At 65.2% G+C, this 57,671-nt stretch carries 42 protein-coding genes, 2 other RNA genes, 1 pseudogene and 1 riboswitch (1 of these 46 cut by a window edge); of the genes and pseudogenes, 35 read left to right on the top strand and 10 right to left on the bottom strand.

Translation table 11 applies throughout. From position 1 onward, the window contains the following. Positions 1-607: 607 nt before the first annotated feature. Positions 608-841 carry a hypothetical protein gene (locus tag NDY25_RS06645; protein WP_180336491.1) on the bottom strand — a complete coding sequence of 78 codons (234 nt, stop codon included), beginning with the start codon at positions 839-841 and terminating at the stop codon, positions 608-610. Here NDY25_RS06645 and NDY25_RS06640 point away from each other — a divergent pair. The 17 genes and pseudogenes from NDY25_RS06640 to NDY25_RS06560 all read left to right on the top strand — a co-directional run bounded on the left by NDY25_RS06640 (position 743) and on the right by NDY25_RS06560 (position 27,848). Further along, positions 743-4,606 carry a YadA-like family protein gene (locus NDY25_RS06640; RefSeq protein WP_180336497.1) on the top strand — a complete coding sequence of 1,288 codons (3,864 nt, stop codon included), beginning with the start codon at positions 743-745 and terminating at the stop codon, positions 4,604-4,606. The genes NDY25_RS06645 and NDY25_RS06640 overlap by 99 nt on opposite strands. Positions 4,607-4,698: 92 nt before the next feature. Further along, positions 4,699-6,582 (top strand): S8 family peptidase, encoded by a 1,884-nt coding sequence (locus NDY25_RS06635; RefSeq protein WP_168957127.1) that lies wholly within the window; start codon positions 4,699-4,701, stop codon positions 6,580-6,582. A 544-nt stretch (positions 6,583-7,126) separates the two neighbouring features. Next, positions 7,127-13,687 (top strand): ESPR-type extended signal peptide-containing protein, encoded by a 6,561-nt coding sequence (locus tag NDY25_RS06630; RefSeq protein ID WP_168957126.1) that lies wholly within the window; start codon positions 7,127-7,129, stop codon positions 13,685-13,687. A 228-nt stretch (positions 13,688-13,915) separates the two neighbouring features. Further along, a pseudogene (locus NDY25_RS06625) lies at positions 13,916-15,795 on the top strand (S8 family peptidase). A gap of 129 nt (positions 15,796-15,924) precedes the next feature. Beyond that, positions 15,925-17,652: a type II secretion system ATPase GspE gene (gene gspE, locus NDY25_RS06620; protein ID WP_168957125.1), complete on the top strand. Its 1,728-nt coding sequence runs from the start codon at positions 15,925-15,927 to the stop codon at positions 17,650-17,652. A 175-nt stretch (positions 17,653-17,827) separates the two neighbouring features. Beyond that, positions 17,828-19,045: a type II secretion system protein XpsF gene (xpsF, locus tag NDY25_RS06615; protein WP_023902633.1), complete on the top strand. Its 1,218-nt coding sequence runs from the start codon at positions 17,828-17,830 to the stop codon at positions 19,043-19,045. 123 nt (positions 19,046-19,168) lie between these two features. Next, positions 19,169-19,600 (top strand): type II secretion system major pseudopilin GspG, encoded by a 432-nt coding sequence (gene gspG / locus NDY25_RS06610; RefSeq protein WP_043888939.1) that lies wholly within the window; start codon positions 19,169-19,171, stop codon positions 19,598-19,600. Between the two features lie 10 nt (positions 19,601-19,610). Further along, entirely contained in the window at positions 19,611-20,120 is a 510-nt protein-coding gene (xpsH, locus tag NDY25_RS06605) for a type II secretion system protein XpsH (protein WP_006450110.1), read from the top strand. Continuing rightward, positions 20,117-20,533, top strand: a complete 417-nt coding sequence (gene xpsI / locus NDY25_RS06600; protein WP_029218999.1) for a type II secretion system protein XpsI — start codon at positions 20,117-20,119, stop codon at positions 20,531-20,533. The genes xpsH and xpsI overlap by 4 nt, the downstream gene beginning before the upstream one ends. Continuing rightward, complete coding sequence (locus NDY25_RS06595; RefSeq protein ID WP_168957124.1) at positions 20,530-21,165, top strand: type II secretion system protein J; 636 nt, start codon at positions 20,530-20,532, stop codon at positions 21,163-21,165. The genes xpsI and NDY25_RS06595 overlap by 4 nt, the downstream gene beginning before the upstream one ends. Then, on the top strand, positions 21,162-22,013 hold the full coding sequence (locus tag NDY25_RS06590) for a type II secretion system minor pseudopilin (protein WP_168957123.1): 852 nt from the start codon (positions 21,162-21,164) through the stop codon (positions 22,011-22,013). Before NDY25_RS06595 ends, NDY25_RS06590 begins: the two co-directional genes overlap by 4 nt. Beyond that, positions 22,010-23,131 (top strand): PilN domain-containing protein, encoded by a 1,122-nt coding sequence (locus NDY25_RS06585; RefSeq protein ID WP_168957122.1) that lies wholly within the window; start codon positions 22,010-22,012, stop codon positions 23,129-23,131. Before NDY25_RS06590 ends, NDY25_RS06585 begins: the two co-directional genes overlap by 4 nt. Continuing rightward, on the top strand, positions 23,115-23,768 hold the full coding sequence (gene gspM / locus NDY25_RS06580) for a type II secretion system protein GspM (RefSeq protein WP_168957121.1): 654 nt from the start codon (positions 23,115-23,117) through the stop codon (positions 23,766-23,768). The genes NDY25_RS06585 and gspM overlap by 17 nt, the downstream gene beginning before the upstream one ends. Next, positions 23,758-24,540 (top strand): type II secretion system protein XpsN, encoded by a 783-nt coding sequence (gene xpsN / locus NDY25_RS06575; RefSeq protein ID WP_168957120.1) that lies wholly within the window; start codon positions 23,758-23,760, stop codon positions 24,538-24,540. Before gspM ends, xpsN begins: the two co-directional genes overlap by 11 nt. Beyond that, positions 24,537-26,861: a type II secretion system secretin GspD gene (gene gspD, locus NDY25_RS06570; RefSeq protein ID WP_256627842.1), complete on the top strand. Its 2,325-nt coding sequence runs from the start codon at positions 24,537-24,539 to the stop codon at positions 26,859-26,861. Before xpsN ends, gspD begins: the two co-directional genes overlap by 4 nt. Beyond that, a complete protein-coding gene (locus NDY25_RS06565; protein WP_168957118.1) occupies positions 26,858-27,697 on the top strand; it encodes a glycosyltransferase family 2 protein in 840 nt (279 codons plus the stop codon). Before gspD ends, NDY25_RS06565 begins: the two co-directional genes overlap by 4 nt. A 59-nt stretch (positions 27,698-27,756) precedes the next feature. Then, a non-coding RNA gene (locus NDY25_RS06560) (sX9 sRNA) lies at positions 27,757-27,848 on the top strand. Between the two features lie 409 nt (positions 27,849-28,257). Here NDY25_RS06560 and NDY25_RS06555 read toward each other — a convergent pair. The 4 genes from NDY25_RS06555 to NDY25_RS06540 form a co-directional block, all read right to left on the bottom strand. Further along, positions 28,258-28,986 (bottom strand): UTRA domain-containing protein, encoded by a 729-nt coding sequence (locus NDY25_RS06555; protein WP_168957117.1) that lies wholly within the window; start codon positions 28,984-28,986, stop codon positions 28,258-28,260. A gap of 105 nt (positions 28,987-29,091) precedes the next feature. After that, a complete protein-coding gene (pnuC, locus tag NDY25_RS06550; RefSeq protein ID WP_168957116.1) occupies positions 29,092-29,667 on the bottom strand; it encodes a nicotinamide riboside transporter PnuC in 576 nt (191 codons plus the stop codon). A gap of 235 nt (positions 29,668-29,902) precedes the next feature. Then, positions 29,903-32,071: a TonB-dependent receptor gene (locus NDY25_RS06545; protein WP_256627841.1), complete on the bottom strand. Its 2,169-nt coding sequence runs from the start codon at positions 32,069-32,071 to the stop codon at positions 29,903-29,905. Between the two features lie 32 nt (positions 32,072-32,103). Continuing rightward, complete coding sequence (locus tag NDY25_RS06540; RefSeq protein ID WP_168957114.1) at positions 32,104-33,261, bottom strand: phosphotransferase enzyme family protein; 1,158 nt, start codon at positions 33,259-33,261, stop codon at positions 32,104-32,106. A 395-nt stretch (positions 33,262-33,656) separates the two neighbouring features. Between NDY25_RS06540 and NDY25_RS06535 the strand changes: the two genes are divergently transcribed. From NDY25_RS06535 to pncB, 6 genes are all read left to right on the top strand, one after another. Then, positions 33,657-34,496 carry a glycosyltransferase family 2 protein gene (locus tag NDY25_RS06535; RefSeq protein ID WP_168957113.1) on the top strand — a complete coding sequence of 280 codons (840 nt, stop codon included), beginning with the start codon at positions 33,657-33,659 and terminating at the stop codon, positions 34,494-34,496. A gap of 250 nt (positions 34,497-34,746) precedes the next feature. After that, a complete protein-coding gene (locus tag NDY25_RS06530) occupies positions 34,747-35,661 on the top strand; it encodes a hypothetical protein (protein WP_256627976.1) in 915 nt (304 codons plus the stop codon). A gap of 12 nt (positions 35,662-35,673) precedes the next feature. Next, on the top strand, positions 35,674-37,581 hold the full coding sequence (locus NDY25_RS06525) for a glycosyltransferase family 2 protein (RefSeq protein ID WP_168957111.1): 1,908 nt from the start codon (positions 35,674-35,676) through the stop codon (positions 37,579-37,581). 49 nt (positions 37,582-37,630) lie between these two features. After that, positions 37,631-38,935 (top strand): hypothetical protein, encoded by a 1,305-nt coding sequence (locus NDY25_RS06520; RefSeq protein WP_256627840.1) that lies wholly within the window; start codon positions 37,631-37,633, stop codon positions 38,933-38,935. Then, entirely contained in the window at positions 38,917-39,885 is a 969-nt protein-coding gene (locus NDY25_RS06515; RefSeq protein ID WP_168957109.1) for a glycoside hydrolase family 113, read from the top strand. The genes NDY25_RS06520 and NDY25_RS06515 overlap by 19 nt, the downstream gene beginning before the upstream one ends. Before the next feature lie 172 nt (positions 39,886-40,057). Beyond that, a complete protein-coding gene (gene pncB / locus NDY25_RS06510; RefSeq protein WP_006452555.1) occupies positions 40,058-41,239 on the top strand; it encodes a nicotinate phosphoribosyltransferase in 1,182 nt (393 codons plus the stop codon). Positions 41,240-41,300: 61 nt separating this feature from the next. Here the strand turns inward: pncB and NDY25_RS06505 are convergent, their stop codons facing one another. Both NDY25_RS06505 and NDY25_RS06500 read right to left on the bottom strand, forming a co-directional pair. Further along, entirely contained in the window at positions 41,301-42,959 is a 1,659-nt protein-coding gene (locus tag NDY25_RS06505) for a PA domain-containing protein (RefSeq protein WP_168957108.1), read from the bottom strand. Beyond that, the gene (locus NDY25_RS06500; protein ID WP_168957107.1) at positions 42,952-43,365 is read right to left on the bottom strand and encodes a post-PEP-CTERM-1 domain-containing protein; all 414 of its coding nucleotides are present in this window, start codon (positions 43,363-43,365) and stop codon (positions 42,952-42,954) included. Before NDY25_RS06500 ends, NDY25_RS06505 begins: the two co-directional genes overlap by 8 nt. 654 nt (positions 43,366-44,019) lie before the next feature. On the opposite strand from NDY25_RS06500, the gene def reads away from it, so the two are divergent. Next, positions 44,020-44,535 carry a peptide deformylase gene (gene def, locus NDY25_RS06495; protein WP_168957106.1) on the top strand — a complete coding sequence of 172 codons (516 nt, stop codon included), beginning with the start codon at positions 44,020-44,022 and terminating at the stop codon, positions 44,533-44,535. Between the two features lie 176 nt (positions 44,536-44,711). On the opposite strand, the gene ettA is transcribed toward def, so the two are convergent. Next, the gene (gene ettA / locus NDY25_RS06490; RefSeq protein ID WP_006452559.1) at positions 44,712-46,373 is read right to left on the bottom strand and encodes an energy-dependent translational throttle protein EttA; all 1,662 of its coding nucleotides are present in this window, start codon (positions 46,371-46,373) and stop codon (positions 44,712-44,714) included. Positions 46,374-46,597: 224 nt separating this feature from the next. Here ettA and NDY25_RS06485 point away from each other — a divergent pair, with 224 nt between their 5' ends. The 5 genes from NDY25_RS06485 (at position 46,598) to ribD (ending at position 50,764) form a co-directional block, all read left to right on the top strand. Then, positions 46,598-47,101 (top strand): RcnB family protein, encoded by a 504-nt coding sequence (locus NDY25_RS06485; RefSeq protein ID WP_168957105.1) that lies wholly within the window; start codon positions 46,598-46,600, stop codon positions 47,099-47,101. A gap of 196 nt (positions 47,102-47,297) precedes the next feature. Continuing rightward, positions 47,298-48,566: a serine hydroxymethyltransferase gene (glyA, locus tag NDY25_RS06480; protein WP_168957104.1), complete on the top strand. Its 1,269-nt coding sequence runs from the start codon at positions 47,298-47,300 to the stop codon at positions 48,564-48,566. Between the two features lie 106 nt (positions 48,567-48,672). Continuing rightward, on the top strand, positions 48,673-49,191 hold the full coding sequence (gene nrdR / locus NDY25_RS06475) for a transcriptional regulator NrdR (RefSeq protein ID WP_256627975.1): 519 nt from the start codon (positions 48,673-48,675) through the stop codon (positions 49,189-49,191). Beyond that, positions 49,188-49,673 (top strand): GNAT family N-acetyltransferase, encoded by a 486-nt coding sequence (locus NDY25_RS06470; RefSeq protein WP_168957103.1) that lies wholly within the window; start codon positions 49,188-49,190, stop codon positions 49,671-49,673. The genes nrdR and NDY25_RS06470 overlap by 4 nt, the downstream gene beginning before the upstream one ends. Further along, the gene (gene ribD / locus NDY25_RS06465; RefSeq protein ID WP_168957102.1) at positions 49,670-50,764 is read left to right on the top strand and encodes a bifunctional diaminohydroxyphosphoribosylaminopyrimidine deaminase/5-amino-6-(5-phosphoribosylamino)uracil reductase RibD; all 1,095 of its coding nucleotides are present in this window, start codon (positions 49,670-49,672) and stop codon (positions 50,762-50,764) included. The genes NDY25_RS06470 and ribD overlap by 4 nt, the downstream gene beginning before the upstream one ends. A 919-nt stretch (positions 50,765-51,683) precedes the next feature. Here ribD and NDY25_RS06460 read toward each other — a convergent pair. Then, a complete protein-coding gene (locus NDY25_RS06460; RefSeq protein ID WP_168957101.1) occupies positions 51,684-52,307 on the bottom strand; it encodes a hypothetical protein in 624 nt (207 codons plus the stop codon). Positions 52,308-52,524: 217 nt separating this feature from the next. Further along, a riboswitch (FMN riboswitch) is annotated at positions 52,525-52,703 on the top strand. A 162-nt stretch (positions 52,704-52,865) separates the two neighbouring features. On the opposite strand from NDY25_RS06460, the gene NDY25_RS06455 reads away from it, so the two are divergent. Next, positions 52,866-53,468 (top strand): riboflavin synthase, encoded by a 603-nt coding sequence (locus NDY25_RS06455; protein ID WP_168957100.1) that lies wholly within the window; start codon positions 52,866-52,868, stop codon positions 53,466-53,468. Then, the gene (gene ribB, locus NDY25_RS06450) at positions 53,465-54,604 is read left to right on the top strand and encodes a 3,4-dihydroxy-2-butanone-4-phosphate synthase (protein WP_168957099.1); all 1,140 of its coding nucleotides are present in this window, start codon (positions 53,465-53,467) and stop codon (positions 54,602-54,604) included. Before NDY25_RS06455 ends, ribB begins: the two co-directional genes overlap by 4 nt. 4 nt (positions 54,605-54,608) lie before the next feature. Here the strand turns inward: ribB and NDY25_RS06445 are convergent. Further along, positions 54,609-54,684, bottom strand: a non-coding RNA gene (locus NDY25_RS06445) — sX9 sRNA. Between the two features lie 178 nt (positions 54,685-54,862). Here NDY25_RS06445 and ribH point away from each other — a divergent pair. From ribH to NDY25_RS06425, 4 genes are all read left to right on the top strand, one after another. Next, positions 54,863-55,327, top strand: a complete 465-nt coding sequence (ribH, locus tag NDY25_RS06440; RefSeq protein ID WP_006452210.1) for a 6,7-dimethyl-8-ribityllumazine synthase — start codon at positions 54,863-54,865, stop codon at positions 55,325-55,327. Beyond that, positions 55,324-55,803 (top strand): transcription antitermination factor NusB, encoded by a 480-nt coding sequence (nusB, locus tag NDY25_RS06435; protein ID WP_023902704.1) that lies wholly within the window; start codon positions 55,324-55,326, stop codon positions 55,801-55,803. The genes ribH and nusB overlap by 4 nt, the downstream gene beginning before the upstream one ends. Before the next feature lie 110 nt (positions 55,804-55,913). Beyond that, positions 55,914-56,888 (top strand): thiamine-phosphate kinase, encoded by a 975-nt coding sequence (gene thiL / locus NDY25_RS06430; protein ID WP_168957098.1) that lies wholly within the window; start codon positions 55,914-55,916, stop codon positions 56,886-56,888. A 473-nt stretch (positions 56,889-57,361) separates the two neighbouring features. Continuing rightward, positions 57,362-57,671, top strand: partial view of a CocE/NonD family hydrolase gene (locus tag NDY25_RS06425; RefSeq protein ID WP_168957097.1) — the start only. Its footprint extends 1,271 nt past the window's final position; the window shows 310 of its 1,581 coding nt (coding positions 1-310); its start codon is at positions 57,362-57,364; its stop codon lies off the right edge, out of view.

Raw genomic sequence — 57,671 nt, 5'->3', positions numbered from 1 at the left:
TTTTCGCGGGTTGCTTGATCCTGCCCGCGATGCGCGTCGTCCAGAAGAGCGCATCGAACGCCGATCGAGCCGCGCATGACCAGACCCGCTTTCAAGCGATGCAAGCCGGCTTGTCTGCGGCAGGCGCATGCAAGGTTTCCTCATTCCATCGAGCGCCCGTGCATCGGGACTGCGCATGTCCGGCGGGCGTTGCAGCTGAGGCATGACCTTTCGCTATTGATAACTCCCGATCAGTGCAGCTGCAGCCGCGCGTGATCGCATCGCAGTCGGGTGCGTCGCTGCTACATTTTTTTGAATGTCGATAAGTGGTTTACTTTAAGTAACTATAAAAAATACTAGGTATTTATTTGGTGCGTTCGATGATGTCGCTTGTGTGACGTTAATCTCATCTGAATTTTTGGTTTTTCAATAAATTCATCCAACGTTATGAATCTCTGATTCACACGGTTTCCGCTGCAAATTCACGTTTCTATCGCTGATTCTTTTGCGCGGGATTTTCCCGATGCAGGAGGTAAGCGAGTGCGTTTTCGATAAACCTCAGGGGGACCGTGCGACGCAGTCGTGCGGTGGTCGGTTTCTACATACCAGGCCAATGGGGAGTAAGGCGTTAATGAAGCGAATTCAATTGAATGCCGGTGGTGAGCAGTGTGCTCATCGCCGAACGGCGCGACGTGTCTGCGATTTGATAAACCCACCCTTCAGTCGAGTGCATCTGCAAGCGAGCGGTGGGCTGGCGGCGGCGATGATGCTGGTACTCGTCGGCATGGCCGGAGTTGCCGAGGCCGCATCCCCGCAAGCGACTGCGATCACGCGCTGCACGGTGGCCGACGGTCAGCAGCATTGCGACACCAGGACTGCAACAGCGGGCGGTAATGCAGATCCCGCAGCAGCGACCACGCAGACCTCGGCCATACCGAACGCCGAGACGGATGTGCCGGCGTTCGCAGATGGTCAGGACGCCCTGGCGCTGGGCAACGCAAGCAATGCCCTGGGCGATGGAACCAGCGCGCTCGGCGGCGGAAGCCTGGCACTGGAGCGCGATGCGACGGCGATCGGGCATAACGCCTCGGCTGCAGGAGAATCGGCTACCGCCATTGGCGGCTTTGCAACGGTCTACGATTACGACGCGTCCGGTTTTGTCATCGGGCAACGCGAACAAGCCGCGCAGGCATCCGGCGTTGGCTCTACCGCCATCGGTGGTGGTGCACTGGCCAGCGATCCGTTTTCCACTGCGTTGGGCAGTGGTGCTGGTGCTGACGGTGTGCAGAGCACGGCACTGGGGTACCGCGCGCAGACGTTCGACGATGGGGCCACTGCGATCGGCGGTTTGTCCACTGCCAGTGGATTCCTCTCCAGCGCAGGCGGCTATTTGTCGCGTGCCAGCGGAGATGCGTCCACCGCTTTCGGTTATAGAGCGCGCAGCGAAGGTAGCAGCAGTATCGCGGTCGGCGATACCGCGTTGGCCAGCGGCGTGCAGAGCGTGGTGGTCGGTGGCATCAGTAACTTCGGTTCGATCACCGCCGCCACCGGAACAGGCGGCATCGCGCTGGGCGCAGGGGCGCAGAGCCAGTCCGATTATGCGATTGCCATTGGCTACGATTCCAACATCTTCCCCAATCAGCCAGGCAACACCGATTCTGTGGCGATCGGCCACAGCGCCGGCTCGTTTGCGCCGGGCACGGTGTCGCTGGGTGGGTTTTCGTTGGCGAGCGGCGATGGTTCGGTGGCGGTGGGGCACGATAGCGTGGCCTATGCCGAGAACAGCATCGCGCTGGGTGCGCGTGCCAGCACCTCGTGGTTCAACGGCAACAACACCGCGATCGGTGCGGATGCACAGACCAATGGCACCGATGCCGTGGCGATTGGTTATGGCGCACGTGTGGGTGACTGGGTCGACGATGCGTGGAATCGTTCGGCCGCCAGCGCCGTGGCGTTGGGTGCGCGTTCTTACGCGTACCGCAGCAACACGGTCTCGGTTGGCGATGTGCAGGCGGGGCTGACGCGTCAGATCACCAGCGTTGCTGCAGGCACCGAGGCCAACGATGCGGTCAATCTCGCCCAGCTCGACAGCGTGCGTGCTGTCGCCGATCGTCTCGACAGCACGCTGGCGATTGGCAAAACAGATGGGGATGAAACCGCTGCCTACGTGGACGGCCTAAATGCGATCGCGCTGGGGAGCGCAAGCAACGCGATCGGCGATGGCGCCAATGCGCTGGGCTCGGGCAGTCTGGCGCTGGGCCGCGATACCGTCGCTGTCGGGCACAACGCCAGCGCAGCCGATGCATCGGCGGTGGCAGTGGGCGGTGTCGCCTCTGTCCCGGTATTCGATGCCTCTGGCTCGATCGTGGGCGCGCAGGAACAGGCCACCCTGGCACAGGCGCGCGGTGCCGTGGCCCTGGGGAGCGGGGCGGTTGCCGCGCGCACTTTCGCCACCGCAGTCGGCACGGGGGCAGTGGCCAGTGGCGAGCAGTCGATGGCGTCGGGGTTCAGCGCGCGGGCGCAGGACGATGTTGCCACCGCTGTGGGCGCGTTCTCGACAGCGCGCGGTTCGGCGTCTTCGGCCTTCGGCTTCGGTGCGCTGGCCAACGCGAGTCTGACCACCGCGGTGGGCTTCAATGCCTCCAGCATCGGCGAGAGCAGCGTGGCCGTGGGCAGCCTGGCGGTTGCCGCCGGCGAGCGCAGTGTGACTGTCGGCGGCATGTCGCTGGTCAGCTCCACCCTGCGGCCTGCAGGCGCCCTCGGCGTCGGTGGCGTTGCCATCGGCGCAGGTGCGCGCAGCGACGGCGATTACGCCATCGCGCTGGGCTACAACGCCAACGTCTTCTCCAACGACACCAATACCGACGCGGTGGCGATCGGCCATAGCGCTGCCTCGTTTGCGCCGCGCACCGTGTCGTTGGGAACGCTGTCGTCTTCCGAGGGCGCCGAGGCGATTGCAGTCGGCTACGACGCGCGTGCCGTCTCCAGCAGAAGTATCGCGATCGGCAGTGGTGCCACGACGTCGATCTTCTCTGGCGACAATATCGCGTTGGGAACCAATGCCAGGGCCGAGGCGCCCGATGCCATCGCGATCGGGCGCGATGCCAGCGTGGGCGTGTTCATCGGCGAAACAGGCAGTGCCGCAATGGCCTTGGGCGTGCAATCGACGGCACTGGGCAACAACAGTGTGGCGATGGGCTACAACGCCTTTACCCGGCAAAGCGGCAGCAACGCGGTCGCACTCGGTGCCAATGCAGGTGCCAGTGGTGCCGATTCGGTGGCCTTGGGCGCCGGCTCGCGCACTTACGAGGCCAACGTGGTGTCGGTGGGCAACGGCAATGGCCGCGGTGGTCCTGCCACGCGTCGCATCGTCAATGTGGGTGCTGGTGCAATCGCCACCGGCAGCAGCGATGCGATCAACGGTGGGCAGTTGTTCGGTGCCTTGAGCAACGCGGCCAGCTTCCTCGGCGGTGGTGCAGCGATCGGCGCGCAAGGCGTGTTCGTTGCGCCGACCTACGTGATCCAGGGCAGTAGTTACAGCAACGTCGGTGCGGCATTGACGGCGTTGGATAGCAAGGTCAGCGAGCTGGATGCGCGTAACGCGACGGCGACAACGGGCGTTGCCGCACGTTCCTCCGCTGCGCGCGTCGCACGGGCGACAGCAACGGCGACGACGGTTGCACCAGTTGCGCAAACCCCGACAGCCGCCAGCGGTCTTGAAGATGCGGCGACAGACGATGGCGTGCAGTCGACGCTGATAGCTGCCGACGGGACGACCGACAGCGCGCTGTCATCAGCGACTGCAACGGCAAGCGTGCTTGCCGCAAGCGATGGCGTACGAGGCACGCCGACCGCAGCAGAGGTCGGCAGCATCACGCCGGCCGCAACGTCCACTGCAGTGGGCACGGCGGCCGTGGCCAACCACGTGACCGGTACTGCAATCGGCGGCAGCGCGTATGCGCATGGTCCCAACGACACTGCGATCGGCAGCAATGCACGCGTCAATGCCGATGGCAGCACGGCGGTGGGCGCCAACACGCAGATTGCGGCGGTGGCGACCAATGCGGTGGCGATGGGCGAAGGCGCGCAGGTCAGTGCGGCATCGGGCACGGCGATTGGCCAGGGCGCACGTGCCAGTGCGCAGGGTGCAGTTGCACTCGGCCAGGGCTCGGTCGCCGATCGTGCCGACACGGTGTCGGTGGGTAGCGTTGGCGGTGAGCGGCAGGTGGCCAATGTGGCGGCCGGTACGCGTGCCACCGATGCGGTCAACAGGGGGCAGCTGGACAACGGCGTTGCCGCTGCCAACAGCTACACCGACAGCCGCTACAGCGCGATGGCCGACAGCTTCGAAAGCTACCAGGGCGATATCGAAGACCGCCTGCGTCGGCAGAACCGTCGCCTGGATCGTCAGGGCGCGATGAGCTCGGCGATGTTGAACATGTCCGCCAGCGTGGCCGGTATCGCCTCGCAAAACCGCGTCGGTGCCGGCGTCGGTTTCCAGAACGGCGAGTCGGCGTTGTCGGTGGGGTATCAGCGTGCCATCAGCCCGCGCGCCACGGTGACGGTGGGCGGCGCACTCAGTGGCGACGACAGCTCGATCGGCGTGGGTGCCGGTTTCGGCTGGTAACGCGCATTGCATGCATCTCGCAGCTGCTGCGTGTGCGGCAGCTGCGCGCTCACTCATTCGTTGTTGCATTTCATCTTGAAGAGGACTTCATCGTGATTCAGAACCATCGTTCCCGGACTCTTGCCATCGCCTGCAGCGCTGTATTTTCGCTCGGTAGCGGCATTGCCGCTGCCGCCACGTTGGATTCCAGTGTGAGCGCTGCGCAACGTCAGCAAGCCATGCGCGATGCGCCGGTCGACGGCATCATCGTCAAATATCGCAGCGGCAAAGTGACTGCGCGCAGCGTTGGCAGTGCATCGGCGGCCACGATCACTGCAGCGGCATCGCGCGCGGCAGTGCAGCTGGCACCGGCGGCACGCAGCGGCAAGGCGGCCGTGCCCACGTTTGTGCGCACGTTGGCAGTGGGGAGCGAGTTGATCAAGCTGCCCGCACAACTCAGCCGCAGCGACGCCGACCGCCTGGTGCGCGAGTTGCAATCGGATCCTGCGGTGGAATATGCGCAAATCGATGCACGCGCCTATCGGTTGCAAAGCAGCGGCGGCAGCTTGCCCAACGACCCGCTGCTGGCGACCAATCAATGGCATCTCACCGATCCGGTCGGTGGCATCGATGCGCCGGCGGCCTGGGCCACTGCCCAAGGCGAGGGCGTGGTGGTGGCGGTGATCGACACCGGCATCCTGCCGGCGCATCCGGATCTTGCCGGCAATCTGCTGCAGGGCTACGACTTCATCAGCAATGCCGACACCTCGCGACGCGCCACCAATGCGCGCGTGCCGGGTGCGTTGGATTATGGCGATTGGGAAGCAACGGACGGCGAATGCGGTATTTTTTCAGCCGCTCGCGACAGTTCCTGGCACGGCACGCACGTGGCCGGCACGATTGCCGAAGCCACCGGCAACGCCATTGGCGGTGCCGGTGTTGCCTACAAGGCCAAGGTGCTGCCGGTGCGCGTTCTCGGTCATTGCGGCGGCTCGTTTTCCGACATCACCGATGCCATCGTGTGGGCATCCGGCGGGCATGTGGAGGGCGTGCCGGACAATCGCGAGCCGGCCGAAATCATCAACATTAGCCTGGGTGGATTCGGGCCCTGCGATTCGGCCATGCAGGCGGCGATCAACGGTGCGGTTTCGCGCGGCACCACCGTGGTGGTGGCGGCCGGCAACGGTGGCTCGGATGTGTCCAGCGCAGTACCGGCCAACTGCGCAAACGTGGTGTCGGTGGCGGCTACCCGCCTGACTGGTGGCCTGGCGTATTACAGCAATTTCGGCAGTTTGATCGATCTGGCTGCACCCGGCGGTGGCGCACGCGATCTGGAAACCGACACCTTGTACGACGGCCCGATCGGCAGCTGGATCTGGCAGACCGGTTACACCGGAGCAACTACGCCGACTTCCGGCCAGTTCACGTACATCGGCCCCGGATTTGCCGGCACCTCCATGGCATCGCCACACGTGGCCGGCACTGCGGCGCTGGTGCAAAGCGCGTTGATCGCCGATGGCAAGGCGCCGCTGACACCGGCGGCATTGGAGCGTTTGCTCAAGCGCAGTGCACGCGCGTTCCCGGTGCAGATACCGCTGGCCACGCCGGCCGGTAGCGGCATCGTGGATGCGGGGGCTGCCGTTGATCGCGCGCTGCGCCGTTGCGATGCGGGAGACGTGGGGTGCCAGGTGGATGCGCAACCTCTGCGTAACAGCGTGCCCGAGCGTGGGCTGTCCAACCTGGCCGGCGACAGCGGGTTGTTTACCTTCGAGGCGAGCGCGGGTGCGGTGCTGAGTTTCATCAGCTTCGGTGGCAGCGGGCAGGCAGGCTTGTATGTGGCGTTCGGGCGTGAGCCCAGCGCCACCGACAACGACGGTGCCTCCACACGCAGTGGCACCAGCCAGACCGTGCGCTTCACCGCGCCGCGCACCGGCACCTACATCCTCAAGCTCGACGGTACCGAATTCGACGGGGTGAGCCTGCTGGCGCGTCAGTGATCTGACGCATCAGGGCGTACCGGCGGCATTCCGTCATTTCCCTGGCGCAATCCAGCTGAAAAGCGGCCGGTACCGCGCCTATGTGGCACCGGTTTGCCAGCGTGGGGAGCGCTGGTCTGCCCGCTGACGCATTTCGCATCTGATTTTTGCGCAACCAAGCCTGCTGGCGACCCGCCAGCGGGCTTTTTTGTCTGCTTTGGACATGCGTATTCAGCTTAGAAATGTCTTGCGAGACATGATCTAGGTCGCTGTTTTCCAAAGATTTATCAAAAAAATAATAAAAGCAAACAGAAGCGTGATGAAAAACACACTTAACTTCGCTTTTCGTCAAAAACTTGACGCCCGATTTGAGCGCTGTTAACACTTCGCTCAGTTCTATGGTTGGGTAGCGTTCACTTTTTGACTATCCAGGGTGCAAGCGCAAGCCGCCCACCGCCGTTAGGCACATGGCGCCAATCACCAGGGGAATCGCATGGCTGGAAGGCCGTTCGATGGTGGGTGTTCGCCAACAAAACCAGTCCCAAACTTCAGGAGTCGTGCGTCGATGAATCGGATTTATCGCAAGGTTTGGAACAAAGCGTTGGGCGTGTGGGCCGTGGCATCGGAACTGGCCAGCGGTGATAGCCCGGGAGCAGTGACCACTGCCGCATTCATCGACCGCCGCCAGAGCCGTTGCCTGGTCGCCGCGATCGCTCTGGCGCTGGGTAGCGCCGGGATCGCCATTCCTCTTTCCGCGATGGCGCAGTCGGTCGAAGTCGGCGACGGTGCAGCCGCATCCGCCACCAGGACCACCGCCATCGGCAGCAACAGCCATGCAAGCGCCACCGGCGCAGTGGCAGCCGGCGCCGATAGCAGCGCCAGCGGTGTGAACAGCAGCGCGATCGGGCGCCAGACCAATGCCATCGGCGAGAACGCGGTGGCCATCGGCTACAACAGTTTCGTGCGCCAGAGCGGCGAAAACGGCGTGGCGCTCGGCGCCAATGCCGGCGTGACCGGTGCCAACTCGGTGGCGCTGGGCGCAGGCTCGCGTACCCACGAAGACGACGTGGTGTCGGTCGGCAGCGGCAATGGCGGCGGCGGCCCGGCCACGCGCCGCATCACCAATGTCAGCGCCGGCGTCAACGCCACCGACGCGGTCAACCTGGCGCAGTTGCAGGACGTGGCCGATGTGGCCGACGACACCGCAACGTTCTTCAAGGCAACCCCCGGCGAAGACAGCGTCGGCGCGTATGTCGAAGGCGACAGCGCACTGGCTGCCGGCGATGCGGCCAATGCGGTGGGCACGGCGACAACCGCGCTGGGAACCGGTGCCAATGCCGTGGCCGACAACGCCACCGCCGTGGGCGCCAATGCGCTTGCCTCCGGGCAGAACAGCGCAGCATTCGGCCACAACGCACAGGCCAATGGCCCGGGCAGCGTGGCCGTTGGCGGCGCTGCGGTGGACGAAGATGGCCAGCCGTTGATCACCAACGGCGGGGTGCCGGTGGAGACCGGCGCCACCAGTGCCGGCGTCGGCGGAACCGCAGTGGGCGCCAGCGCCAATGCCGATGGATTTGCTGCATCGTCGTTCGGCGTCGGTGCGTATGCGGCTGGTGCGCAATCCTCCGCGTTCGGTGCGGTTGCCAATGCGGCCGGCGATTACGCCACCGCGGTGGGCACGCAGACCAGCGCCAGCGGCACCAGCAGCACTGCGGTCGGCGGTCCGGTCGATTACATTCCAGGCCTGGGTTTCTTCGTGCAGACCCAAGCCAGCGGCGAAGCGTCCACCGCGCTCGGCGCCGGTGCGATCGCGTCGGGCACCTACACCACGGCGGTGGGCACGCTCAGCGAAGCCTCCGGCACCGAAGCCACAGCGGTGGGTTACTTCGCCTACGCACCTGGCGAAGGCGCCACTGCGGTCGGCCCGGAATCCTGGGCCAGCGGTGAATTGAGCACGGCGCTGGGCTATTACAGCACCGCACGCGGCGCCAACTCGGTTGCGTTGGGTGCCAACTCGGTGGCCACGCGCGCCAATACCGTGTCGGTCGGCGCGGCCGGCGATGAGCGTCAGATCACCAGCGTCGCTGCCGGCACCGAAGGCACCGATGCGGTGAATCTCGATCAGCTCACTGCCGTGTCCGAGGTTGCCGACACCACTGCGCGCACGTTCGTCGCCACGGGTGACGGCACCGCGATTGCCGAAGGCATCGACAGCGTTGCGGCCGGTTCCAACGCATCGGCAACCGGCGACTACAGCGCTGCATTCGGTTCGACCAGCTCCGCAACGGCGCAGGGCACCACTGCGATCGGTAGCGGCGCGATCGCTGCTGTCGACAATGCAACCGCGCTCGGTTTCAACAGCACTGCAGTGGCCGATTACGCCACTGCGCTCGGCGCTGACAGCAGCGCATCGGGCGAGTTCGGCACGGCGATTGGCGGCGCCAGTCTGGCAACCGGCAGCGGCGCCACCGCGCTCGGTTACGAGAGCATCGCCAACGGTGCCGACTCCACCGCGCTGGGTGCGGGGAGCGTGGCGTTTGGCGACACCAGCACCGCGGTCGGCGGAGCAAGCGTGGCGTTCGGTGAGGACAGCGCTGCGTTCGGTTCCAATGCCGCTGCCGGCGGTACCGCATCCACCGCCATTGGTGCTGGCAGCAGTGCTTTCGGTGAGCGCACCGTCGCGCTGGGCGGATCCAGCAATGCGTCGGGCGATGACAGCGTTGCGCTTGGTTCGAGCAGTCAGGCGTCTGCGCTGGGCACCACTGCGATTGGTAGCGGCGCAAATGCGAACTTCAACAACGCCACTGCGATCGGCTTCAACAGCGTTGCCAGCGATCGGTACTCCACCGCGTTGGGCGCCGACAGCACGGCGACCGGCTTCTACGGCACTGCCATCGGCGGGACCAGCGTGGCCAACGGGCGTGGCGGCACTGCGATCGGGTTTGAAAGCATCGCCAATGGTCTCGAATCCACCGCGCTGGGGTTTGCCAGCGTCGCGTGGGGCGACACCAGCACCTCGGTGGGTGCAGAAAGCACCGCGTACGGCAACCGCAGCGTTGCGCTCGGTATTACCGCCTCTGCCGGTGGTGACCTCTCCATCGCCATCGGCGACAACGCTTATACGGCCGGTGCGCGTTCGATCGCTCTCGGCTCGAACGCGGTTGGCTATGGCGATAGCACTCTGGCGATTGGCGCGGAGGCCTTCGTCGAAGGCAATCGCAGCATTGCGATCGGCGACGGTGCGCGGACCGCAGTCGACAACAGCGTTGCGCTGGGTGTTGGCGCGGTCGCCGATCGCGCCAACACGGTGTCGGTAGGCAACGCCGGTGGCGAACGTCAGATCACCAATGTTGCCGCCGGTACCGAGGGCACCGATGCGGTGAACCTGGACCAGCTCAACGCGGTCGGTGAAACCGCAGAAACCACCGCGCGTCTGTACACCGGCACCGGCGCCGGCACGGCCGATGCGCAGGGCGAAGACGCCACTGCTGCCGGTTCCAACGCCACTGCCGAGGGCGATTACAGCAGCGCGTTCGGTTCCAGCAGTCAGGCGATCGGTACCGGTGCATTGGCAGTGGGCAGCGGCGCCAGCGCCACTGCGCAGTTTGCCACTGCATCGGGCTACAACGCGGCGGCCAGCGGGTTTGGCAGCGTGTCCAGCGGTGCCTACAGCCAGGCCAGCGGCGACTATGCGGTGGCGGTGGGCGGCGAGAGCGCGGCAGCGGGTGCGCAGAGCACCGCGTTGGGTGCAGCGGCAGATGCGTCTGGCGATGGATCGCTGGCGGCCGGTGCGTTGAGCGTTGCCAATGGCAGCGAAACCACGGCACTGGGTTACTTCGCCAGCGCCAGTGGCGACTCGGCCACGGCAGTCGGCGCGGAAAGCATTGCCGATGGCACCAGCGCGGCCGCCTTCGGGTTCGGCGCCGAGGCCAGCGCCAATTACTCCACCGCACTGGGCGGCTATTCCAGCGCGACCGGTTTCAACAGCACCGCGCTGGGTAATTTCAGCACCGCCAGCGGCTCCAGCAGCGTGGCGGTGGGTGGCGATGCAACCGCATCGGGCACCTACAGTCTGGCGGCCGGCCAGGGCAGTGTGGCCAGCGGCTACAACAGCGTGTCGGTCGGTGGCGCATTGCTCGGCTTGTTGCCGACCGAGGCGTCCGGCGACTTCTCCACCGCACTCGGCGGCGCCGCATGGGCGCCGGGCCTCAACAGCACTGCGCTGGGCAATTTTGCCGAATCCACCGGCGAAAGCAGCGTGGCACTGGGCGCCGATTCGGTGGCCGATCGCGATTTCGCAGTGTCGGTGGGCAGCACCGGCAACGAGCGGCAGATCACCAACGTGGCTGCCGGTACGCAAGGCACCGATGCGGTGAATCTGGACCAGCTCACCGCAGTGGCCGAAACCGCTGAATCCACCAGCAAGTACTTCAAGGCCAGCGGCAGCGATGACAGCGACGCCGGTGCCTACGTGGAAGGCGACAACGCATTGGCTGCAGGCGAGGGCGCCAATGCCACCGGCACCGGCACCACGGCGTTGGGTGCAGGCGCGCAAGCGGTTGCCGATAACGCAACGGCGCTCGGCGTAAGCGCCTTGGCCAGCGGAATCGGCGCAGCGGCGCTTGGCAACAATGCCCAGGCGACCGGCGAAAACAGCAGCGCCATCGGCAGCAATGCCTTGGCCAGCGACATTGGCGCCACCGCAAACGGTGCCGGCGCGCAGGCGATTTCGACCTACACCACCGCACTCGGCAGCGAAGCGGTGGCCTCCGACAACCAGGCAACCGCAGTCGGTTTCCGCAGTGCTTCTTCCAATGTCGGCAGCACCGCGTTGGGCGGGTACAGCGAGTCCAGCGGCAGGCTGTCGTCGGCACTGGGCTATGGCGCGGTTGCGTCCAGCGACTACAGCACGGCAGTCGGTGCCGCAGCGCTGGCCTCTGGTGCCAGCGCCGTGGCGGTGGGTGAATTCAGCGAAGCCACCGGCGAAGAAAGCGTGGCCGTCGGTGGCAGCACGTTCTTCGGGTTCATCCCGGCGCGTGCTTCCGGCACCGGCGCTGCGGCATTCGGTGCGGGTGCGTGGGCCACGGCCGACTACACCACCGCGATCGGCTGGAATTCGTACGCCGATGGCGTCAACGCCACCGCATTGGGTCAAAGCGCCGCAGCACTGGCCGACAACACGCTGGCATTGGGTGGCGGCAGCCGTGCCGACGCGATCGGTGCCAGCGTCATCGGTGTGGACGCGTCGGCGACCGGCATCAACAGCACCGGTGTCGGTCGTCAGGTCAATGTGATTGGCGAAAATGCGGTGGCTGTGGGCTACAACGCGTTCGTGCGCCAAAGCGCGGTCAACGGTGTGGCGCTCGGTGCCAATGCCGGCGCAACCGGCGCCGATTCGGTGGCGTTGGGCTCGGGCTCGCGCACGTATGAGGCCGACACGGTGTCGATCGGCAGCGGCAATGGCCGCGGCGGTCCGGCCACGCGTCGCATCGTCAATGTCAGCGACGGCCAGGCCGCCACCGATGCGGTCAACAAGGGCCAGTTGGATTCCCTGGCCGCCGATGTGCAGACCACCAACGGCATGGTGCAAACCACCGGTGAAGGCGTGGCCTCGGCAACCGGTGATCGCAGCAGTGCGGTCGGTGCAGGTGCCAGCGCCAGCGGCGCGCGCAGCGTTGCCATTGCCTCCGGCAGCCGGGCGTCGGCGACCGGTGCCAGTGCGCTGGGTGTGGACAGCAGTGCCAGCGGCGTCAACAGCACCGCAATGGGCCGTCAGACCAATTCCATCGGCGAAAACGGCGTGGCGCTGGGCTACAACTCCTTCGTGCGCCAGAGCGGCAGCAATGCGGTGGCGCTCGGTGCCAACGCCGGTGCCAGCGGCGCCGATTCGGTGGCCTTGGGCTCCGGTTCGCGCACCTATGACGCCAATGTGGTGTCGGTGGGCAGCGGCGATGGCCGCGGTGGTCCGGCCACCCGTCGCATCGTCAATGTGGGCAGCGGCGCGATTGCTACTGCCAGCACCGATGCGATCAACGGCGGGCAGTTGTTCCAGTCGCTCAGCAATGCGGCCAGCTTCCTCGGTGGTGGTGCGGCGATCGGTGCGCAAGGCGTGTTCGTTGCGCCGACCTATGTGATTCAAGGTGCCAGCTACAACAACGTCGGTGCTGCACTGACCGCGTTGGACAGCAAGGTCAACGAGCTCGATGCACGTGGTGGCACCGCAACGGGCAGCACGGCTGCACGCACGGCGTCGCTGCGCACTGCATCGGTGCCTGCGGTTGCGGCGGCTGCGCAGATCGACGCGGTCGCTGATGTCGCAGCTGCAAGCGCAAGCGTGCAGGGCACGCCGACCGCAGCAGTGGTCGGCAGCATCACGCCGGCCGCAACGTCCACTGCAGTGGGCACGGCGGCCGTGGCCAACCACGTGACCGGTACTGCAATCGGCGGCAGCGCGTATGCGCATGGTCCCAACGACACTGCGATCGGCAGCAATGCACGCGTCAATGCCGATGGCAGCACGGCGGTGGGAGCCAACACGCAGATTGCGGCGGTGGCGACCAATGCGGTGGCGATGGGCGAAGGCGCGCAGGTCAGTGCGGCATCGGGCACGGCGATTGGCCAGGGCGCACGTGCCAGTGCGCAGGGTGCAGTTGCACTCGGCCAGGGCTCGGTTGCCGATCGTGCCGACACGGTGTCGGTGGGCAGCGTTGGCGGCGAGCGTCAGGTGGCCAATGTGGCGGCCGGTACGCGTGCCACCGATGCGGTCAACAGGGGGCAGCTGGACAACGGCGTTGCCGCGGCCAACAGCTACACCGACAGCCGCTACAGCGCGATGGCCGACAGCTTCGAAAGCTACCAGGGCGATATCGAAGACCGCCTGCGTCGGCAGAACCGTCGCCTGGATCGTCAGGGCGCGATGAGCTCGGCGATGTTGAACATGTCCGCCAGCGTGGCCGGTATCGCCTCGCAAAACCGCGTCGGTGCCGGCGTCGGTTTCCAGAACGGCGAGTCGGCGTTGTCGGTGGGGTATCAGCGTGCCATCAGCCCGCGCGCCACGGTGACGGTGGGCGGCGCACTCAGTGGCGACGACAGCTCGATCGGCGTGGGTGCCGGTTTCGGCTGGTAACGCGCTGCTGCATGAAACGCAGCGGCGCCGAGTTGCGCCGCTGCGGTAGAGCAAGGCCTGAGGGGGCGGGTAAGGACCGTGGCTGGGCCGGCCAACGGATTCGCATGGAGTGATGGCCGTACCAGGAGTGGCTGACGAAACGCAGCGTGCCGTGCGCGGTTGCGCAGCAGTTTCGAGTGTCGTTCCAAGCCTGACTTGACTGACGAAACACACGAAGAGGACTTCACCGTGATCGACAAGAATTTCCGTTTCAACCCGCTTGCTGGGGCCATCCTGATGATGGCTCTCGGTGCTTCGGGCACCCTCGCTGCCGCCCCCAACTGCTGGTCAAGGAACCGACTCAGGCAGCAGCGGATGGCGCTGCGTTCAGTAGCCGGTTGATCGTGCGCTACAAGGACAACACGGCCGCCGCAACCGATCGCGCCAGCAAGCTCGGCGCGGTGCAGGCTGCGGTCGGCCGCGTCGGTGCCAGCAGTGGTGCGCGCGCCACTGCCGCCGCCAAGGCGACATATGTGCGCAAGCTCGGCATCGGTTCGGACCTGATCAAGCTGTCCAGCACGTTGACCCCCGCGCAAGTGGACAAGGTGGTGGCCGAGCTCAAGAGCGACCCGTCGGTAGTCGACGTGCAGATCGATCGCATGCTGCGCCCGGTCGAGATCAAGAAGACCCGCGCAGCGACCGACGTGACTCCGCAGCTGGTTCCCAACGACCCGCTGTACGCGCAGTACCAGTGGCACCTGAGCAACCCCAACGGCGGCATCAACGCGCCGGCCGCATGGGACCTCTCGCAGGGTGCAGGCGTGGTGGTGGCGGTGCTGGATACCGGCATCCTGCCGGGCCATCCGGATTTTGCCGGTAACCTGCTGCAGGGTTACGACTTCATCACCGACGCCGAAGTCTCGCGTCGCCCGACCGACGCCCGCGTGCCCGGCGCGCTGGATTACGGCGACTGGGAAGAAGCCGACAACGTCTGCTACGACGGCTCGGTGGCACAGGAAAGCTCCTGGCACGGTACCCATGTCTCGGGAACCGTGGCCGAGGCGACCAATAACGGCGTAGGTATGGCTGGCGTGGCGCCGAAGGCGACCATCCTGCCGGTGCGCGTGCTCGGCCGTTGCGGCGGCTACACCTCCGACATCGCCGATGCGATCGTGTGGGCCTCGGGCGGTGCGGTGGATGGCGTGCCGGCCAACACCAACCCGGCCGAAGTCATCAACATGAGCCTGGGCGGCGGCGAACCCTGCGATCCGGCCACCCAGGTGGCGATCAACGGCGCGGTGTCGCGCGGCACCACCGTGGTGGTGGCGGCCGGCAACAGCGGCGAAGATGCGGCCAACCATTCGCCGGCCAGCTGCAACAACACGATCACCGTGGGCGCCACGCGCATCACCGGCGGCATCACCTACTACTCCAACTACGGCAGCAAGGTCGACTTGTCGGGTCCGGGTGGCGGCGGCAGCGTGGACGGCAATCCGGGTGGCTACATCTGGCAGGCCGGCTACACCGGTGCGACCACGCCGACCTCGGGTACCTATACCTATATGGGTCTGGGTGGCACCTCGATGGCGTCCCCGCACGTGGCCGGCGTCGTGGCGCTGGTGCAGAGCGCGTCGATCGGTCTGGGCGATGGCCCGCTGACCCCGGCCGCGGTGGAAACCCTGCTCAAGCAGACCAGCCGTCGCTTCCCGGTGACCCCGCCGGCCAGCACCCCGATCGGCAGCGGCATCGTCGATGCCAAGGCCGCGCTGGAAGCGGTGCTGGTGGAACCCTGCGACCCGGCCACCGAGAGCTGCGCACCGACCGCCATCGCGCTGACCAACAAGGCGCCGTTGGCTGGGCTGAGCGGCGCTGCCGGCAGCTCCACGCTGTACAGCTTCGACGCCAAGGCCGGCGCGGTGCTCAGCTTCATGACCTACGGCGGCACCGGTGATGTGTCGGTGTATGTCAGCTTCGAAGCCGAGCCCACCGCTACCTCCTACGATGCCAAGTCGACCCGCCCGGGCAACAGCGAAACCGTGCGTTTCACTGCACCCAAGGCAGGCGCCTACTACATCAAGCTGGTCGGTGCGAAGGACTACGCGAAGCTGACGCTCGTTGCACGACAGTAAGCGGTGAAATAGTGTGACCGATGCCCCCGGCCAATCACCGGGGGCATTGTTTTTCAGGGCGATTCAGATGGGTGCGGTTGATCGTCGCGGCAAACTGCTACAGTCGGCGCCGAACCAGTGGAGACGAGTGTGAACGCGGTTGCCGTCGATCCAATTGAGCATCGAAGTGCGGAGACGCGCATCGTCGAAGCATTGCTTGAACGCCGTCGTCTGAAGGACACCGATCTGCTGCGCGCGCGCCAGTTGCAGACCGAATCCGGCATGGGCCTGCTGGCCTTGCTGGGCCGTCTGGGCCTGGTGTCCGAACGCGATCATGCAGAGACCTGCGCCGACGTGCTGGGCCTGCCGCTGGTGGACGCACGCCAACTCGGCGATACCCCGCCGGAAATGCTGCCCGAAGTGCAGGGCCTGTCGCTGCGTTTTCTCAAACAATTTCATCTGTGCCCGGTGGGCGAACGCGATGGCCGGCTGGATCTGTGGATCGCCGATCCGTACGACGATTACGCGATCGATGCGGTGCGCCTTGCGACCGGATTCCCGCTGTTTCTGCAGGTCGGGTTGCGCTCTGAAATCGACGATCTGATCGAGCGCTGGTATGGCCAGGGCCGCAGCGCGATGGGCACCATCGTGGAAACTGCCGATGGCGATGCCAACAGCAGCGACGACATCGAAGCGCTGCGCGATCTGGCCTCCGAAGCGCCAGTGATCCGGCTGGTGAATCTGGTGATCCAGCACGCAGTGGAACTGCGCGCCTCCGACATCCATATCGAACCGTTCGAAAGCCGGCTCAAGGTGCGTTACCGCGTGGACGGTGTGCTGGTGGAAGGCGAAAGCCCGCCGGCCAAACTCACTGCCGCGGTGATCAGCCGCGTCAAGATCATGGCCAAGCTCAACATCGCCGAACGCCGGCTGCCGCAGGACGGCCGCATCATGCTGCGCGTGCAGGGCAAGGAGCTGGATCTGCGCGTCAGCACCGTGCCTACCGCGCATGGCGAAAGCGTGGTGATGCGTCTGCTCGATCGCGAAACAGTGGTGTTCGACTTCTACAAGCTGGGCTTTACCGAAGATTTTCTGCCGCAGTTCCGCAAGGTGCTCGAGCAACCGCACGGCATCATGCTGGTGACCGGCCCGACCGGCTCGGGCAAGACCACCACGCTGTACACCGCGTTGAGCCAGCTCAACACCTCGGACGTGAAAATCATCACTGTCGAAGACCCGGTGGAATACCAGATCGAAGGCATCAACCAGATCCAGGCCAAGCCGCAGATCGGGCTGGATTTCGCCAATGCGCTGCGCAGCATCGTGCGTCAGGATCCGGACATCATCATGATCGGCGAAATGCGCGATCTGGAAACCGCGCGCATCGCGATCCAGTCCGCGCTCACCGGCCATCTGGTGTTGTCCACGCTGCACACCAACAACGCGGCCGGCGGCATCACCCGCCTGCTCGACATGGGCGTGGAAGACTACCTGCTCACCTCCACCATCAACGGCATCCTGGCGCAGCGCCTGGTACGCAAACTCGACCTGCCCAATGCCGAACGCTACCTGGCATCGCCGGAGGAGGTTGAGCGTTTCAACCTGCGCCGCCTGCAGCCGGAGGGCGAGATTTACCTGTATCGCCCGCGTGCCTCGGCAGCGGCGCCGACCGGCTATCTTGGCCGCACCACCATCGTCGAATTCCTGGTGATGAACGACGAGCTGCGGCGCGCGGTGATGCGCCGCGCCGGCATGGGCGAGATCGAACAACTGGCCCGCAAGGCCGGCATGCGCACCATGTACGAAGACGGCCTGTCCAAGGCCTTGCGCGGCGAAACCACCATCGAAGAAGTGCTGCGCGTGACGGAGGATGCGTGAGAGTCAACGGAGCCACAACGAGCATCGGATGCTCAGGATCGGAGGATAAGCAGGGCAAGGTCCCGGCAACGCGTCGCGCACGCGCACAGGTGCGCCCACTCGCGCCAACGCAGCGCGGCATCGCGCTTTTCCCGATTCCCGATTCCCGAATCCCGAATCCCGGCCTTCCAGCCTGATGCCCCTGTACCGCTACAAGGCGCTCGACGCGCACGGCGAAATGCTCGATGGCCAGATGGAAGCGGCCAGCGATGCAGAAGTGGTGCTGCGTCTGCAGGAGCAAGGCCATCTGCCGGTGGAAACGCGTCTGGCCACCGGCGAAAGCGACTCGCCGTCGCTGCGCATGCTGTTGCGCAAGAAGCCGTTCGACAACGCCGCGCTGGTGCAATTCACCCAGCAGCTGTCCACGCTGATCGGTGCCGGCCAGCCGCTGGATCGTGCGCTGTCGATCCTGATGGATCTGCCCGAAGACGAAAAAAGCCGGCGCGTGATCGGCGATGTGCGCGACACCGTGCGTGGCGGCGCGCCGCTGTCCTCGGCACTGGAACGCCAGCATGGGCTGTTCTCCAAGCTCTACATCAACATGGTGCGCGCGGGCGAAGCCGGCGGCAGCATGCAGGACACCCTACAACGCCTGGCCGATTATCTGGAGCGCAGCCGTGCGCTGCGCGGCAAGGTGATCAATGCGCTGATCTATCCGGCGATTCTGCTGGCGGTGGTCGGCTGTGCGTTGCTGTTCCTGCTCGGTTATGTGGTGCCGCAGTTTGCGCAGATGTACGAAAGCCTGGATGTGGCCTTGCCGTGGTTCACGCAAGCCGTTTTGAGCGTGGGCCTGCTGGTGCGCGACTGGTGGGTGGTGCTGATCGTGGTGCCGGGCGTGCTCGGGCTGTGGCTGGATCGCAAGCGGCGCAATGCGGCGTTTCGTGCCGCGCTGGACGAATGGCTGCTGCGGCAGAAAGTCGTCGGCAGCCTGATCGCACGCCTGGAAACCGCGCGGCTGACGCGCACGCTGGGCACCTTGCTGCGCAACGGCGTGCCGCTGCTGGCCGCGATCGGCATCGCGCGCAATGTCATGTCGAATCTGGCGCTGGTCGAAGATGTCGACGCCGCTGCCGACGACGTCAAGAACGGCCATGGCCTGGCGATGTCGCTGGCACGCGGCAAGCGCTTCCCGCGGCTGGCCCTGCAGATGATTCAGGTGGGCGAAGAGTCCGGCGCGTTGGATACCATGCTGCTCAAGACCGCCGACACCTTCGAGCTGGAAACCGCGCAAGCCATCGACCGCGCACTGGCCGCCTTGGTGCCGCTGATCACGCTGGTGTTGGCCTCGGTGGTGGGGCTTGTCATCATCTCGGTGCTGGTGCCGCTGTATGACCTGACCAATGCCATCGGATAACGTGGCGGTGGATTCACAACAACTTTCAGGTAACCGCACGACACCCATGCGGGAACCATTGCAATGCCCGCCGTGTCATCTTCTGGCGGCAGCATCTTTCATCGACGTGCAAGGAAATCGTTCATGATCAAGCGCTCCATTACCCGTAGTCCATCGCGTGCAGCCCAGGCCGGCATGAGCTTGCTGGAAATCATCATCGTCATCGTGCTGATCGGTGCGGTGCTCACCCTGGTTGGTAGCCGTGTGCTCGGTGGTGCCGATCGCGGCAAGGCCAATCTGGCCAAATCGCAGATCCAGACCCTGGCCGGCAAGATCGAGAATTTCCAGCTCGACACCGGCAAGTTGCCGGGCAAGCTCGATGAGCTGGTCACCCAGCCGGGCGGCAGCAGTGGCTGGCTCGGTCCGTACGCCAAGCCGGTCGAACTCAACGACCCGTGGGGCCACACCATCGAATACCGTGTGCCCGGCGATGGCCAGCCGTTCGATCTGATCAGCCTGGGCAAGGATGGCCGCCCCGGCGGCAGCAGCTACGACGCGGACATCAAGTACCAATAAGCCTTCCGCCATGCGCGTTGCGTGTCAGCCGTTGCGTCATCCGCATGGAGTGGTCGGTCCTGGTGGCAGACGCACGCGTGGCAGTTCGTTGTTGGAAATGCTGCTGGTCATCGCCTTGATCGCGATGGCCGGCGTACTGGCCGCTGCCGCACTCAACGGCGGGATCGACGGCATGCGCCTGCGCACCGCCGGCAAGGCGATCGCCTCGCAGCTGCGCTACACGCGCACCCAGGCAATCGCCACCGGCACCCCGCAGCGCTTTCTGATCGACCCGCAGCAGCGCCGTTGGGAAGCGCCCGGCGGCCATCACGGCGATCTGCCGGCGTCGCTGGAGGTGCGTTTTACCGGCGCGCGGCAGGTGCAGTCGCGGCAGGATCAGGGCGCCATCCAGTTCTTCCCCGATGGCGCCTCCACCGGCGGGCGCATCGACCTGCGCGTCAAGGACGCCACCTGGCGTGTGGACGTGGGCTGGATCACCGGCGAAGTGCGCTCCGGGCAACTGCGGACGCCGGCGCCATGAAGCGCCAGCGCGGTTACACACTGATCGAGGTGATCGTCGCCTTTGCGCTGCTGGCATTGGCGTTGAGTCTGTTGCTGGGATCGCTGTCCGGCGCTGCGCGTCAGGTGCGCGCGGCCGACGAAAGCACGCGCGCCACGCTGCACGCGCAATCGTTGCTGGCCGCGCAGGGCATGGACAAACCGCTGGTGCCCGAGCAGCAACAAGGCACTTTCGAAGACGGGCATTTTCGCTGGTCGATGGATGTGCGCCCGTACGACGAACCGCGGCGTAATCCGCAGGCGCCGGTGTCCCCTGGCGCGCACACGCTGTTGCAACTGACCCTGGTGGTGCGTTGGGGCGAGCAGCCCAATCAGGTGCTGCAATGGCGCACCCTGCGGCTGGTCGCTGCGGCGCAGCCGGGCAGCGCGCCATGAGTCGTTCGCGCAGCGCAGGGTTTACCTTGATCGAAGTGCTGCTGGCCACGATGTTGCTGGTCGGCGGGCTGGCATTGGCGTTCGCCACCTTGCGCTCGGCCAGTGCGGTCAGTCAGCGTGGCGAGGCGATCGCCCAGCGCAGCGAACGCGTGCGTGCGGTGGAAGAATTCCTGCGCCGGCGTCTATCGGCCGCCTTGCCGATCGCGATGGGCATCGACCCGCAAAGCCAGCAACCGATGTTGTTCATCGGCGAGCCGCAGCGCATGCGTTTCGCTGCCGATGTGCCGGATTATTTGGGCCGTGGCGGGCCCTATCTGCATGATCTGTCGGTGGCCGGCGATGGCGAGCAGCGCAATCTGTTGATCGCATTGACCATGCTGCAATCGGGCAAGTCGATCGAGGAGGGCACCACGCTGCCGCCGGAAACGCTCGCCGAAGGCGTACAACAGGTGAGCTTTCGCTATCGCGGCATGGATCCGCAGAACGGCCGCCTGAGCGCGTGGTTGCCGCAATGGGAATGGCACGACCGTTTACCGTTGCTGGTGCGCATCGAGATCCGCAGTGGCGATGCCGCCTGGCCGCCGCTGGTGGTGGCCTTGCCGCAATCCAGCAACCCGGGAGCGGGGCAATGAGCGCAATGCGCGGTGCCGCGCTGGTGTTGGTGTTGTGGCTGATTGCGCTGCTCACTGCGATGATCGGTGCATTCGCGCTCACCGCGCGGGTGGAAGCATTGCAAGGCAGCATGCTGCGCAATGGCGCGCAGGCGCAGGAATACGCGCGTTCTGGCCTGGAATACGCGTTGTCTCGTATGCAAAGCACCGATACGCAGGCACGCTGGCGCGCAGACGGCCGGCGCTATCGTTGGCAGATGGACGATGCCACCGTGGAGATTCGTATCACTGACGAGAGCGGCAAGGTGGACTTGAACATGGCCGAGCCCGCGTTGCTGGCCGGCTTGGTGCGCGCCGTCGGTGGCGAACAGGGCCGCGATACGCGCATTGCCGGCGCCATCGTCGATTGGCGCGATGGCGACTCGTTGGGCCAGCCGGGCGGCGGCGCAGAAGATCGCGATTACGCTGATGCCGGGTTGCCGTACGGCGCAAAAGACGGCCCGTTCGAAACGCTGGGCGAGTTGCGCCTGGTGCTGGGCATGGATGGCGAGCTGTATCGCAAGCTATTGCCCAACCTCACGCTGTACAGCGGCCGCTCGCGGCCTGAAGCGCGCTTTGCACCAGGCCCGGTGTTGACCGCGATGGGGCTGGATGCGCGGCAATTGCTGGCCCAGCGTGATGCGCCGCCGAGTTTGCCGGGCAGCGAGGCGACGCTCGGTGGCTCGGACACTTATAGTATCGAGAGCCGGGCGCGACTGAGTCAGGGACGCGAGGCTGTATTGCGGGCGGTCGTGTCCATCAGTGCGTCCGCATTACCTGGGTCGGCCTATACCGTGTTGCGTTGGGAAGAGGGAGCAGCAGTGCAATGACCGCATGGCGGGATACCTTGGGTCGTATCGGCGTACGCGCCATGCCGGGAGCCGGAGGCTTCTGGCGTTGGTGGCAGCAATCGTTGCTGGCCTGGTTGCCGCAGCGCTGGCAATGGCAGTTGGGTCTGTCGCAGTCACGCCTGTTGTTGCAACCGGACGGCGAAGCGCTGCAACTGCTGCGCCAGCGCGACCACAGCAGCGAGACCATCGCCAGCCTGCCGTGGCCAGTGCAGCCGCAGGAAGTGAACGCCTTGTTGCCCACCGCATTGGAAGGACTGCCGCGGCACTGGCTGTTGCCGGCCGCGCATGCCTTGCGTCGTCCGTTGCGCCTGCCTGCCGCCGCCGCCGCGCGTTTGCAGGATGTGGCGCGCTTTGAAATCGATCGACAAACCCCGTTCACCGCCGACCAGGTGTATTTCGACGCGCGCGTGCTCGATGTGCGCGAAGACGGCCAGCTCGATGCCGAACTGGTGGTGGTGCCGCGCCGCATGATCGATGGCCCGGACGGTGTGCCCGACGCATGGAGCAGCGCGTTGTCAGGCATCGATGTGACCGATGCGCATGGCCTGCCGCTAGGCGTGAACCTGCTGCCGCCTGCGCGTCGCCTGCGCCGCAGCGACCCGATGCAGCGCTGGAACCTGTTGCTCACCGCCGCCGCACTGGTGCTATTGGCAGTGGCCGGTTGGCTGCTGCTCGATAACCGCCGCCGGGCCGCCGACGACTTGCGCGCCAAGGTGCAGGCTAACGCCGCACGTGCGCGCCAGGTCGCTGCCGAACGCCAGCAATTGCTGGATCTGGTCGAAGGTGCCACCTTCTTCCAGCAGCAACGCGCCACGCGCCCCACCTCGGTGGAAATCTGGGACGAGCTGAGTAGGCGTCTTCCTGGCGGCACCTATCTGGAAAAATTCTCGGTCGAAGGCGGGCAATTGCAGTTGATCGGATTGAGCAACGAAGCGTCCTCGCTGGTGCGTCGTCTGGAAGGCTCGCCGCTGTGGCGCACGCCCTCGCTGACCGGCGTACTGCAGAGCGATGCCGGTCGTAATGTGGATCGCTTCACCATCACCGCCGAGCTGGCCGGCCCCGATGCCAAGGAGGCGGCCGATGCCACGCAGCGTTAAGCGCGATCGCTGGATCGCTTTGGGCCTGTTGCTGCTGGTGATCGGCGTGGCCTATTTGGTGCTGGTGCACCCGTGGTTCACCCAGCCGATGATCGCGGTGCAGGACGATCTGCAAGCGCTGCGCGAGCGCGAGCTGCGTGTGCGCGTGCAATTGCAGCAGGCGCCGGAAGTGAGCAAACGGTTGCGTCAGGCGCGCCAGACCCTGGAAAGCCGCCCCGGCTTCTTGCCGGAAACGTCTGCCGAACTGGCCTCGGCCGGGCTGGTGCAGCGGCTGGAACGCGCGGTGGTGGAAGCCAGCCCCGGCAACCGCAGCTGCGCCATCAGCAACCGCTCGCCGTTGCAGCCGGAGAGCAAGGACCGCTTCACCCGCGTCGCGGTGCAGGTGCGCCTGCGCTGCGGCACCCCGGAACTGGCCTCCGTGCTGTACAGCCTGGAAAACGGCACCCCGCGCCTGTTCGTGGACAACCTCAACGTGATGGCGCAGCGCTACCAGCTCTCGCCCACCGAAAGCGGCAACGGCCTGGATATCGCCTTCGAACTGGCCGGCTATCTGCGCCCGGGCGCCAGCGCCGCACCGCTGAATACTGACGCTGCACCCGCCACCCCCGACGCCGCGGAGGCCAGCAATGCGCCTTGACCTGATCGGGCTGCGCACCTGGCTGCTGGCCACCGTGGTCGGCTGGGCGCTGCTGGTGTGCGTGCTGGCGGTGGCCGGCCTGGGCAAGCGGGTGGAACTGCTGCCCGACGACCCGGCGCTGGTGCAGCGCCTGCCCACCCTGCCGGCACCGGCGCCGGAGCGGCTGGGCGCGTTCGAGAAATATTCGGAAATCGCCGCACACCCGGCCTTCGCCGAAGATCGCCTGCCGCATCCGTTCTTCCTGTCCGGCAACGACGGCAGCGGTGCCGCATCGACGGTGCGGCTGACCGGCGTGCTGCTGACGGACAACTTCAAGATGGCCACGTTGACCCTGGACCCGCACGATTCGGTGCGGGTCAAACTCGGCGGCGATGCGGTCAAGGGCTGGCGCCTGCTCGCGCTGCAGCCGCGCAGCGCAACCATCGAAGGCCCGGGCGGCACCCAGACACTGGAACTGCAGGTGTTCAACGGCCAGGGCGGGCAGCCGCCCACCGCCAATGCCGGCGCGCCGGCTGCACCCGGCGCCACCCCGCCGTTACCATCGCCCGATGCCGCCGCGGTGCAGCCGCCGCAGCCCCAGCCTGCCACGCCTGCCCAGCAGCCCGGTGGACAGGCACCGCCGACGGTGCCGCCGCAACGCAGCGACGGCGCCCAGGAAGCCCCACGCCCCTCCGACGATCAGATGCGTGCCATCCGCGAACGCATCGAAGCCCGACGCCGCCAGCTGCAACAGCAGCGCCAGAGCGGCTCAACCCCCGGTCAGACCCAATGAGTGAACGCATGACGCCGCGCCTGTTCCCCGTGTCCCTGCTGATTGGCCTGTTGGCCGGTTGCGCCACCACTCCGCCGCCGGACGTGCGCCGCGACGCACGCCTGGATCCGCAAGTCGGCGCTGCCGGCGCCACCCAGACCAGCGCCGAGCAAGCTGCCGACGGCAACACCAGCGCCAAGCCGGTGCCGGTGATCCGTCGCGGCAGCGGCAGCATGATCAACCAGAGCGCAGCCGCCGCGCCGTCGCCCACGCTGGGCATGGCCAGCAGCGGCAGCGCCACCTTCAATTTCGAAGGCGAATCGGTGCAGGCCGTGGTCAAGGCGATCCTGGGCGACATGCTCGGCCAGAACTACGTCATCGCCCCGGGCGTGCAGGGCACCGTGACCCTGGCCACGCCCAACCCGGTCTCGCCTGCGCAAGCCTTGAACCTGCTGGAAATGGTGCTGGGCTGGAACAACGCGCGGATGGTGTTCAACGGTGGCCGCTACAACATCGTGCCGGCCGACCAGGCGCTCGCAGGCACCGTCGCGCCCAGTACCGCATCGCCGTCGTCCGCGCGCGGTTTCGAGGTGCGCGTGGTGCCGTTGAAGTTCATCTCCGCCAGCGAGATGAAGAAGGTGCTGGAGCCCTACGCGCGGCCCAACGCCATCGTCGGCACCGACAACTCGCGCAATGTGATCACGCTCGGCGGTACCCGCGCCGAGTTGGAAAACTATCTGCGCACCGTGCAGATCTTCGACGTGGATTGGCTGTCGGGCATGTCGGTGGGCGTGTTCCCGATCCAGTCCGGCAAGGCCGAGAAGGTCTCTGCCGATCTGGAAAAGGTCTTCGGCGAACAGAGCAAGACGCCCAGCGCCGGCATGTTCCGTTTCATGCCGCTGGAAAACGCCAACGCGGTGCTGGTGATCACCCCGCAGCCGCGCTATCTGGACCAGATTCAGCAGTGGTTGGACCGCATCGACAGTGCCGGTGGCGGCGTGCGGCTGTTCTCGTATGAGTTGAAGTACATCAAGGCCAAGGACTTGGCCGACCGCCTGTCGGAAGTATTCGGCGGGCGCGGCAACAATAACGACTCCAACGCATCGCTGGCACCGGGTTCGGAAACCAGCGTGCTTGGCGGCGTGGCCGGCAATCGCGACAGCAGCATGGGTGGCAGCTCCGGCAGCACCGGCGGCAGCATCGGCGAAAGCAACGATGGCAGCTCGTCCGGCAGCAGCTTCGGCGGCAGCAGTGGCAGTGGCAGCAGCAGTGGTGGCCTGGGCAACGGCAGCTTGCAGTTGTCGCCGCGCAGCAACGGCAATGGTGCGGTGACGCTGGAGGTGTCCGGCGACAAGGTGGGTGTCTCGGCGGTGGCCGAAACCAATACCTTGCTGGTGCGCTCCACACCGCAGGCATGGACCTCGATCCGCGACGTCATCGAAAAGCTCGACGTGATGCCGATGCAGGTGCATATCGAGGCGCAGGTGGCTGAGGTGAATTTGACTGGCGCGCTGAGCTATGGCGTCAACTGGTACTTTGAAAATGCAGTAAATGCACCGGCAACCGCGACTGATGGCGGGCTGACCAACGGAACAGGCATCGGTCTCGGTGCTGGTCTTGCGAATGCAGCGGGACGTAACATTTGGGGTGACATCGCCGGCAGAGTTGGTAGTGGAGGGGTTGCTTGGAGTTTTCTAGGGAAAAATGCTGCTGCGATTATCACTGCGCTCGATCAAGTGACTAATGTTCGCCTGCTCCAAACGCCTTCTGTTTTTGTGCGCAACAATGCCGAGGCGACGCTCAATGTCGGCTCGCGTATTGCCATCAATTCGACGTCCATCAATACCGGGCTTGGTAGCGACAGCAGTTTCTCTTCGGTGCAATACATCGACACCGGTGTGATCCTAAAAGTAAGACCGCGCGTCACGAAGGACGGCATGGTATTTCTAGATATTGTGCAGGAGGTCAGTAGTCCGGAGAATCGCCCTGCTGCTTGTCTTTCTGCGACAGCAACAGTCAATGCGGCTGCCTGTAATGTCGATATCAACACGCGTCGCGTCAAGACAGAAGCTGCCGTGCAGAGTGGCGACACCATCATGTTGGCGGGCTTGATCGACGACAGCACGACCGACGGTAGTGACGGGGTGCCATTCCTGAGTAAATTGCCGGTAGTCGGCGCTCTGTTTGGGACAAAGACCAAAGATTCTCGTCGCCGCGAAGTCATCGTTTTGATTACCCCTTCGATCGTGCGTAACCCGCAGGAAGCGCGCAATCTCACCGACGAATACGGTCAGAAGTTCAAGGCTATGGAGCCGCTGAAACCCAGCCAGAAGCCGCAGTGAGTGCGGTTCTGCCCGTCGTGCTGGTGCCGGTCGGCACCGACGACGAGGCTCTGGATGCCTGCCTGGGCGCGCTGGATGCGGCCACACCCGCTGGCACGCGGGTGTGGCTGGCCGACGATGCGCAGGCTGGCCCGCGCGGCCGTGCCGTGATCGAACATTGGTTGGCGCGCACGCAGCTGCAGGCGCATCACACCCGCCGCCAGCGCATGCTCGGCGAGGTGGCGCATCTGGACGAAATGCTCAGCGGCTGCGGCGATGCCGATGTGGTGGTGTTGGGTGTGGATGCCTGCCCGCTGCCGGGGTGGTTGAATCAGCTCAACGCCTGCTTTGCGCGCGATGCGGCGATTGCCACCGCCACGCCCTGGAGCAATGTGGGCGAAGCCTGTGGCTGGCCGCGACTGGGCGAACTCAATCCCATGCCCGTCGCGCCGGACCGGCTGGCCGCCGCCTGCGCCGCAATGCCGCCACTGCACCCGGAACTGCCCTCGGCCACCGGCCACGCCGTGCTGCTGCGCGGCAGTGCGCGGCGCAAGGCCGGCGGTCTGGATGCCAGCAGTTACGGCTCGTGGTACGCCGCGCTGGTGGATCTGAGCCTGCGCATGGGCGGGCTGGGATGGCGCAATGTGCTGTGCGAAACCGCCTTCGTCGCCTCGCCGCACGAAGGCCGCCCGGCCGATGGCGACATGGATGCATTGGCCACCCGCTGGCCGGCCTGGCACGCACGCCTGGCCAACTTCCTGATGCACGATCCGCTGCGTGCGCAGCGCGATCAACTCGCGCAACTGCTGGCCGATCTACCGCCGCCGGATCCACAACGCAGGCTATTTGACGCGTAGAACAGCTGCCAAAGCGGCATGCTCACCGCTAGGCGGGCGCAGCCGGTATTCGGTGCGGCATGTACCACGCGTACAGTGCGGTTCGTTGAGCGCTATCCCCTGCAAGCTGACGACTGCTCGCCGTGCGGTGAGTGCAATGGTGTTGTCGGCCGCATCTTGGTGTATGCCGTCAGAAGTTCAGGTCAGACGTGTCGGAAGTTCAGATTAAACGCTGAGTGGGTCGAGTGCGCGGTGCCCTCGCCGCTTGCAGGACACGCCGTGAATCCATCCGTGGAGGCTCGGTGGCGGCATCCATGCCGCCACACGGTCCCGCAAGCGGCGAGGACACCGCACCAGAGAGTTTCCTGGCTGCTTTGTTAAAAGCCATGCACCGACCAACTCGACTGGTCCTTGCCCGCCCACCCTCGCGGGACCTTACGCGGCATGGATGCCGCGTAAGAGCCTACATGGACGTACTTGCGGCGTGTCCTGCGAGGGTGGGCGGGCAAGGGCCCTGCAGCCAAGCCGCAGATCAGCGGCTCTGCAGTAGACTGGCATGACGTACGTTTTGTTAGCCGCTCTTAAGAAGCCGAGCGCGTCGGCGCCTCGGTGCGCACCACCACGTCCAGTGCGTCGTGGCGCCAGGATTCGATATCCAGCTCCACCGCGCGGCCATCTTCGGCAAAGCTGACCCGCTGCAGCCGGAAGCACGGCGTGCCGGTGGTGGACTGCAACAACATGGCTTGCGTGGCATCCAGCCCGGCCGGATGCATCGAGACGTGCGCGCGACTCAGAAACAACCCGAGTTTCTGGTTGAACACGCTCGACAGCGAACCGGCCAGATCATGTTCCAGCAAACCAGGCGCCCAGGCGGCCAGCACCACGTTGGTTTCCAGCAATACCGCGCGCCGGTCGATCCAGCGCCGGCGTTGCAGCACAAAGACCTCTTCGTACGCTGTTTCCAACCGCAATGCCGCAGCGAACGCGGCACCGGCTGCCTGCCGGGTGGCACTCAGCAGCTCGGTGCGCGGCTTGCGCCCTTGCGCGGCCACGTACTGCATGAAACCGGCGATGCTGGTGGGGTCGTAGCGCACGCGCGGTGCACTGACAAACCACCCACGACGGTTCTCGCGGTAAATGCGGCCTTCGGCTTCCAACTGCTGCAAGGCCTCGCGCAAGGTGATGCGGGTGCAGGCGAAGCGTTCGGCAAGCGCGCGCTCTACGGGCAGGCGCTGGTCCGGGCCCCATTCGCCGTCGGCGATCTGCGCGGAAATGATTTCGGTGATGGCGTGTTGGCGCGACACGCTCATGCGGCGATCTGCCGATGACTGACGCAGCACATGTGTAGTGCAGTGTGGTGAAAGAGATGCATGTTGCGATGGTAAAGAAGAACGCGCCCGCAAACCGTGCGTCGCTCATGCAATGTCTGCCAGATTCCGGTTCTGTTGGATTTTCCAGCTACGCCATCCATACACCGCCAGCCCCACGAAACCGGCGTAGAGCAGAGCAGTGGGGTATAGCGCTTTGCTGAGGAATACGCCCACGTAGATGCAATCGAGCACGATCCACAGCACCCAGTTGGCGATGCGTTTGCGCGCGGCCCACACGCTGGCCACCAGGCTGAAGCTGGCCAGCGCCGCATCCAGCCACGGCAGCTCAGCATCGGTGCGGTGATGCATGTAGGCGCCGAGCGCTGCGGCAAACAGTGCGCCGATGCCTAGCGACACCCACAGTTCCGTGTGTGGCATCGGCAACGGACGAATACGGGTGTCTGCGGCGGTTCCGCGCTGCCAGTGCCACCAGCCGTACAGCTGGGTCAGCACGTAGACGCCTTGCAGCAGCATGTCCGAGTACAGCTTCCACTGATAGAACAGCCAGGCGTACAGCGCCACCGCCACGATGCCGACCGGCCAGCACCAGCGAATGCGGCGCGCGGTCAGCCAGACGCCGAGCAGGTTGATCACGACGGCGATGGATTCGAGCAGTGACATGCAAAGCCTGATGGAAAGTGGATCAGTGGCGGCAAGGCTGGAAGATGCGAATGCGACAGTGCGTGCAGCCGGTGGAGGTCGTTCACTGCGCGAATCGCAGCTGCAGTGCACACCAGGGTCAGATCACAGCTGCCCGTATGTCGCCAGAGAAAGACCCAAACCAACAACGCCGATGCTGTTCTCTTCCCGCCCCTGCGGAGCAAGCCGCCCGCAGGGCGGATGGGGGAGCACTTTTTTAAAAATCCACCTGCACCGTCAATCGCGCAGTGCGCGGCGCGCCGGGGAATAAATACGCATCGCCCTGGTATTCACCGCTATCGCGCCAGTAGCGCTTGTCGAACACGTTGTCCACGTTCAAGCGCCAGGTCGTTGGCAAGCCACCTAGTGCAGTGGCGTAGCGTGCGCCCAAATTGGCCACGGTGTAGGCCGGCACGCTGGCATTGCCGAGGCGGTCGGCGAACTTGCGCCCGCTGTATTGCACGCCTGCCAGCAGCGCCAAACCATCGACACCGGGCACGCTGTAGTCGGCCTGCACGCTGGCGCGCAGCTTGGGCACGTTGATCGCCTGATGGCCTTCGTACTCGGCAATGTCGGTGTCTTCTGCACGCGCACGGATCGCCGCAACGCTGGCGAAGATGCGGAGTTGTTCGGTGGCCGCGCCGTCGGCCGACAGTTCCAGCCCGCGATTGTGCAGACGGCCCTGCTGCACGTAGAGCAGGCCACCGTCGGCCTGCGGTTGGGTGAACTGGTAGGCCTGGCGGATGTCGAACAGTGCCGCGCCAAGACGCAGGCCATCGAGCTCGATCTTCGCGCCGGTTTCCAGCTGATACGCGTTGGTCGGCGGCAGGATCTCATCGGCGTTGTCGGCAAACCACGGTGCGGTGCCGCCGGCTGCCAGGCTCTTAGCGTAGCTGGCATACAACGCCACCTGCTGCTGCGGTTTGAACAGCAGCGCCGCCTGCGGCAGCACTGCGTCCTTGCGCGTGCGTCGTTCCAGCAGCCCGTCGCGATCGAAGGCGCGCTCGTCCAGCCGCACATAACGCGCGCCCAGCGACAGCTCCCATTGCGAACCGAAGCCAATCCGGTCGGCCAACACCAACGCGCGTTGACGGCTATCCAGACGGCGTTGCTTCGGGTCCAGTGCCACGTCGGTTTGTGCAAACACCTCCGGGTCGCGGTCGATGCTGCCGCTGCCGACGAATTCGTTGACCGAGCCGAAACGGTCGATGGTGCGGCGTAGCCAATCGCCACCGATGCTCAGGCGGTGATCCAGCATGCCGGTGACCACATGGCCTTCCAAGGTGGCGCGTACCTGATCGTGCACGCGGGTGTCGTCGGGGCTGCGGTAGTCGTAGACGTCGTACTCGCCCTGCGCGCTGAAGAAGTTGGGCGTGACGATGTCGGCGCAGCTGGCCGCGCCATAACAGCCCCAGGCAAACGCGGAGAAATCGTTGATCACCGAGCGGCTGCGCGATGCCTCGGCAGTCGCGCGCCAGTTGTCGTTGAATTGGTAGGCGTAACGCAGCTGCGCGTTGAGCGAATCCATCTCCACCGGCCGCGACCACGGCTGGTAGCCGAGCAGGCGACGCACATTGATGTCGCGCGGCACCTGCGTGCCCCCGAGTAGCTGATAGCCCGGCACCGAGCGCTGTTGCCGATGCTGGTATTCCACATCCAGCTGCAGCAGCGATTGCGGGCTGATCTTCCAGTCGCCGGCCAACGAGAGGAAGTTACGGTAGCCATCGGCATGGTCGACATAACTGTCGATGTCTTCGCGTGCGGCATTGACGCGCACACCCAGCGTGCGCTCGGCGCCGAACCAGTCGCCCAGATCGGCAGCAACATAGCGCGAGCCCTGCTCGTCGGTGCCCAGGGTCACGCTGCGCACATGCTCGGGCCGCTTGGTGCGGTAGTCGATCAATCCGGCCGGTTCGTTGACGCCGGATTGCAGGCCAGCCAGGCCTTTGAGCAGTTGTACCTGCTGCTTGTTCTCCAGCGCGATGGATTGTTCGCCCACCGCGCTCATGCCGTTGATGCGGTAACTGTTGGCAGCGTTGAGCGAATAGCCGCGCACCACGAAGTTTTCGTAGTAGCCGATCGGCGCATACGCATCGCCGGCGGAGGCATCGGCGCGCAGCACCTCGCTGAGCACGCGTGCCTGACGATCGAGCAATTGCTGGCGATCGAACACCGCGATCGAGGCCGGTGCATCCAGCAGGCGCGTGGCACCGAATCCGGTCAATGCAGTGTTTGCATCGGCACGCTCGCCACGCACGTTGATTGCGTCCAGTTCGACCGCTGCGTCGTCGGGTTGTTGTTGCGCCAACGCCGGTGTGGCGATGCACAGCGCCAGTGCAAGCGCGAGCGGGCAGCGAGAGAGCAGGGTGGTGGGGGATACAGGCATGCGCAAGACTCGAAAAGAAGAAAGAAAAACGCTCATGGCAGACGGCGCGCACGTGCGCGCAGGTGTTCGATCAGACGCTGACCATCGGCACTGGCAAACCAGTCCGCGTGGCCAAGCAGATAACGGTGATAGGCGATGTCGGCGTTGCCGGCCGAGCGGGTGATGCCGGCGAAGTATTCGATCTCGCTCAAGGCGAAATCGGCATGCACGATCGGCAGCAAGGCGGCGAGCAGGCGCAGTTGCGCAGCCTCCAGCGGGCAGTGCTGTGCGTACCCGTCCAGCAGTGCGTCGAGTTGGTCCAGCTGCGGTTGCGCGCGCTGCCCGTTGTCCAGATTCAGCCACGGAATCAGATTGCGTTCGATCGCGGTGGCCAGATCGAATAACGCAAAACTGCGATCGCACAGGCCAAAGTCGAATACTGCGCTGACCTCGGTGTCCCCGTCCTGCGTGCGCCACAACAGGTTGGAGGCATGCCAGTCGCCATGCGTCCACAGCGGCGGCATCGCCCCCGGTGCCGACAACAACGGCCATGCCTGTGCGTGCCAGGGCAGCAGATGTGCAGCCAGATCGCTGCGCCACGGCCGCTGTTGAAAATCGGCGGCCAGGCCAGGGCGTGACAACAGTGCCTGTTCCAGTGCCTGGATCGGGTCTGCCTGCGCAAACACGCTGAAGTTGGCGACCAGTACGCTGGTGTCGCGCGGCGGCGCGTCGAATCCCTGTGCTGCCAGATGCAGGCGTGCCAAGGCAGCACCGGCTGCGAACGCATGCTGGTCGCTGTGGAACGCGGTCCACGACAACGCATCGCGGTACAGATCGTCCCCGGCGCCGAGGCGTTGCACTTCGTAGATCCAATCGCCTTGCGTCAACGCGGTGCGGCCCTGCGCATCGTGCAGCACCTCGACCACCGGCGCGCCGGCCCAGCGCAGATGCGCCATGAAGACGTGTTCCTCGCGCAGCGCAGCGACCGTGCGTACGCGGCAGTGGTGACGCTTGACGATCAGCGGACCGGTTGCGGTGTCCACGCATGCAGCGGCGGAAAAGGGGCGTGCGCTATGCCAGCGGATCATCTCGCTACCGGCGTGGCCGGACACGCGCTGCAACACGCGATGGATCTCGTCGGCGGTCAGCATCGGCCAGTCCGGCAGCGCCAATTCCAGGCTCATGCCATGCACCTGATGCTCGGTGCTCATGGGCACACGCTCGGCAAGAGAGCGCTGACAGGAAGCGTCAGTGGTATAGACCAAAAGAGCGAAGCCGATACACCAGACCCGGCGCGCACGCCAGCAACGACACAGACGGCGCTGCCAGGCCGTCGTTGCATCGCGCGCGCCATCAGGCGGTCGCGATGCATGGAGTGATAAGGCAGCGCAACACCGAAAGGTCGCTGGCCGTCATCTCATGGATCAGGTGTAGGGGGTGCGCCGCAGGCGGCGCTACCGAAAACCGCCTGGCGGCTTTCGGGCGCGCAGTATGCCTGCTCAAGCAGGCGGCCGTCATGCCGGCCTTGCAGGAGCGGCGGCAGCGACGACGGCGATGGTGGAGATGGCAATGGCGCTGCGCGGCCTTGGCACGGGATAATTGCCGGATGACGCCTGTCCAGATCGCCGCCGTTGTCGTTACCTATCAGAGCAGCAGCACCATCGATGCCTGCCTGTCGCGGCTGCGCGCGGCCGAGGGCATCAGCGAAATCCGGGTGGTCGACAACGCGTCCAGCGACGACACCCTGGAGGTTGTGCAGCGGCATGCGCTGGCCGATGCGCGGGTGCATTTCATCGCCAATCCCGACAACCCCGGCTTTGCGACCGCCTGCAATCAAGGCGCCCGCGACTCGCAGGCGCCCTGGCTGGTCTTCATCAACCCGGACCTGATGGTCGAACCCGACACCCTGGTGCAGCTGCGCGCACGCGCGGCCGGGCACCCGGCGGTGCTGTTGGGCGTGGAGCAGGTGGACGAACAGGGGCAGCCGGATGCCGCAGTGCGCCGCCGCGATCCGGACTTTGCCGCGATGCTGCGCGCGCCGCGTGCTGCCGCCCAGCTGGCGGTGCCGGCCGACCCGGCGCTGGCCTTGCAGCCCGTGGATGCCATCTCCGGGGCCTTGATGCTGATGCAACGCAGCCTGTTCGACCGACTCGACGGCTGGGATGGGGACTACCGCCTGCACGCCGAAGATCTGGATCTGTGCCGGCGCGCGCGCCAGGCCGGTGCGCTGGTCGCGGTGGCCAACGATCTGCAGGTGGTGCACGTGCGCGGCGTCTCCAGCCGGGCGCGGCCGTTCTTCGTCGAATGGCATAAGCACCGTGGGTTATGGCGCTATTTCCGCAAGTTCGAGGCCGGTCAACGCGGGCTCGCGACCCGGCTCGGCGTCTGGCTTGCCATCTGGACCCACGCCGCCGTGCAAGTACCGCGTTTGTTGCAAAAGAGATGAGTTCGCTAGTGTTAAATTTGTGATAAATCAGTGATGGCGGCAGGCCGAAACTGTGATACGTTTCGCCTAGAAGTGTGATCAATCCCTAGCTTCCTGTCCCTTCCGGGTCCCCCATCAGGAATCGTACAAATGTCTTTACAGAACGACCCGCGCTTGCGGGTACGTCAGTCGTGCCTCGCCTTGCCGCACTCCGGCTCGGCTGTTTCACCGCCGCGCCTCACCTGCAACCTCCGCCGTTTGCCGCTGGCATCTGCCTCGGCGCTCGCTTGCGCTGGGCTGTGCGCTGGCCGCGTTGCCAGGCACGGCGTTGGCCGGTGCCTGGACCCAGCCGCAGGGCGACACGCTGGTGATCGTCAAGGCGCTGCATAGCGATGGCCGTGGCTGGTTCGACGATAGCCATCACCGCACCACCTTCGGTGACGGCCAACAATTCGATGGAAACGGGCGTAGCCGCCAGGACCAGCTGAATGTCTACGTCGAGCATGGTCTGACCGACAAGCTCAGTTTTATCGGCAATTTCTATTTCACCGATGTCGGTTTCAGCAACTACGGCGGAGATGGCCGTACGCGCACCAGCACGACCGGTTTTGCCGATCAGGAAATCGGCCTGCGCTATGCGCTGCCGAGCGCGCAGGACGATGTCTGGCGCAGTTCGGTGCAGGCGTTGGTCAGCATTCCGGCGTATGGCCGCAGCAAGACCTTCCATCCAAATAATCCCGAAGCAAACTCCGATCCTGCGCTCGGCCTGGGCGACTACGGCCTGGAGCTGCGTTACAGCCGCGGGCGGGGTTACACGCTGGGCGGGCGTAACGGTTACGTCGATCTGGGCGGCGCAGTGCGCCTGCGCGGCAGTGCCGCCTCCGACGAAGTGCGGGTGGACGCATCCACCGGCCTGAGCCTGACCCCGAGCTGGTTGTTGCTCGGCGAGCTCAACGTGATTCAGGGTCTGGGCAACGGGCGTAACAACTTTGATGTCCCAGGCTCTGCTGGCGGCGTTGGCTACGTCGCCACTGGCAGCAACTACGACCTCACCAAGCTGCAGCTGTCCACGCTGTACACCGCGCCGGGCGGCAGCCAGTGGCAGGTGGGGTACCAGCAGCCGGTGATGGGCCGCAACACCGCTGCTGCAGGCGGGCCATTCGTGGCCGCCTGGTGGCGGTTCTAAGGACACATGACAATGACGGTCACCTGCGAAATGGAAGCGCTGGGACGGGCACCGGACATCGGCCGCGAACGCGGTCTGTTGGGTCGCGCGCTGGTCACGGCAGGCGTCATCACCGACGAACAGCTGCGCTCGGCGCTGGCCTTGCAGCAACGCTGGAACTCGCGTCTGGGCGATGTGATCCTGGCCCAGCGCGGCGTGCCGGCGCAGCGGTTCTACGCCATCGTCGCCGCGCACTTCGGTCTTGAGTTCATCGACCTGGTGCAGCAGCCGCCGGATCCGGACCTGCTCACCCCCGGCGATCTGGAAAGCTACGCGCAGCGTCTGCTGTTGCCGTGGCGGCGCGAAGACGGCGTGCTGGTGCTGGCGGTGGCCGATCCCGACCCGGCGTTGTTTGCCTGGGCGCGTGCGCACTACGGCGAAGAGGTGCGGTTTGTCGGTACTGCCAAGTTCGACATCATCTGGAGCCTGCAGCGTTACGCCGACGAGCAGCTCACCGACAACGCACTGAACCTGCTCGCCGCGCATGCGCCGACCTATTCGGCACGCCAGGTGGTGACGCGCGGACAGAAGTTCACGCTATGGGCGATCGCTGCGGTGCTGGTCACAGCGCTCGTGCTGTTCCCGGTGCCGGCGTTGATCACGGTCAACGTGCTGGTGGCGCTCGGGTTCCTTGCGACGTTCGGACTGAAGCTGCTGCTGGTGTGGTTCGGCTCGCGCCACCGCATCGACATCAAGGTCACCGAGGACGAAGTGGCCGCGCTGCGCGACGACGACCTGCCGGTCTATACCGTGCTGGTGCCGATGTACAAGGAACCGGAAGTGCTGCCGATTCTGGCCAACGCGCTGCGCAAGCTGGATTATCCGATCAGCAAGCTCGACGTGAAGCTGGTGCTGGAAGCGGACGACTTCGACACCATCGATGCGGCCAAGAAACTCGGGCTGGAAGCGTTCTTCGAAATCATCCGGGTGCCGCCGTCGCAGCCCAAGACCAAGCCCAAGGCCTGCAATTACGCGCTGCATTTTGCGCGCGGCGAACTGCTCACCATCTATGACGCCGAAGACAAGCCCGAGCCGGATCAGCTCAAGCGTGTGGTGGCCGCATTTCGCAAGGCCGAAAAGGATGTGGTGTGCATCCAGGCGCGGCTGAACTACTACAACGCCGATGAGAACTGGCTGACGCGGATGTTCACGCTGGAGTACACGCTCTGGTTCGACTTCTACCTGCCGGCGCTGGAATATCTGCGCATCCCGATTCCGCTGGGCGGCACCTCCAATCACTTCCGTCTGGATGTGTTGCGCCAGGTGCGTGCGTGGGATCCGTACAACGTCACCGAAGACGCCGATCTGGGCGTGCGGCTGATCCAGAACGGCTACCGCGTCAACGTGGTCAACTCCACAACGTTCGAAGAAGCCAACGTCAGCATTCCCAACTGGATCCGGCAGCGTTCGCGCTGGCTCAAGGGCTATATGCAGACCTGGCTGGTGCACATGCGCGATCCGGTGCATCTGTATCGCAGCACCGGGTTCAAGGGGTTCTGGGGCTTTCAGTTCTTCATTGGCGGCAATTTCTTCATCGCGCTGGGCGTGCCGGTGATGTGGGCGTTGTGCCTGATCAGCGTGGTGAGCGGTGCGCGCGTGTTCGATGCGATCTTTCCGCCGTGGCTGGCCGCGATCTCGCTGGTCAATCTGCTGCTGGCCAATGCGTTTTTCATCTACGTCACGCTGGTGGCTGCGTTCAAGCGCGATTACTTCAAGCTGGCACCGTATGCGCTGACGGTGCCGTTTTACTGGGTGTTGCAGTCGATCGCCGCTTACAAGGGTCTCTGGCAGCTGATCCACAATCCGTTCTATTGGGAGAAGACTACTCATGGCCTCAGCAAGCATTCGGAAAACGAGCGTCGCGCCGCACTCGACGAGTGAATCGGTCACACCGCGTCGCGACAGTGGGCTACCAGCGTTTCTGGTCGCCGTGGTGGCGTTATCGCTGCTGAGCCAGCCGTTGTTGGTGCAGTCGGTGGGCACGGCCGCACCGGCGATGGCGCCGGGTGCAGGCTTGCCGGCGACCGGGCTGTTGTCGTGGGCGATCGATCTTGGGCTGCACAGCTGGAACCTGCCGTTCCAGGTGTGGCCGTTCGTGGCGGTGGCTGCCAATGCGCTGTTCCTGTCGCTGCTGTGGCGCGATCTGGCCGGCGTGTTCGGACGCGGCTGGGCCAGCGGGCTGACGCTGCTGGTGGGTTGCAACCCGCTGTTCCTGCTGCCGATCGCCGCAGGTGGTAGCCAGGCGGTGGGCCTGCTCGCGTTCTATGGCTTGTGCCGCACCCTGCGGCGCTTGCAGGCGCCGGTTGAGGCCTTCACTTACCTGCGTATCGCCGGTTGGTTGTGCATCCTGCTGTGCCTGGATCTGCAGACCCTGGCGCTGTCGACGATGGTGGCGCCATGGCTGCTGCTGGTGATGCCGCCGCAGATGCTGCGCAAGGCGCCGGGCTCGTTCTATCTGGTGTGCTATCTGCCGTTCGCGTTTCTGGTCGGGATGTGGGCCTACGTCAATCTGACCGTGTTCAACGCGCCGTGGCCGACGCTGTCCAGCATCGCGCAGGGTGCGCATCCACTGCCGTTGCCCTTGGCGGAGCATGCAGAAGGCTGGTTGCCTGCCGTGCGTTGGGGCGTGGCGGCGGCGGTGTGCTTCCCGATCCTGGCGTTGCTGGCACGCAGCCGCAGTGGCGCGCTCACGCGCGGCGTTGTGGCCAGTGCCGGCACGGTGGTCTGTGCGGCGGCGTTGTCGTTCGCCTTCGGCTGGGCCGGCTTCGATGCCTTGTTGCTGCTGTGGGTGCCGGCGGCGTTGTTGTTGCGCGCGCTGCGCGCCGATCAGCGCAGCCAGGCGGCCGGCTTGTTGTTGCTTGGCCTGGTCGGTGCGGCGTGGGTGCAGCCGCAGGGCTGGGGTAGCTGGCTGCGTGCAGCGCCTGCCGATGCGCAGTCGCTGTTGCATGGCGAGGCGATGGTGATGGCCGCGCCGGTGTCGCTACCGGCGAGTCGCACAGTGGCGCCTGCAGCAGCGAATGCCGCTGTGGTGCAGCCGGCAGATACCGCCATGGCTGGGGTGGATGCCACTGCGGCAACGCGTGTTGCTGCCGATGGCGCGTCGTCCGGCGCTGCGACGAAGGACACAGTCGTGCAGCCGGGCAAGCGCACGGCAACCCTGGGTGCAACGGAGTGCGCGCATGCTACGACACCGTTGACCAACGAGGCCTCTGCCGCATGTTCAAACGCGTTCTAAGCAGCGTGTTGTTGGTCGGCGTGTGCATGCTGGCGACTGGATGCAACGCGGACGCATCGACGTGGATGGGCGCCAACGTCAAGGTCTCGGCCAACGCACCGTGGGAGAGCGCGTCTGCGGCGCAGTCGCTGGATGCACTGGCCAAGACCGGTGCCAGCAAGGCGCTGCTGGTGGCGTTTGTGTGGCAGGCCAACCCGCAGGCCAACGACCCGGTACTCGGCAGCGACAGCAGTGTGGAAGCCATGCGCGCCGCATTGCGCCAAAGCCACCGCGCCGGGTTGCAAACCACGCTCAAGGTGCACGTGTGGATTCCCGGTCATTGGGCGGGCGATACCGAGCCCACCGATCAGGCGGCCTGGTTTGCCGCGTATCAGAACGCGCTGTTGCCGCTGGCCAGACTGGCCGAAGACGAACACGCCGAAGCGCTGGTGATCGGCACCGAATTGCGCAAGCTGCAGGACGCGCCGCAGTGGCCCGGCTTGGTGGCGGAAGTCCGCAAGATCTATCGCGGCAAAGTGTTGTACGTGGCCGACGGCATGGAGCATGCCGAGAGCTTCCGCTACTGGGCGTTGTTCGATGCGGTGGGCACCAGCCTGTATCCGCGGCTGTCCGAAGCGGCCGCCACGCGCACGGCAGAGATGAACGCCGCTGCGCAGCGCCTGCAGCAGCTGGGTCAACGCGTGGGCAAACCGGTGTGGGTGGCCGAGTTGGGCCTGCGCTCTGCACGCGGCAGCCTGGCCGCGCCCTGGGAAAGCCCCGAACAACGCGCCGCCGCGGTCGATACGCGCCTGCAACTGCAGGTCCTGCAGCAGTGGCGCAAGGTGCTGCAGGCGCATGGCGTGGAAGGCATCGCGCTGTGGTGCTGGTACACCGATCCCAAGGCCGGCGGGCCGGGCGATAGCGACTTCACCGTGCAGGGCAAGCCGGCGCAGCAGGTGCTGGCGCGCTGAGCGATTGCGCTTGGCATCGTCCAGGGACAGTGCCGAGCGCCATTGCCTAGGTATCGCCGAAGTAGATCGCCCAGCGCACTGCCGCTGCGCTGCCCTTGCAGCGCGGCGGCGCCCAGGGCATCGGATTGGCTTGCACGCAGCGCGATCGCCGCTACGGGCATAATCCGGCGGCATGATCATCCACTCGCTGCTCGACACCGACCTGTATAAATTCACCATGATGCAGGCGGTGCTGCATCAACACCCGGCCGCGCAGGTCGACTACCGCTTCAAGTGCCGCACGCCCGGTGTGGATCTGGCGCAGTTCATCGAAGAGATCTCACGCGAGATCGATGCGTTGTGCCGGTTGCGGCTACGCGAGGATGAAGTGGCCTACCTGCGCAGCCTGCGCTTCATCAAGCCGGATTTTGCCGACTTCCTGGCGCTGTTTCATCTGGATCGCAAGTATCTGCAGCTGTCGGCCTCGACCACCCATCCGGGCGAGATCGAGCTGACCATCCGTGGCCCGTGGCTGCACACCATCCTGTTCGAAGTGCCGTTGCTGGCGATCATCAACGAGGTGTGGTTTCGGAACACCTCCGAGCCGGATTTCGAGCAAGGCCGCAGCCGCCTGCGCGAGAAGGTGAGCAGCCTGCGCAGCATGCCGGCCGGCTGCAAGATCGCCGACTACGGTACCCGTCGCCGCTATTCGCAGCAGTGGCACGGCGAGTTGCTGCCGTTGCTGCGCGACGGCCTGGGCGAACAGTTCGTCGGCACCAGCAACGTCTATTTCGCCAAGCATTACGGCCTGACCCCGCTGGGCACGATGGCGCACGAGTATCTGCAGGCCTTCCAGGCGCTGGGGCCGCGGCTGCGCGATTCGCAGGTGGCGGCGCTGGAATCGTGGGCGCGCGAGTACCGCGGCGATCTGGGGATTGCGTTGTCCGATGTAGTCGGGCTGGATGCGTTTCTGCGCGATTTCGACCTGTATTTCTGCAAGTTGTTCGACGGCATGCGCCACGATTCGGGCGACCCGTTCGACTGGGGCGAGCGGGTCATCGCGCACTTCCAGGCGCACCGCATCGACCCCGCGACCAAGGTGCTGGTGTTCAGCGATGGCCTCAACATCGACAAGGTGATGCGGCTGTACGCGCATTTCCATACCCGCTGCCGGCTGGCGTTCGGCGTGGGCACCAGCCTCACCAACGACCTGGGGCCGACGCCGCTGCAGATCGTGATCAAGATGGTCCGCTGCAATGGCCAGCCGGTGGCAAAGCTCAGCGATTCGCCCGGCAAGAGCATGTGCGACGACCCCGGCTACCTGCGCTATCTGCGCGATGTGTTCGGGCTGCCGCCGGTGCCGGAATCAGCGTGATGCAGATAAACGAACGGCGCCTTTCGGCGCCGCTCGCATCGCATGCAGTGAATCTTGCTGATTACGGACGCACCTTGGTGGCGCAGACGAAGACCGACGCCTGTTGCACGCGGCTGATGGCGCCTTCGCTCTGCAATTCGCGCGCGTGCTCGTCCATGCAGGTCAGGTAACCGAGACGGTTGCCCGCGTTCTGGGTCTTGCACAGGCTGCTTTCGGCCGAGATGTTCGCGCCGGGAATCAACCCGCCGGTCTCCAGCGTCGGCACTAGCGTATTGCAGCTACCGAGCTTGGCCAGCCCGCGGTTCAAGGTCCACCCGATATCGGCAAACATCGCCGGGGTCAGGTCGATGTTGAGCTGCGCCTGCACTTCCGGTGTGTCGAACGGTTCCATCAACGCGTTCGGCTGCAGATCGGTATCGAAGTGCGAGAACGTCGAACCGCCGGCCACCACGCTGGGCGCGTACAAGCGTGTACGGCCTTCGCTGTCGGTGCCCTGCAACAGCTCGGGATCCTCGTACAACGCCGCGACCACTGCGGTGCTGCTCTTCAGACGCGCACCATCGGCCTGCGACACCATGATCGCCGGGATGGTGATGTCGGTGATCGGCGGCGCGGCATTGCCCATCGTCTGCACGCCCGCCGCGTTGTTGGCGACGATCACGCCCACCGCGCCGTTGAGCTGGGCATTCTTGACCTTGATCGCGAACGCGCAGGTGCCACGGTCGATCAGTGCCACCTTGCCGGCCACAGCGGCCGCATTGGCGAACGGCGTCTCGCAGCCATCGCCGGCCGACGGTACCGCCACGCCATCGTTGACCGTCACCACCGACTTGGCCGGGAAATTGGCCGCACTGGCCAGCGGCCCGAAGCTGGCAAAGCCCACCTCGTACTTGCCGGCTGCGCTGGCCGGTGCGGTCACCCGCAGCAAGGTGCGCGGATCCAGGATCAACGCCGCCTCGCGGTTGACGCGCGTGCCCGCCCACACCGTACGACCCGGTGTGCGCATCGCTTCTGCACGCAGTGCGTTGGTCATGGTGGGGTCGTCGAACCGCTTGTTCTGCACGTTGTCGTAGGCTTGCGCGGTGTAGACGTCGGTCAGGCCGGTGCCCGAGCCGAGCACACCGGTGGTCTTGTTGAGGAAGCCCGCCGCTCCTAGGCCGTGGCCGATCTCATGCATCACCACGTTGAGGAAGTTGATCTGGCCTTCGGGCGTCTTGCCGTCCAGACCCAGATACCAGCCCGAGCCGGCCAGGCAATCTTCCTTGCCCAGGTCGCCGTTGAATTGCGAAAACACGTCGGCCGGATCGTTCGGATCGGGCACCAGATCCTGCCCGGCGATCGCATCGCCCAATGCGGACGGATACAGCGTATTGGGCTTGGAACCCGGGAAATCGTTGACGATCCAGTTCGGGCCGGCCTGACCCAGCGTGCCGCCGGTGGCGGTACAGGTCAGCCGCGCGAACGAGGCATACACCTTGATCTCGACGTTGCTCTGCAGCACCGCACCCCACAGGTCCATGGCGTACTGGTAGGCGATGCGGCGCTGTTCGCCCACCGAGCGCCCGGGATTGCCACCCAGTGGCGCTGCGGCGGTGGGATCGTTCAAGCCGACGCTGGTGCCGGCATCGCCATTGATCAGCGTGACGTTGGCGGCGCTTGCGTGCAGCGGCGCGATGGCGGCGGCCACGGCAAGAGACAACAGCAACAAGGGCTTATTCATGCGGCAGCGCTCCGTGCTCGGCGTGGGCGGGTTGGGTGTCGGCGTCGTCGCTGTGTTCGATGACGATGCGGCCATCGGCCTGACGGGTCGCGGCCAGCGAACTCATCTGCGTGGCCGGCAGTTTCCGCGCCACGGTGCCGTTGGGCAGGCGTCGCTCGGTCGCGCGCGCGGCGGCTTCGGTCTGCGGAACCGTGGTGCGGGCAGCACTGCTGCGGGCCGACGACGCAGCCTGCTGATCCAGCGCCGCGCTCTCGGCGTCGGTCAGCGGGCGCAGCTTGCCGGTTGCGGGGTCGATGCCGACCTTGGAACTGCTGGTTGCGGCCTCTTGCGCGACGGCCAGGACCGGCAGGCAGACAACACACAACACGCCGGACAGCATCCATCCGGGCTTGCGAAAGCTCATCATTGTTGGGGTTTCCTTGAGTCCAACAGGGGAAAAGGGATGCCGTGCAGACACCGGCATTCGGGGGATCCTTCCGTTTCAGTCTGTTCATGACTGAATCATGAATCCGTGACTTGTGTCAATCTTTTGACATGCAAGCCCCTGAATGCGAAGTAGTGACCTGAAACAGTTGGTCAGTCGCTTGCCGTGGGATATTTGTTGGAGCTTGCAGCAGCGACCGGGCCCGGATCGGTCGGATTTTTGACGCGAGCCGAGTGCTGGGCGGCTGGTGTGCGGCTGATGAACAGCAAGCCGGCTTTGGTCCATGCGACGCCTTGCATCGACGACGCTGCCTCCGTCACTCCAGCCAGCAGGCCAAGGCTCCGACAGCAGATTCCTTCTCCCATCGGGAGAAGGTGCCCGCAGGGGCGGATGAGGGTACGAGCGAAGCTCATCTACCAGAGGGAGAAGAAAACCGAGCCAGGCCGCCAACGCAGATCAGGGCGCGAAGTGCCAACGCAGCGGTATCCGATGTCACAGCTGCGAATCCGCCAATCCCAAATCCCAAATCCCCAATCCCCAATCCCCAATCCCCAATCCCCAATCCCCAATCCCCAACCTCACCTACGCCCACCGAACAGGTTCTAAAATCCCGTAACGTTTCCCGGGAGCAGCTAGATGATTCGCGAGATTATCCGCATGGGCGACAAGCGCCTGCTGCGTGTGGCGCCACCGGTCACCAACCTGGGCAGCGCCGAGCTGCACACCTTGGTGGCCGACATGTTCGAGACCATGGACGATGCGCGCGGCGTGGGTCTGGCCGCACCGCAGATCGCGGTGGATCTGCAATTGATGGTGTTCGGTTTCGAGGCCAGCGAGCGTTACCCCGAAGCGCCGGCAGTGCCACGCACCGCATTGGCCAATGCACAGATCGAACCGCTGTCGGAGCAGATGGAAAACGGGTGGGAAGGCTGCCTGTCCATTCCCGGATTGCGCGCGGTGATTCCACGCTATCGCTTCATTCGCTATCGCGGCTTCGCGCCGGATGGCAGCCCGATCGAACGCGAGGCCGAAGGCTTCCACGCGCGTGTGGTGCAGCACGAATATGACCACCTTGTCGGCCGGCTATATCCCTCGCGCATCGAAAACTTCGACACCTTCGGCTTCGAAGACGTGCTGTCTTACGAGCTGTAACGCAGCGACCAACGGTGTGCTCCATCCTCGACGACGCGGTTTGTCGACGCGACGCCACTGCACTCCGTACATATAAAAAGGGCGCCTTTCGGCGCCCTTAGTCTTACGAGTGGCTGACAAAACGTAGCGAGCAGTCGCTTGGCGGTGAGCGCAGCCGTTTTGTTGGCCGCTCTTGCTTACTTCAGCGCCTTGAAGCGCAGACGCTTGGGACCGGCGTCGTCGCCCATGCGGCGCTTCTTGTCTTCTTCGTACTCGCGGTAGTTGCCCTGGAAGAACTCCACGTGCGAGTCGCCTTCGAAGGCGATGATGTGCGTGGCGATGCGATCCAGGAACCAGCGATCATGCGAAATCACGAAGGTGTTGCCGGGGAATTCCAGTAGCGCATCTTCCAGCGCGCGCAGGGTTTCGATGTCCAGATCGTTGGACGGTTCGTCGAGCAGCAGCACGTTGCCGCCCTGCAACAGCGTCTTGGCCATGTGCAGACGACCCCGCTCACCGCCGGACAGCGAGCCGACCATCTTCTGCTGGTCTTGCCCCTTGAAGTTGAAGCGGCCGATGTAGGCGCGCGACTGGATCTCCACCCCGTTGATGTTGAGGATGTCCAGGCCGCCAGCGATTTCCTGGAACACGTTGTGGTTGCCTTCCAGCTTGTCGCGGCTCTGGTCCACGTAGGCCAGCTTCACGGTCGGCCCGAGCACGATCTCGCCCGAATCCGGGGTCTCCATGCCGGTGATCATCTTGAACAGGGTCGACTTACCGGCACCATTGGGGCCGATGATGCCGACGATCGCGCCACCGGGCACCAGGAAGCTCAGATTGTCGATCAGCAGGCGGTCGCCGAATTTCTTGGTGACGTTCTTGAACTCGAGCACCGCATTGCCCAGGCGCTCGCCCGGCGGAATGAAGATCTCGTTGGTCTCGTTGCGGCGCTGGTAATCCACCGACTGCAGTTCTTCCAGCCGGGCCAGACGCGCCTTGCCCTTGGTGCGGCCGCCCTTGGCGTTCTGCCGCGACCATTCCAGTTCCTTCTGGATCGCCTTCTGGCGTGACTTTTCCTGGTTGTCTTCCTGCTTGAGGCGCTCGTCCTTCTGGGTCAGCCAGTCGGTGTAGTTGCCCTTCCACGGGATACCGCGGCCGCGGTCCAGTTCCAGGATCCACTCGGCGGCGTTGTCCAGGAAGTAGCGATCATGCGTCACCGCCACCACGGTGCCGGTGTAGCGCGCCAGGAACTGTTCCAGCCATTCCACCGATTCGGCGTCCAGATGGTTGGTCGGTTCGTCGAGCAGCAGCATGTCCGGCTTCTGCAGCAGCAGGCGGCACAGCGCCACGCGGCGTTTTTCGCCACCGGACAGCGGGCCGATCAGCGCTTCCCACGGCGGCAGACGCAGCGCGTCGGCGGCCACTTCCAACTGCTGTTCGACCATGTGCGCATCGCCGGCGGCCAGGATTGCTTCCAGGCGCTGCTGCTCGGCGGCCAGCTTGTCGAAGTCGGCGCCTTCTTCGGCGTAGGCTTCATAGATCTTGTCCAGCGCGGCCTGGGCCTGCAGCACTTCGCCGACGCCTTCTTCCACCGCCTGACGCACGGTGTGCTCGGGGTTGAGTTCGGGTTCCTGGGCCAGATAGCCGACCTTGATGCCGGCTTGCGGGCGCGCTTCGCCGCTGAAATCGGTATCCACGCCGGCCATGATCTTCAGCACGGTCGACTTGCCCGAGCCGTTCAGGCCGAGCAGGCCGATCTTGGCGCCCGGGAAGAACGACAGCGAGATGTCCTTGATGATCTGGCGCTTCGGCGGCACCGTCTTGCTGACGCCGTTCATGGTGTAAATGTATTGCGACATGGGGACTCCGTGGACGCAGGCAGCCCGCCGGCCGAGGCCGGAGGCAGCGGAAAAGGGATTGCGCCGATTATACGGGCAACTGCCTTGGCACGCGGGAGCAGGGTTGCGGCTAAACGGCAGCTTACTTGTCACCTGAATAGGCGTTTTCGTAACCGATTCCAGCAAGAAAGCGTTAAGGCGCCGGGCGCATTAATGCAGTTGCGACATCGCAAACAGGAGCTGTCATGAACCGCAAACGCATCGTTACCGTTGTGCTTTCCTCCATCCTGGCGCTTGGCTCCGTGGTACCGGCCGCATTCGCCGGAGACTGGGACCGCGACCACGATCGCCGCGGCCATGACCGCGACTGGCGTAATGATCGTCGCGACGACCATCGCAACGACCGTCGTGAGTGGCGGGACGACCGCCAGGCCGACCGCCGCGACTGGCGCCAGGACCGTCGCTACTACGGCAACGGCTACCGTGAGGGCTATCGCGACGCGCGCTACCGTGATCGCCACTACGATCGTGGCGGGTATGCCTACGTACCGGCGCCGGTCTACTACGGCCGTCCAGCCTATGTGCGTGGTCACCGCTATCAGGGGCCGATTTACGTGGTCAACGATTACGACCGCTACAACCTGCGCTACCCGCCGCGCGGCTATCGCTGGCAGCGCGACAACACCGGCAACTTCCTGCTGGTGGCCATCGCAACCGGCGTGATCGCCGATCTGGTGCTCAACAACTAAGCGTTGGCGATCAATTTGGTCCGGCCCGGCAAGCGGGCAGACCATCACACAAAGGCGCACTCCGGTGCGCCTTTGTCTTTTGAAGGCGCGGGCGCCATGGTGCGCGTTGTGCGTGCCAGCATCGCAATTGGTCACCTGTCCATGCGGGGGCTTACAATCTGCGCCCCTACTGGCAACAGCTGCCCCGGAGCTCTGCATGTTCTCGCGCGACGTCCGACTGGAAACCTACGACCCCGAACTGGCCAAGGCCATCGCCGACGAAGCCGGCCGCCAGGAGGATCACGTCGAGCTGATCGCCAGCGAAAACTATTGCAGCCCGCTGGTGATGGAAGCCCAGGGCAGCCAGCTGACCAACAAATACGCCGAAGGCTATCCGGGCAAGCGCTATTACGGTGGCTGCGAGTTCGTCGACATCGCCGAGCAGCTGGCGATCGAGCGCATCAAACAGGTGTTCGGAGCGGGTTCCACGGAAGATATGTATGCGAACGTGCAGCCGCATAGCGGCTCGCAGGCCAACCAGGCGGTGTATCTGGCGCTGCTGCAGCCCGGCGACACCATTCTGGGCATGAGCCTGGCGCATGGCGGCCACCTGACCCACGGGGCAAAGGTCAATGTCTCCGGCAAGCTGTTCGACGCCGTGCAGTACGGCGTCAACGAGCAGGGCCTGATCGACTATGACGAAGTCCAGCGCCTGGCCACCGAACACAAGCCGAAGATGGTCGTGGCGGGTTTCTCGGCGTATTCGCAGAAGATCGATTGGGCGCGCTTCCGCGCCATCGCCGACAGTGTCGGTGCGTATCTGTTCGTGGACATGGCGCACGTGGCCGGCCTGGTCGCTGCCGGCGTGTATCCCAGCCCGATGGAGCATGCGCACGTGGTCACCTCGACCACCCACAAGACGCTGCGCGGCCCGCGCGGCGGGATCATCATCGCCAAGGGCGCGAGCGAAGAGCTGCAGAAGAAGCTGCAGTCGATCGTGTTCCCGGGCATCCAGGGCGGCCCCCTGATGCATGTCATCGCGGCCAAGGCGGTGGCGTTCAAGGAAGCGCTGGAACCTGCGTTCAAGACCTACCAGCAGCAGGTGGTGAAGAACGCCCAGGCCATGGCCAACACGCTGATCGCGCGCGGCTACAAGATTGTCTCCGGCGGCACCGAAAATCATCTGATGCTGGTCGACATGATCGGCCGCGATGTGTCGGGCAAGGACGCAGAAGCCGCGCTCGGCAAGGCCCACATCACCGTCAACAAGAACGCAGTGCCCAACGACCCGCGCTCGCCGTTCGTCACCTCGGGCCTGCGCCTGGGCACCCCGGCCATCACTACCCGCGGCTATCTGGAGCAGGACAGTATCGATCTGGCCAACTGGATTGCCGACGTGCTCGACGCTCCCGCCGACGAAGCGGTGCTGGCGAAGGTGCGCGACGCGGTGACCGCGCAGTGCAAGAAGTATCCGGTGTATGGCTGAGACGGGAATGGGGAATAGGGAGACGAGAATGGTAAAAGCAACGCTGCGATAGCTCTGCGGTTCCGATTCCCCATTCCCCTCTCCCTATTCCCGGACGCCTGATGCACTGCCCCTTTGCCAGCACAACGACACCCGCGTGATCGATTCGCGCGTGTCCGAAGACGGCACGACGATTCGTCGCCGCCGCGAGTGCGAGGCGTGCGGCGAGCGTTTCAGCACGTTGGAGACGATCGAACTCAAGCTGCCCACCGTGGTCAAGAGCGACGGTGGGCGCGAGGCGTTCGATGCGCGCAAGTTGCGCACCAGTTTCGACCGCGCACTGCAGAAGCGTCCGGTGTCCGAAGAACAGATCGAGGCGGCCGTGCGTGCGGTGGTGCATCAGCTGCGCATGTCCGGCGAGCGCGAAGTGGGCTCGCTGCGGGTGGGCGAATACGTGATGGTCGAGCTACGCAAGCTCGATCACGTGGGCTACGTGCGCTTTGCCTCGGTGTATCGCAGCTTCCAGGACGTGGCCGATTTCCGCGAGGAAATCGAAAGACTCGAGCGCGAACTTCCGGTCGGCATCGAGCAGTTGCCGCTGCTGGAAGCTGCGTTGGAGCGCGCCGGCAAGCCCGGCAAGCGGTGAACGCGTTACGCATCGCCTGTGTGGCCGACACGCCGGAGCATCTGCGGGCCATCGCGCAGGCGCATCTGCAGGCCTTCGGCAGTCTGTTGCCGGACTGGGATCTCGATGAGGCATTGCGCGAGTTGCGCAGCCACACCCGCGATGGCGTGATCCCGACGACGTGGGTGGCGCTCGATCAGGCGCAGTGGCTCGGTTCGGTGAGCCTGCTGGAGAACGACGACGCGCGTATCCGGCAATGGTCGCCGTGGCTGGCGTCGCTGTACGTGCAGCCGCAGGCGCGCGGGCAGGGCATCGGCGAGGCGCTGGTTGCGCATTGCGTGCAAGCCGCCGCGCAATTGGGCGTGAGTGCGTTGTACCTGTATTGCCAACCGGTGCTGGTGCCGTTTTATCAGCGGTTGGGCTGGCAGACGCATGCGGAATTACTGGTGGGGCCGATGCAGATCGTGGTGATGTGCATCGAACCGCAAACGGCACTGCAATGAGCGCAACGGCCGACGACCACCGCTGGATGGCGCAGGCACTGCGTTTGGCCGAGCGTGGCGCCTACACCACGCGTCCTAATCCGATGGTTGGCTGCGTGATCGTGCGCGATGGCGTGTGCGTGGGCGAAGGATTTCATCAACGTGCCGGTGGCCCGCACGCGGAAGTGTTCGCGCTGCGTGCAGCCGGCGCGCGGGCGCGCGGTGCCACCGCCTATGTGACCTTGGAGCCGTGTGCGCATTACGGGCGCACACCGCCGTGTGCATTGGCCTTGATCGCCGCAGGGGTGAGGCGTGTGGTCGCGGCGATGGCCGACCCGTTTCCGCAGGTCAACGGCGGCGGTTTTGCGTTGCTTCGCGAAGCCGGGATCGAGGTGCTTAGCGGTGTCATGCAAGCACAGGCACGCGTGCTCAATCAGGGGTTTTTGTCGCGGGTGGAGCGTGGCCGGCCGTGGCTGCGGGTCAAGCTCGGCGCCAGCCTGGATGGGCGAACCGCGCTGGCCAGCGGCGAGTCCAAATGGATCACCGGCGCAGATGCGCGTGCGGATGTGCAGCGCTGGCGTGCACGTGCCGGCGCGATTCTCACTGGCGCAGGCACGGTGCTGGCGGACGATCCATCCATGACCGTGCGGCTGGGCGACGACACGCCTTTCGTGCCGCCGTTACGCGTGGTGCTCGATGCCGGTTTGCGCACGTTGGCGTGCGAGAACATTCGTCAGGGCAATGCGCCGACGCTGTATGTGTATGGCGATGATGTGCTGCCGCCGTCGCTCGGCGATGCACAGTTCGTTGCGATGCCGCTGCACGCCGGCCGCTTCGATCTGTCTGCCGTGTTGGCGTCGCTCGCCGAACGCGGGATCAACGAGGTGCATGTGGAAGCCGGCGCGACGCTGAGCGGTGCATTGCTGCACGCCGGCCTGGTCGACGAACTGCTGGTCTACACGGCGCCGGTTTTACTAGGCGATACCGCCAGACCGCTGCTCGCCGGACTCGGCATCGAAACGATGGCGCAGCGTCATCCCTTGCAACTGCTCGACGTGCGCCAGCTCGGTCAGGATCTACGATTGCGTTACGTGCCGCTTACCGCCGAGTGAGTGCTGCATAGCGCGCTCGATATTTCGGGGCGGATCACCTTGCACGTTTCGCTTGATTGGCGTTGGATTGCGGGTGCGACGTGCCTTGCATGAAGTACAAGCTCCTAGTTGCCGCAATGACTCCGGTTTGCCAGCGCGAAGTTTCTCGTTTCGTAAGAACGTTGCGCGGATCAGTTGTGTAGCGTTGATCTGCTACCTCGCTGCAGGGCCCTTGCCCGCCCACCATCGCGGGACACGCCGCAAGTACGTCCATGTAGGCTCTTACGCGGCATCCATGCCGCGTAAGGTCCCGCGATGGTGGGCGGGCAAGGGCCAGTCGAAGTGGTCGGTGTGCATGGGTTTCAACAAAGCAACCGATCAACTCTTTGGTGCGGTGTCCCGCGAGCGGCGAGGGCACCGCGCCCTCGATTAGCGAAGCTTTTGGCCTCATCAAACGATTCCATGACTCAAGAGTTTAGTTGTCTCGAAGTGATTAGACGTTGCGGATAGATCAGTTGCAGAGCGCATGATCTGTGGGTTTGCTGCAGGGCCCTTGCCCGCCCACCATCGCGGGACACGCCGCAAGTACGTCCATGTAGGCTCTTACGCGGCATCCATGCCGCGTAAGGTCCCGCGACGGTGGGCGGGCAAGGACCAGTCGAAGTGGTCGGTGTGCATGGGTTTCAACAAAGCAACCGATCAACTCTTTGGTGCGGTGTCCCGCGAGCGGCGAGGGCACCGCGCCCTCGACCGACCGGACGTTGATCTACCCGTTTACCGCCATCGATATAGCATTCAAGAAGTATTGTTAGCCGCTCTACAGCATCAACACCGCTGCTGCTCTCATACGCCTGACGATAAATTTCCGTACCCGTAATGCGCTCAATCGCATGCATAAAAAAGGCCCCGCATGCGGGGCCTTAAATCTGCGACGCGTCGATCAGAAGCTTGCGCGCACGCCGACCCGGTACTGGTTGGCGTCGTCGATGAACTGCGCTTCGGCAACCAGGCCCCAGGTCGGGGTGAAGTTGACCTGGCCACCCAGGGTGCCGACGAACTCGCCTTGGTCGACGTCGTTGCCGTCGATGTAGCCAGCCTTGACCCAGGCTTCGGTACGCGGCGAAGGCTTGCCACGCAGGCCCAGGTTGGCGAAGCCCAGATTGGTGGAGTCGGACGCATCGTCGATCGAGCGGCCGCGCAGGCGCAGATCGGATTCGACCTTGCTGCGCAGCACGCTGATGTCGGCGATGAACTCGACGCGCTCGGTCATTTCCTGGCGGTAGCCGATACCCACGGTGGCCTGCTCCAGGGTGCCTTCGATCTCGAAGCCGCCGCCGAGGTTGTAATCCTTGGTGGCACGCTGATAGCCAGCGAGCACGTACACCTGCTCGGCAATCTTCCAGGAGCCGCGAATGTAGCCGCCATCGATGTCGTCCGAATCGTCGTTGACGTTGATTTCGGTACGGTTCCAGCCGCCTTCGACGTAGCTGTAGCTCAGGCCTTCAGCAGACGCGGCAAACGGTGTGGCGGCCAGCAGGGCAGCCAGAATCAGGGTGTTACGCATTGGGTGTTCTCTCCGAATTGATGTCCGTGTCTCCGCCCCGTTGCGAGGTGGAAAGAGCGACGTCTCCCGTCGCGGGGCGCAATTTAACATATCCTTCACAATCCTGGCTATGGGGGATTCCCTGACATGACGCAGTGTCCTGCCGGCCTTAACCAACGCTCAGCCATCGCGCCAAGGTGCCCTGTTAGACTGCGCTGGCCGGTTCGCCGGTACTCACGAACGTCTTCAGGGCGGGGTGCGATTCCCCACCGGCGGTAGGCATGCGCAAGCGTGCGAGCCCGCGAGCGCTTGCGCAGCGGAGTTACGCGAATCCACGCGAAACTCTTGAAGCGCAAGGTCAGCAGATCCGGTGCGATGCCGGGGCCGACGGTATAGTCCGGATGAAAGAAGACGGCCAACGCGCAGCCTTGCGGCTGTGCGCGCGCCTGTTTGCCTTGTGGCGTTTTTCGCTCAACTTTTGCGAGAAACGACTATGTCCATGCATTACCTGTCGCGCTGCGTCGCGACTTTCCACCGCACTGCGTTAGCTCCGTTGTCACTGCAAACGGGGGCGCGCTGATGTTTACCGGAATCATCGAAGGCGTCGGCCATCTGGCTGCGCGTCAGCCGCAAGGCGGCGATGTGCGTTTCACCTTCGCCACCGGCAATTTGCCATTTGAAGCGGTGCAATTGGGCGAGAGCATCGCGGTCAACGGCGTGTGCCTGACCGTGATTGCGTTCGATGCCGGCAGCTTCCAGGCCGATGCCTCCACCGAAACCCTGTCGCTGACCACGCTGGGCGCGCTGCCGGAAGGCGCGCTGCTCAATCTGGAGCGCGCGATGCGTCCGACCGACCGCCTTGGCGGGCATCTGGTCAGCGGGCATGTCGATGGTCTGGGTCAAGTGCAGTCGGTGCATGGCGATGCGCGTGCGCAGCGCTGGCGTTTTGCCGCGCCGGTAGCCGTGTTGCGCTATGTCGCCAAGAAGGGCTCGATCTGCGTCGATGGCGTCAGCCTCACCGTCAATGAAGTGGACGAAGACGGTTTCGAAGTCGCGTTGATTCCGCATACGGTGGCCAATACCGCGTTTGCGCAGACCGCAGTCGGTGCGGCGGTGAATCTGGAAATCGATCTGGTGGCGCGCTATGTCGAACGCCTGCTCGGTACGCGGGGTGCGGCATGAACTTCGCGCCCGTTCCGGAATTGATCGAAGAACTGCGCGCCGGACGCATGGTGGTGATCGTCGATGACGAGGACCGTGAGAACGAAGGCGATCTGATCATGGCGGCCGAGCTGGTCAAGCCCTCGGACATCAATTTCATGGTGACCCACGCGCGTGGGCTGGTGTGTCTGTCGCTGACCCGCGAGCGTTGCGCGCAGCTTGGCCTGGCGCCGATGGTGCGCAACAACACTGCGCAGTTCCAGACCAACTTCACCGTCAGCATCGAGGCGGCCGAGGGCGTGACCACCGGCATTTCCGCCTACGACCGCGCGCACACCGTGCGCACCGCAGTGCGTCCGGATGCCAAGCCGCAGGATCTGAGCCAGCCGGGGCATATCTTCCCACTGATCTCGCAGCCCGGCGGCGTGCTGACCCGCGCCGGCCATACCGAAGCGGCCAGCGATCTGCCGATGCTGGCCGGGCTGGAGCCGGCCGGTGTGCTGGTGGAAGTGCTCAACCCGGACGGCAGCATGGCGCGCCGCCCGCAACTGGAAGTGTTCGCGCGCGAGCACGGGCTGAAGATGGGCTCGATCGCCGATCTGATCGCCTACCGGCTGGCCAACGAGCACACCGTCGAACGTGTGGACGAGCGCGAGATCACCACCGAGTTCGGGCCGTTCAAGCTGGTGACCTACCGCGACCGCATCGCGCACGATCTGCACTTCGCACTGGTGCGCGGCAACGCCGATCCGCACACCCCGACACTGGTGCGCGTGCAGGTGGAAAACCCGCTGGCCGATCTGCTGCACTGGCAGCGCGACGACTTCGGCGTGGCGGCCACCGATGCGTTGCGTGCGATCGCCGCCGAAGGGCAGGGTGTGATGGTGGTGCTGTCGGCGCCGCGCGACAGCGAATCGTTGTTGGCGCGGCTGCGTCAGCAACCGGAAGCCGCAACCAACGCCAAGGACGTCAGCCAGTGGCGGCGCAACGGGGCCGGCGCGCAGATCCTGGCCGAGCTGGGCCTGGGCAAGCTGCGCGTGCTGGGCACGCCGCGACGTCAGGTGGGGTTGGCCGGTTTCGGGCTGGAGGTGGTGGAGTATCTAGAATGCCACGCCGGCGAAGGCGCGCGTTCGGTACCGGCCGCCGCGCTGCCCTGAGTGTGGCTGACGGCAGGCAGTGAGCTGCCGTCAGGTGGGTGCGCACGCTACGCAGGAACCGGGTTGTTCTAGCGGTTCCTGCTGTTTTAGAGCATCGACCGCGCCATCTGCCGGCTACGCCAGCCTTTGCTGCCCGCTTCCAACATCGCGTCTGGGGCACATGGCCGGGTCTGCTTCGGCGGGCCCGGCCTGCGCGCGTCGGCCGGGCCAGGCCCCGGCAGCTGTTAAACTTCCCACCCCCTCGAGTTGCCGACCCGCATGACCCACTACGAAGGCGATCTCCGCCCCACCACCGCGCGCTTTGCAATCATCGCCAGCCGCTGGAATGCCCGCATCACCGACGCGCTGGTCACCGGCGCGCGCCAGAGCCTGGCCGGCAACGGCATCGGCGAGGACGCCATCGACGTGGTCCGCGTGCCGGGCGCCTGGGAAATTCCGATCGCTGCCAACCGTCTGGCGCAATCCGGCCAGCACGCGGCGATTATCGCGCTGGGCTGTGTGATCCGCGGCGACACCCGCCATTACGAACACGTGGCCGACCTGTGTGCCGAAGGCCTGATGAGCGTGCAGTTGCAGACCGGCGTGCCGGTGCTCAACGGCGTGCTCGCCGTCGAGCGCGTGGAAGATGCCGAGGCGCGTGCCGGCGGCAGCCATGGCAACAAGGGCGAAGAATGCGCACTTGCGGCGCTGGAACTGACCAATTTGATGGAGTTGTTGCCATGAGCAAGCCCGGTGGACATGCCCGCCACGTCCGTCGCGATGGCATCGACCCGGTGCTGCGTTCGCGCGCGCGCCGACGTGCCTTGCAGGCGGTGTATGCGTGGCAGATTTCCGGTGGGTTCGCCAAGCAGGTGATCTCCCAGTTCGCGCATGAGCAGGCGCACGAAGTGGCCGATCTGGCGTATTTCGAAAGCCTGGTCGAAGGCGTGCTGACCAACCGTGCCGAGCTGGACACCGCGCTGACCCCGTATCTGGATCGTGGCGTGGAAGAGGTCGACGCGATCGAGCGCGCGGTGCTGCGGCTGGCCGCCTACGAATTGCTGTATCGGCAGGACGTGCCGTACCGCGTGGTGATCAACGAAGCGATCGAAACCGCCAAGCGCTTCGGCTCCGAGCATGGCCACACTTACGTCAACGGCGTGCTGGATCGCGCGTCGGTGGAGTGGCGCAAGGTGGAGTCGGGCGCGAGCGGCGCCTGAGGCGCCGCGGGAATGGGGAGTCGGGAATGGGGAATCGTAAGAGCAACGTTTCCGACATCTCCTGACGCGCCTTTGCGATTCCCGATTCCCTTCTCCCGATTCCCGTCGCCATGCCTGAATTCGATCTGATTGCGCGCCTGCGCACGCGCATCGCGGCGCGTGCCGATGTGCCGTTGGGCATTGGCGACGATGCGGCGTTGCTGCAGCCGCCGCCCGGCGAGCAACTGGCGATCACCGCCGATACGCTCAATGCGGGTGTGCATTTTCCGCACGAGACGCGCGCCGACGATCTGGGCTGGAAGACGCTGGCGGTCAATCTCTCCGATCTGGCAGCGATGGGTGCACAACCGCGCTGGTGCACCTTGTCGCTGTCGTTGCCGCACGACGATGCCGAATGGGTCGACGCGTTTGCCGATGGATTCTTTGCGCTGGCCGATGCGCATGCCATCGCCTTGGTCGGTGGCGACACCACGCGCGGGCCGTTGTCGTGTGCGGTGACCGCGATCGGCAGTCTGCCGCCGGGCGCGGCGTTGCGCCGCGATGGCGCGCGCGTGGGCGACGATGTGTGGGTGACCGGCGCGCCTGGCGAGGCCGCCGCCGCGTTGTCGCTGTGGCAAGCCGGGGAATTGGATGTGACCCGTGTTGCTACAGACCCGTTGCACGAGCAGTGGCGCAGCCGCCTGCTGCGCCCGCAGCCGCGCGTGCAGGCCGGGTTGCGTTTGCGTGGGCTTGCGCATGCCTGTGTGGATATCTCCGACGGCTTGCTGGCCGATTTGGGACATCTGTGCGAACGCAGTGGTGTGGGCGCGCAGCTGGCGCTGGCGGCATTGCCGGCGATGCCACGCAGTGCCGGGATCAGCGCGCTGCACTGCATCGGCTGGCAACTCGGCGGCGGCGACGACTACGAGCTGTGCTTCACCGCCGCCGTGCAACACCGCGACGCGGTGGTGCAGGCGATGGACTTCGCTGGAGTCGCGGTGACGCGCATCGGCCAGATCGTCGCCAAGCCGGGCGTGGTGGTCCACGACGCCGACGGCAACCCGTGGCAGCCACCGCAACGCGGATATCAGCACTTCGTGGGCTGAGCTGTTCGCGCGAGGGGCGTTGCGCGGGCGTGCTGCATCGCAGCCAAAGTCTGCGGGTCGGGATCAGCCAGACGATAAGCGCACGCTGTTTCCACTTGCGGGCCGGGCCCGTAAGTACGGCGCGCACGCGCCACGAGTCAGGCTGCAGCACAACAAGCACGCAGCGATGCCGCCCACTCTTCTGGTCCAATTTGCCGCCTGCCGCCTGCCGCCTGCCGCCTGCCGCCTGCCGCCTGCCCAATCCCCAATCCCCAATCCCCAATCCCCAATCCCCAATCCCCAATCCCCAATCCCCAATCCCCAATCCCCAATCCCCAATCCCCAATCCCCAATCCCCAATCCCCAATCCCCAATCCCGGCCCTTGAGCCATACCGTACCGTCTGGTACGTTCGCGACGTTCTCCCCCGAACCACGGATGCATGGCAATTGCCGCTGGGCCATTCCGGCCTGGCCTTGCGTGGGAGAGAGCAGCATGAACAAGCCTTGGATCAGGAGCATCGCCGCATTGGCGTTGCTGGTGGCATCGGCGTCGGCAGTGGCGGGCGCTTTCAGCAAGACCTACGAACGCATCCCCGGCTGGGATGGCGCGCCGATGGGCGCGCTGGTGCTGGTGCCGCAGGGGCAGGGCAGCGGGCCGTTTCCGCTGATCGTGATGCCGGCCAGCTGGTCGTTGCCGAATCTGGAATACCTAGGCCGCGCGACCCAATTGGCCAGCGATGGCTACGTGGTCGTCAGCTACACCTCGCGCGGGTTCTGGGATTCGGCCGGGCAGATCGACATTG

The organism is Xanthomonas hortorum pv. pelargonii, from assembly GCF_024499015.1.
Classification (GTDB): domain Bacteria; phylum Pseudomonadota; class Gammaproteobacteria; order Xanthomonadales; family Xanthomonadaceae; genus Xanthomonas; species Xanthomonas hortorum_B.
This window is presented reverse-complemented; position numbering and strand designations above follow the sequence as displayed.

Excerpts from the sequence above, each read along its gene's own strand:
- NDY25_RS06640 (WP_180336497.1), top strand. The coding sequence starts at position 743 with ATGATGCTGGTACTCGTCGGCATGGCCGGAGTTGCCGAGGCCGCATCC.
- NDY25_RS06645 (WP_180336491.1), bottom strand. The coding sequence starts at position 841 with ATGCTGCTGACCGTCGGCCACCGTGCAGCGCGTGATCGCAGTCGCTTG.
- NDY25_RS06630 (WP_168957126.1), top strand. The coding sequence starts at position 7,127 with ATGAATCGGATTTATCGCAAGGTTTGGAACAAAGCGTTGGGCGTGTGG.
- xpsF (WP_023902633.1), top strand. The coding sequence starts at position 17,828 with ATGCCCCTGTACCGCTACAAGGCGCTCGACGCGCACGGCGAAATGCTC.
- gspG (WP_043888939.1), top strand. The coding sequence starts at position 19,169 with ATGATCAAGCGCTCCATTACCCGTAGTCCATCGCGTGCAGCCCAGGCC.
- xpsH (WP_006450110.1), top strand. The coding sequence starts at position 19,611 with ATGCGCGTTGCGTGTCAGCCGTTGCGTCATCCGCATGGAGTGGTCGGT.
- xpsI (WP_029218999.1), top strand. The coding sequence starts at position 20,117 with ATGAAGCGCCAGCGCGGTTACACACTGATCGAGGTGATCGTCGCCTTT.
- NDY25_RS06595 (WP_168957124.1), top strand. The coding sequence starts at position 20,530 with ATGAGTCGTTCGCGCAGCGCAGGGTTTACCTTGATCGAAGTGCTGCTG.
- NDY25_RS06590 (WP_168957123.1), top strand. The coding sequence starts at position 21,162 with ATGAGCGCAATGCGCGGTGCCGCGCTGGTGTTGGTGTTGTGGCTGATT.
- NDY25_RS06585 (WP_168957122.1), top strand. The coding sequence starts at position 22,010 with ATGACCGCATGGCGGGATACCTTGGGTCGTATCGGCGTACGCGCCATG.
- gspM (WP_168957121.1), top strand. The coding sequence starts at position 23,115 with ATGCCACGCAGCGTTAAGCGCGATCGCTGGATCGCTTTGGGCCTGTTG.
- xpsN (WP_168957120.1), top strand. The coding sequence starts at position 23,758 with ATGCGCCTTGACCTGATCGGGCTGCGCACCTGGCTGCTGGCCACCGTG.
- gspD (WP_256627842.1), top strand. The coding sequence starts at position 24,537 with ATGAGTGAACGCATGACGCCGCGCCTGTTCCCCGTGTCCCTGCTGATT.
- NDY25_RS06555 (WP_168957117.1), bottom strand. The coding sequence starts at position 28,986 with ATGAGCGTGTCGCGCCAACACGCCATCACCGAAATCATTTCCGCGCAG.
- pnuC (WP_168957116.1), bottom strand. The coding sequence starts at position 29,667 with ATGTCACTGCTCGAATCCATCGCCGTCGTGATCAACCTGCTCGGCGTC.
- NDY25_RS06545 (WP_256627841.1), bottom strand. The coding sequence starts at position 32,071 with ATGCCTGTATCCCCCACCACCCTGCTCTCTCGCTGCCCGCTCGCGCTT.
- NDY25_RS06540 (WP_168957114.1), bottom strand. The coding sequence starts at position 33,261 with ATGAGCACCGAGCATCAGGTGCATGGCATGAGCCTGGAATTGGCGCTG.
- NDY25_RS06535 (WP_168957113.1), top strand. The coding sequence starts at position 33,657 with ATGACGCCTGTCCAGATCGCCGCCGTTGTCGTTACCTATCAGAGCAGC.
- NDY25_RS06525 (WP_168957111.1), top strand. The coding sequence starts at position 35,674 with ATGACGGTCACCTGCGAAATGGAAGCGCTGGGACGGGCACCGGACATC.
- NDY25_RS06515 (WP_168957109.1), top strand. The coding sequence starts at position 38,917 with ATGTTCAAACGCGTTCTAAGCAGCGTGTTGTTGGTCGGCGTGTGCATG.
- pncB (WP_006452555.1), top strand. The coding sequence starts at position 40,058 with ATGATCATCCACTCGCTGCTCGACACCGACCTGTATAAATTCACCATG.
- NDY25_RS06505 (WP_168957108.1), bottom strand. The coding sequence starts at position 42,959 with ATGAATAAGCCCTTGTTGCTGTTGTCTCTTGCCGTGGCCGCCGCCATC.
- NDY25_RS06500 (WP_168957107.1), bottom strand. The coding sequence starts at position 43,365 with ATGATGAGCTTTCGCAAGCCCGGATGGATGCTGTCCGGCGTGTTGTGT.
- def (WP_168957106.1), top strand. The coding sequence starts at position 44,020 with ATGATTCGCGAGATTATCCGCATGGGCGACAAGCGCCTGCTGCGTGTG.
- ettA (WP_006452559.1), bottom strand. The coding sequence starts at position 46,373 with ATGTCGCAATACATTTACACCATGAACGGCGTCAGCAAGACGGTGCCG.
- NDY25_RS06485 (WP_168957105.1), top strand. The coding sequence starts at position 46,598 with ATGAACCGCAAACGCATCGTTACCGTTGTGCTTTCCTCCATCCTGGCG.
- glyA (WP_168957104.1), top strand. The coding sequence starts at position 47,298 with ATGTTCTCGCGCGACGTCCGACTGGAAACCTACGACCCCGAACTGGCC.
- ribD (WP_168957102.1), top strand. The coding sequence starts at position 49,670 with ATGAGCGCAACGGCCGACGACCACCGCTGGATGGCGCAGGCACTGCGT.
- NDY25_RS06460 (WP_168957101.1), bottom strand. The coding sequence starts at position 52,307 with ATGCGTAACACCCTGATTCTGGCTGCCCTGCTGGCCGCCACACCGTTT.
- NDY25_RS06455 (WP_168957100.1), top strand. The coding sequence starts at position 52,866 with ATGTTTACCGGAATCATCGAAGGCGTCGGCCATCTGGCTGCGCGTCAG.
- ribB (WP_168957099.1), top strand. The coding sequence starts at position 53,465 with ATGAACTTCGCGCCCGTTCCGGAATTGATCGAAGAACTGCGCGCCGGA.
- ribH (WP_006452210.1), top strand. The coding sequence starts at position 54,863 with ATGACCCACTACGAAGGCGATCTCCGCCCCACCACCGCGCGCTTTGCA.
- nusB (WP_023902704.1), top strand. The coding sequence starts at position 55,324 with ATGAGCAAGCCCGGTGGACATGCCCGCCACGTCCGTCGCGATGGCATC.
- thiL (WP_168957098.1), top strand. The coding sequence starts at position 55,914 with ATGCCTGAATTCGATCTGATTGCGCGCCTGCGCACGCGCATCGCGGCG.